This is a genomic window from Kitasatospora sp. NPDC051853, from assembly GCF_044452665.1.
Taxonomy (GTDB): Bacteria; Actinomycetota; Actinomycetes; order Streptomycetales; family Streptomycetaceae; genus Kitasatospora.
In genome coordinates this window covers 112,739-169,134 of the sequence record NZ_JBITBY010000001.1, presented here as the reverse complement: position 1 = coordinate 169,134, position 56,396 = coordinate 112,739, and the positions used below count along the sequence as shown (strand labels likewise).

Annotated in this window: 53 protein-coding genes and 3 pseudogenes (1 of these 56 cut by a window edge); 13 read left to right on the top strand and 43 right to left on the bottom strand. The window is 71.2% G+C overall.

The annotated features are described in order from the left end of the window. Positions 1-606: pseudogene (locus ACIA8O_RS00835) on the bottom strand (NAD(P)-binding domain-containing protein); it reaches 355 nt to the left of the window's first position. Next, positions 603-833 (bottom strand): annotated as a pseudogene (locus tag ACIA8O_RS00830) (aquaporin family protein); the annotation flags it as partial. The pseudogenes ACIA8O_RS00830 and ACIA8O_RS00835, both read right to left, overlap by 4 nt. 133 nt (positions 834-966) lie before the next feature. Here ACIA8O_RS00830 and ACIA8O_RS00825 point away from each other — a divergent pair. Both ACIA8O_RS00825 and ACIA8O_RS00820 read left to right on the top strand, forming a co-directional pair. Continuing rightward, positions 967-2,205: an IS256 family transposase gene (locus ACIA8O_RS00825; RefSeq protein ID WP_396291331.1), complete on the top strand. Its 1,239-nt coding sequence runs from the start codon at positions 967-969 to the stop codon at positions 2,203-2,205. 333 nt (positions 2,206-2,538) lie between these two features. Further along, a complete protein-coding gene (locus ACIA8O_RS00820; protein WP_396291330.1) occupies positions 2,539-4,134 on the top strand; it encodes a P-loop ATPase, Sll1717 family in 1,596 nt (531 codons plus the stop codon). Positions 4,135-4,263: 129 nt separating this feature from the next. On the opposite strand, the gene ACIA8O_RS00815 is transcribed toward ACIA8O_RS00820, so the two are convergent. Genes ACIA8O_RS00815 through mobF form a run of 3 tightly spaced genes read right to left on the bottom strand, consistent with a single transcriptional unit; the run spans position 4,264 to position 10,432 of the window. Next, positions 4,264-4,851, bottom strand: a complete 588-nt coding sequence (locus ACIA8O_RS00815) for a transposase (protein ID WP_396291329.1) — start codon at positions 4,849-4,851, stop codon at positions 4,264-4,266. After that, complete coding sequence (locus ACIA8O_RS00810; RefSeq protein ID WP_396291328.1) at positions 4,851-5,336, bottom strand: winged helix-turn-helix domain-containing protein; 486 nt, start codon at positions 5,334-5,336, stop codon at positions 4,851-4,853. The genes ACIA8O_RS00815 and ACIA8O_RS00810 overlap by 1 nt, the downstream gene beginning before the upstream one ends. A gap of 53 nt (positions 5,337-5,389) precedes the next feature. Continuing rightward, on the bottom strand, positions 5,390-10,432 hold the full coding sequence (mobF, locus tag ACIA8O_RS00805; RefSeq protein ID WP_396291327.1) for a MobF family relaxase: 5,043 nt from the start codon (positions 10,430-10,432) through the stop codon (positions 5,390-5,392). A 315-nt stretch (positions 10,433-10,747) separates the two neighbouring features. On the opposite strand from mobF, the gene ACIA8O_RS00800 reads away from it, so the two are divergent. Continuing rightward, positions 10,748-11,233: a hypothetical protein gene (locus ACIA8O_RS00800; protein ID WP_396291326.1), complete on the top strand. Its 486-nt coding sequence runs from the start codon at positions 10,748-10,750 to the stop codon at positions 11,231-11,233. A gap of 67 nt (positions 11,234-11,300) precedes the next feature. Here ACIA8O_RS00800 and ACIA8O_RS00795 read toward each other — a convergent pair whose 3' ends face one another. The 37 genes from ACIA8O_RS00795 to ACIA8O_RS00615 form a co-directional block, all read right to left on the bottom strand. Next, entirely contained in the window at positions 11,301-12,305 is a 1,005-nt protein-coding gene (locus tag ACIA8O_RS00795; protein WP_396291325.1) for a hypothetical protein, read from the bottom strand. Between the two features lie 191 nt (positions 12,306-12,496). Next, the gene (locus ACIA8O_RS00790; RefSeq protein WP_396291324.1) at positions 12,497-13,705 is read right to left on the bottom strand and encodes a hypothetical protein; all 1,209 of its coding nucleotides are present in this window, start codon (positions 13,703-13,705) and stop codon (positions 12,497-12,499) included. Then, positions 13,693-14,541, bottom strand: coding sequence for a phosphoadenosine phosphosulfate reductase family protein (locus ACIA8O_RS00785; protein WP_396291323.1), 849 nt, complete (start codon positions 14,539-14,541; stop codon positions 13,693-13,695). The genes ACIA8O_RS00790 and ACIA8O_RS00785 overlap by 13 nt, the downstream gene beginning before the upstream one ends. After that, positions 14,504-15,415, bottom strand: a complete 912-nt coding sequence (locus ACIA8O_RS00780; RefSeq protein ID WP_396291322.1) for a DUF2637 domain-containing protein — start codon at positions 15,413-15,415, stop codon at positions 14,504-14,506. Before ACIA8O_RS00780 ends, ACIA8O_RS00785 begins: the two co-directional genes overlap by 38 nt. Before the next feature lie 83 nt (positions 15,416-15,498). Beyond that, entirely contained in the window at positions 15,499-15,981 is a 483-nt protein-coding gene (locus tag ACIA8O_RS00775; protein WP_396291321.1) for a hypothetical protein, read from the bottom strand. A gap of 57 nt (positions 15,982-16,038) precedes the next feature. Beyond that, entirely contained in the window at positions 16,039-16,551 is a 513-nt protein-coding gene (locus ACIA8O_RS00770) for a hypothetical protein (RefSeq protein WP_396291320.1), read from the bottom strand. Positions 16,552-16,824: 273 nt separating this feature from the next. Further along, positions 16,825-17,094, bottom strand: a complete 270-nt coding sequence (locus ACIA8O_RS00765) for a hypothetical protein (protein ID WP_396291319.1) — start codon at positions 17,092-17,094, stop codon at positions 16,825-16,827. A gap of 79 nt (positions 17,095-17,173) precedes the next feature. Continuing rightward, positions 17,174-18,322: a DUF932 domain-containing protein gene (locus ACIA8O_RS00760; protein WP_396291318.1), complete on the bottom strand. Its 1,149-nt coding sequence runs from the start codon at positions 18,320-18,322 to the stop codon at positions 17,174-17,176. A 211-nt stretch (positions 18,323-18,533) separates the two neighbouring features. Beyond that, positions 18,534-18,983, bottom strand: coding sequence for a hypothetical protein (locus ACIA8O_RS00755; RefSeq protein ID WP_396291317.1), 450 nt, complete (start codon positions 18,981-18,983; stop codon positions 18,534-18,536). Positions 18,984-19,467: 484 nt separating this feature from the next. Continuing rightward, complete coding sequence (locus tag ACIA8O_RS00750) at positions 19,468-20,382, bottom strand: hypothetical protein (protein ID WP_396291316.1); 915 nt, start codon at positions 20,380-20,382, stop codon at positions 19,468-19,470. Positions 20,383-20,434: 52 nt separating this feature from the next. Further along, positions 20,435-20,704 (bottom strand): hypothetical protein, encoded by a 270-nt coding sequence (locus ACIA8O_RS00745; protein WP_396291315.1) that lies wholly within the window; start codon positions 20,702-20,704, stop codon positions 20,435-20,437. Between the two features lie 75 nt (positions 20,705-20,779). Further along, positions 20,780-21,457 carry a hypothetical protein gene (locus tag ACIA8O_RS00740; protein ID WP_396291314.1) on the bottom strand — a complete coding sequence of 226 codons (678 nt, stop codon included), beginning with the start codon at positions 21,455-21,457 and terminating at the stop codon, positions 20,780-20,782. A gap of 71 nt (positions 21,458-21,528) precedes the next feature. Further along, positions 21,529-22,020, bottom strand: a complete 492-nt coding sequence (ssb, locus tag ACIA8O_RS00735) for a single-stranded DNA-binding protein (RefSeq protein WP_396291313.1) — start codon at positions 22,018-22,020, stop codon at positions 21,529-21,531. Between the two features lie 12 nt (positions 22,021-22,032). Continuing rightward, a complete protein-coding gene (locus tag ACIA8O_RS00730; RefSeq protein ID WP_396291312.1) occupies positions 22,033-22,314 on the bottom strand; it encodes a hypothetical protein in 282 nt (93 codons plus the stop codon). Between the two features lie 569 nt (positions 22,315-22,883). Next, on the bottom strand, positions 22,884-23,561 hold the full coding sequence (locus tag ACIA8O_RS00725; RefSeq protein ID WP_396291311.1) for a Fic/DOC family protein: 678 nt from the start codon (positions 23,559-23,561) through the stop codon (positions 22,884-22,886). Between the two features lie 2 nt (positions 23,562-23,563). Further along, entirely contained in the window at positions 23,564-23,812 is a 249-nt protein-coding gene (locus tag ACIA8O_RS00720) for a hypothetical protein (protein ID WP_396291310.1), read from the bottom strand. A 171-nt stretch (positions 23,813-23,983) separates the two neighbouring features. After that, complete coding sequence (locus ACIA8O_RS00715; RefSeq protein ID WP_396291309.1) at positions 23,984-24,664, bottom strand: hypothetical protein; 681 nt, start codon at positions 24,662-24,664, stop codon at positions 23,984-23,986. Next, positions 24,661-25,212 (bottom strand): hypothetical protein, encoded by a 552-nt coding sequence (locus ACIA8O_RS00710; protein ID WP_396291308.1) that lies wholly within the window; start codon positions 25,210-25,212, stop codon positions 24,661-24,663. The genes ACIA8O_RS00715 and ACIA8O_RS00710 overlap by 4 nt, the downstream gene beginning before the upstream one ends. A 105-nt stretch (positions 25,213-25,317) precedes the next feature. Then, positions 25,318-27,069: a ParB/RepB/Spo0J family partition protein gene (locus ACIA8O_RS00705; RefSeq protein ID WP_396291307.1), complete on the bottom strand. Its 1,752-nt coding sequence runs from the start codon at positions 27,067-27,069 to the stop codon at positions 25,318-25,320. Between the two features lie 534 nt (positions 27,070-27,603). Further along, entirely contained in the window at positions 27,604-29,565 is a 1,962-nt protein-coding gene (locus tag ACIA8O_RS00700) for an ATP-binding cassette domain-containing protein (protein WP_396291306.1), read from the bottom strand. A gap of 426 nt (positions 29,566-29,991) precedes the next feature. Beyond that, on the bottom strand, positions 29,992-31,005 hold the full coding sequence (locus tag ACIA8O_RS00695) for a phosphotransferase enzyme family protein (RefSeq protein WP_396291305.1): 1,014 nt from the start codon (positions 31,003-31,005) through the stop codon (positions 29,992-29,994). A gap of 175 nt (positions 31,006-31,180) precedes the next feature. Next, positions 31,181-31,654, bottom strand: a complete 474-nt coding sequence (locus tag ACIA8O_RS00690; RefSeq protein ID WP_396291304.1) for a hypothetical protein — start codon at positions 31,652-31,654, stop codon at positions 31,181-31,183. Then, positions 31,647-32,675: a phosphotransferase gene (locus ACIA8O_RS00685; RefSeq protein ID WP_396291303.1), complete on the bottom strand. Its 1,029-nt coding sequence runs from the start codon at positions 32,673-32,675 to the stop codon at positions 31,647-31,649. The genes ACIA8O_RS00690 and ACIA8O_RS00685 overlap by 8 nt, the downstream gene beginning before the upstream one ends. Before the next feature lie 13 nt (positions 32,676-32,688). Next, positions 32,689-32,817 (bottom strand): hypothetical protein, encoded by a 129-nt coding sequence (locus ACIA8O_RS00680; RefSeq protein ID WP_396291302.1) that lies wholly within the window; start codon positions 32,815-32,817, stop codon positions 32,689-32,691. A 42-nt stretch (positions 32,818-32,859) separates the two neighbouring features. Further along, positions 32,860-34,059 carry a methyltransferase domain-containing protein gene (locus ACIA8O_RS00675; RefSeq protein ID WP_396291301.1) on the bottom strand — a complete coding sequence of 400 codons (1,200 nt, stop codon included), beginning with the start codon at positions 34,057-34,059 and terminating at the stop codon, positions 32,860-32,862. Between the two features lie 53 nt (positions 34,060-34,112). Continuing rightward, positions 34,113-36,194 (bottom strand): hypothetical protein, encoded by a 2,082-nt coding sequence (locus ACIA8O_RS00670; protein WP_396291300.1) that lies wholly within the window; start codon positions 36,192-36,194, stop codon positions 34,113-34,115. A gap of 73 nt (positions 36,195-36,267) precedes the next feature. After that, positions 36,268-37,083, bottom strand: coding sequence for a hypothetical protein (locus tag ACIA8O_RS00665; protein ID WP_396291299.1), 816 nt, complete (start codon positions 37,081-37,083; stop codon positions 36,268-36,270). Further along, on the bottom strand, positions 37,080-37,394 hold the full coding sequence (locus ACIA8O_RS00660; RefSeq protein WP_396291298.1) for a hypothetical protein: 315 nt from the start codon (positions 37,392-37,394) through the stop codon (positions 37,080-37,082). The genes ACIA8O_RS00665 and ACIA8O_RS00660 overlap by 4 nt, the downstream gene beginning before the upstream one ends. Before the next feature lie 53 nt (positions 37,395-37,447). Further along, complete coding sequence (locus ACIA8O_RS00655) at positions 37,448-37,933, bottom strand: NUDIX domain-containing protein (protein ID WP_396291297.1); 486 nt, start codon at positions 37,931-37,933, stop codon at positions 37,448-37,450. After that, on the bottom strand, positions 37,930-38,970 hold the full coding sequence (locus ACIA8O_RS00650; protein WP_396291296.1) for a hypothetical protein: 1,041 nt from the start codon (positions 38,968-38,970) through the stop codon (positions 37,930-37,932). Before ACIA8O_RS00650 ends, ACIA8O_RS00655 begins: the two co-directional genes overlap by 4 nt. Then, positions 38,970-39,743 carry an aldo/keto reductase gene (locus ACIA8O_RS00645; RefSeq protein ID WP_396291295.1) on the bottom strand — a complete coding sequence of 258 codons (774 nt, stop codon included), beginning with the start codon at positions 39,741-39,743 and terminating at the stop codon, positions 38,970-38,972. The genes ACIA8O_RS00650 and ACIA8O_RS00645 overlap by 1 nt, the downstream gene beginning before the upstream one ends. Next, a complete protein-coding gene (locus ACIA8O_RS00640; RefSeq protein ID WP_396291294.1) occupies positions 39,740-40,351 on the bottom strand; it encodes a hypothetical protein in 612 nt (203 codons plus the stop codon). The genes ACIA8O_RS00645 and ACIA8O_RS00640 overlap by 4 nt, the downstream gene beginning before the upstream one ends. After that, a complete protein-coding gene (locus tag ACIA8O_RS00635; protein ID WP_396291293.1) occupies positions 40,348-40,959 on the bottom strand; it encodes an exonuclease domain-containing protein in 612 nt (203 codons plus the stop codon). Before ACIA8O_RS00635 ends, ACIA8O_RS00640 begins: the two co-directional genes overlap by 4 nt. A gap of 8 nt (positions 40,960-40,967) precedes the next feature. Continuing rightward, entirely contained in the window at positions 40,968-42,143 is a 1,176-nt protein-coding gene (locus tag ACIA8O_RS00630) for a radical SAM protein (protein WP_396291292.1), read from the bottom strand. Between the two features lie 50 nt (positions 42,144-42,193). Next, positions 42,194-42,742 (bottom strand): nucleoside-diphosphate kinase, encoded by a 549-nt coding sequence (locus tag ACIA8O_RS00625; protein WP_396291291.1) that lies wholly within the window; start codon positions 42,740-42,742, stop codon positions 42,194-42,196. After that, positions 42,739-43,740, bottom strand: a complete 1,002-nt coding sequence (locus ACIA8O_RS00620; RefSeq protein ID WP_396291290.1) for a thymidylate synthase — start codon at positions 43,738-43,740, stop codon at positions 42,739-42,741. The genes ACIA8O_RS00625 and ACIA8O_RS00620 overlap by 4 nt, the downstream gene beginning before the upstream one ends. 77 nt (positions 43,741-43,817) lie before the next feature. Beyond that, positions 43,818-44,414: an ATP-binding protein gene (locus ACIA8O_RS00615; RefSeq protein ID WP_396291289.1), complete on the bottom strand. Its 597-nt coding sequence runs from the start codon at positions 44,412-44,414 to the stop codon at positions 43,818-43,820. Positions 44,415-44,691: 277 nt separating this feature from the next. Between ACIA8O_RS00615 and ACIA8O_RS00610 the strand changes: the two genes are divergently transcribed. From ACIA8O_RS00610 to ACIA8O_RS00575, 8 genes are all read left to right on the top strand, one after another. After that, complete coding sequence (locus ACIA8O_RS00610) at positions 44,692-45,828, top strand: helix-turn-helix domain-containing protein (RefSeq protein ID WP_396291288.1); 1,137 nt, start codon at positions 44,692-44,694, stop codon at positions 45,826-45,828. A 20-nt stretch (positions 45,829-45,848) separates the two neighbouring features. Beyond that, positions 45,849-46,424 (top strand): HD family hydrolase, encoded by a 576-nt coding sequence (locus ACIA8O_RS00605; RefSeq protein ID WP_396291287.1) that lies wholly within the window; start codon positions 45,849-45,851, stop codon positions 46,422-46,424. Positions 46,425-46,438: 14 nt separating this feature from the next. Next, a complete protein-coding gene (locus ACIA8O_RS00600) occupies positions 46,439-47,107 on the top strand; it encodes a YdcF family protein (protein WP_396291286.1) in 669 nt (222 codons plus the stop codon). 510 nt (positions 47,108-47,617) lie between these two features. Further along, positions 47,618-49,150, top strand: a complete 1,533-nt coding sequence (locus tag ACIA8O_RS00595; protein WP_396291285.1) for a vanadium-dependent haloperoxidase — start codon at positions 47,618-47,620, stop codon at positions 49,148-49,150. Between the two features lie 252 nt (positions 49,151-49,402). After that, on the top strand, positions 49,403-49,975 hold the full coding sequence (locus ACIA8O_RS00590; protein ID WP_396291284.1) for a DoxX family protein: 573 nt from the start codon (positions 49,403-49,405) through the stop codon (positions 49,973-49,975). A gap of 117 nt (positions 49,976-50,092) precedes the next feature. Further along, complete coding sequence (locus ACIA8O_RS00585) at positions 50,093-51,628, top strand: vanadium-dependent haloperoxidase (RefSeq protein WP_396291283.1); 1,536 nt, start codon at positions 50,093-50,095, stop codon at positions 51,626-51,628. Positions 51,629-51,824: 196 nt separating this feature from the next. Continuing rightward, positions 51,825-52,565 carry a response regulator transcription factor gene (locus ACIA8O_RS00580; RefSeq protein WP_396291282.1) on the top strand — a complete coding sequence of 247 codons (741 nt, stop codon included), beginning with the start codon at positions 51,825-51,827 and terminating at the stop codon, positions 52,563-52,565. Further along, entirely contained in the window at positions 52,562-53,734 is a 1,173-nt protein-coding gene (locus ACIA8O_RS00575) for a sensor histidine kinase (RefSeq protein ID WP_396291281.1), read from the top strand. Before ACIA8O_RS00580 ends, ACIA8O_RS00575 begins: the two co-directional genes overlap by 4 nt. A 38-nt stretch (positions 53,735-53,772) precedes the next feature. On the opposite strand, the gene ACIA8O_RS00570 is transcribed toward ACIA8O_RS00575, so the two are convergent. Then, the gene (locus ACIA8O_RS00570; RefSeq protein WP_396291280.1) at positions 53,773-55,074 is read right to left on the bottom strand and encodes an ArsB/NhaD family transporter; all 1,302 of its coding nucleotides are present in this window, start codon (positions 55,072-55,074) and stop codon (positions 53,773-53,775) included. A gap of 497 nt (positions 55,075-55,571) precedes the next feature. On the opposite strand from ACIA8O_RS00570, the gene ACIA8O_RS00565 reads away from it, so the two are divergent. Together ACIA8O_RS00565 and ACIA8O_RS00560 are read left to right on the top strand one after the other, a co-directional pair. Continuing rightward, positions 55,572-55,979, top strand: a complete 408-nt coding sequence (locus ACIA8O_RS00565) for an STAS domain-containing protein (RefSeq protein ID WP_396291279.1) — start codon at positions 55,572-55,574, stop codon at positions 55,977-55,979. A gap of 40 nt (positions 55,980-56,019) precedes the next feature. Continuing rightward, a pseudogene (locus ACIA8O_RS00560) lies at positions 56,020-56,343 on the top strand (sensor histidine kinase); the annotation flags it as partial. Between the last annotated feature and the right edge of the window lie 53 nt (positions 56,344-56,396).

The window sequence follows — 56,396 nt, the reverse complement described above, 5'->3', positions numbered from 1 at the left end:
CCTTGGGCGCGGCGGGTGACGGGCGACCCAGCAAACAGTGGCTACGGCGTGGAGGTCGGCGGCGATCTGGGCACCAGAGTTGCCGCCGCCGACCACCACGACGCGCTGCCGGGCGAAGGTACCGGTGCCGCGGTAGTCGTGGGTGTGGAGCTGACAGCCCGTGAACTCTCCCCGGCCCGGAACGTTGGGGACGAAGGGGCGCCGCCAGCTGCCGGTAGCCATCACCAGGGCTCGGCTGTGCCAGGTGCCGCGGTCCGTCTGGACGGTGAGGTGCCCGGCGGGGCGGTCGACGTGGTGGACGCGGACGGGCCGGTGGACGGGTAGGTCGTACCGCTTCTCGTACTCGGCCAGGTAGGTGACGACGTGAGCGGCGTCCGGGTACTCGGCGCCGGGCTGCTGCGGCATCGGGCGGCCGGGCAGGGAGGAGTACGCGGTCGGGGAGAACAGCCGCAGGCCGTCCCAGTAGTGCTGCCAGGCGCCACCCGGGGCGTCGTTCGCGTCCAGGATCGCGAAGTCGAGCCCGGCGCGCCGCAGGTGGTAGTCGGCCGCCAGTCCGGCCTGGCCCGCGCCGACCACCAGGACCTGAGTGTGCCGGACCTCGCTCACCGCGCGGCGGCCGTTCGGCAGTGGTGGCCGAAGACCAGCGCGACCAGGGTCAACCCAAGGGCTGCTCCAGCGAGTTGGGCGCCCATGAAGCCGGGGACGGAGGCGGGGGCGATGCTGGCGAAAGTGTCGGTGAAGGCGCGGCCGACGGTGAAGGCGGGGTTGGCGAAGGAGGTGGAGGAAGTGAACCAGTAGGCGGCGCCGATGTAAGAGGCGACCCCGACGGTCGCGTCCAGGGAAGTGGTGTACGGGTTCCACCCGTTCCGGGGGTTTCGTCCCAGTAGCGGGTGTCGCCCGAGAACGTGAAACGGCCACCGGTTGATCCTTCGAGATGTCTGACGTCACGAAGAGGAGACCAACACAATGACCGCACCCGACAGTCTGCCCTTCGCCGCGCTCCTGGAGGAGAACCTCGCCTCGGCGAGTCCCGACTTGTTGCGCGCGATGGTGAAGACCTTCGCCGAGGCCATGATGTCCGCCGACGTGGACCGGGCCTGTGGCGGCGAGTACGGCCGGCCGAGCGAAGATCGCATCAACTCCCGCAACGGCTACCGGAGTCGGGACTGGGACACCCGGGTCGGCACGATCGACCTGGCGATCCCCAGGGTCCGCTCCGGCACCTACTTCCCCAGCTGGCTGCTGGAACGCCGGCGCCGGGCCGAACAGGCCCTGATCAGCGTTGTCGCGACCTGCTACCTGCTCGGCGTCTCGACCCGGCGGGTGGAAAAGCTCGCCGAGACGATGGGCGTCACCCAGCTCTCCAAATCCCAAGTCTCGGACATGGCCAAGCACTTGGACGACCGGATGGCCGAGTTCCGGGGCCGCCCGCTCGACCAGGGCCCCTACACCTTCGTCTGGGTCGACGCCCTCACCCAGAAGGTCCGCGAGGGCGGCCGCGTCGTCAACGTCCACTGCCTGGTCGCGGTCGGCGTCAACAACGAGGGCCAGCGCGAGGTGCTGGGCCTGGACGTCGCCACCAGTGAGGACGGCGCCGGCTGGCTCGCCTTCCTCAGATCCCTGGTCGCCCGCGGCCTGGGCGGCGTCAAGCTCGTCGTGAGCGATGCCCACGCCGGCCTGGTCGACGCGATCGGCGCGTCCCTGCCCGGCGCGTCCTGGCAGAGGTATCGAACGCACTACGCCCGCAACCTGCTGTCGCAGGTCCCGAAGTCCGCCCAGCCCTGGGTCGCCACGCTCCTGCGGACCGTGTTCGAACAGCCCGACGCGAAGGCCGTGCGCCAGCAGATGGCCACGGTCATCGCCACCCTGGACGAGCGATTCCCCAAAGCCGCGGAGCACTTGGAGCGCGCCCGCGAGGACCTGCTCGCCTTCGCCGCCTTCCCCCGGACGGTCTGGAAGTCGATCTGGTCAAACAACCCGCAGGAGCGGCTGAACAAGGAGATCCGGCGCCGTACCGACGTCGTCGGGATCTTCCCCGACCGGTCCTCCATCATCCGGCTGATCGGCGCGGTGCTGGCCGAGCAGAGCGACGAGTGGGCCGAACAGCGCCGCTACACCGGCTCCGAGATCCTGGGCCGCTGCCGCCTCCACCCGATCGAGGGAGAAGTCCCCGACGAGACCATCCCAACCGCCTTGACCGCCTAGCCTGAAACTGGATCACCGAGTGGCCGTCAGTACACCACTCCAGCGGACGTGACCGCCAAGCACCGGGCGGCGGTGGTCGGGAGGAAGTTGGGGAGGCCCTCGGCGAGTGCCCGTCGAAGGTCGAGTTGGAGTAGGCGAAGCACCTAGCCGTCCCAACCGACACTGATGCCGACGAGTAAACGGTCCGCCCCCAGCACAGGCTTACCGGCGAGGCCGAGAAGATCCACGTCGACTCCGACACCCGGTCCCTCGTGGTAGTTGGCCGCGCACCGGCAGCAGGGCTGTGGCGCAGTACGACAGCTAGGCGACGGTAGGTAAAGCCCGCGGAACGCAATGGAGTTGGACACAGAACGCGCCGAGCAGCTGCCTGCAGAGCTGACCCCAGATCGCTACGATGCTGGAGGGTTGAGAGCCAGCCGAGGGGAGATCGCTATCAAGGCGACAGTGTTGAAGGACTTGGACTTCGGTGCGCGAGTCGCGGAGGATGAGGCCACGGCCTTGGCTTCGTACTTCGTGGAGACCGAGCAGTGGAACCAGGTCTGGAACGACGACGTCGACATCGTCTACGGCGCCAAGGGGGCCGGAAAGAGCGCGATCTACGCGACGCTCGTCGCCCGGGAGCCGCAGCTCCTGGACCGCGACATCATCATCAGCCCGGCTGAGAACCCGCAGGGGTCTCCGGCGTTCTCCTCCCTTCCCAGGGACGAGAAGATCAGCGAGGACCAGTTCACCTTCCTGTGGAAGCTATACCTCCTCTCGGTGATCGTGGACAAGCTTCAGGACCAGGGAATCAACAACTCCGATGTCCGCGAGTTGGTCAAGACGCTCTCCGACGAAGGCGTCCTGCCCGGCCGGAGGGTGTCCCTCAAGAAGAAGTTGGCCAACGTCTGGGCCTACATCCGCAGGGACATCGGCGAGATCGAGCCGAACCTCGACGGCTTGGGCGGCGTGGTCTCGGGCGGCCTTCGTATCCAGTTCCGCGAGCCCACCCCCGGACAGCGATCCGCAGGTGCCGTAGCCGTGGACGACCTGCTGGAGAAGGCCGACAATGCACTCCGACGGGCCGACCTGAGCCTGTGGCTGCTGATCGACCGCTTGGACGTCGCCTTCGCCGGAGACCCAGACCTTGAACAGAGCGCGCTGCGCGCCCTGTTCAAGGTCTACCTCGACATGGGCAGCATCGACCGAATCAGGCTGAAGATCTTCCTGCGTTCCGACATCTGGAAGGCGATCACCGAGAAGGGCTTCCGGGAAGCCAGCCACATCACACGCGAGCTGACGCTCCAGTGGGACTACGACTCGCTGCTCCAGCTCACCACGCAGCGCCTCATCCGCAGTCCGAAGCTGCGTGCGTTCTACAACGTGCCCAATGTGACAGTGCTGCCGACTGACGACCAGCACGACCTCTTCCTGCGCGTCTGCCCGCCCCAAGTGGAGAACGGGCCCAACAAGCCGATGACCTTCGCCTGGTGCCTCTCCCGAACCTCCGACGCGAGCAAGCAGACCGCCCCCCGCGAGTTGATCCACCTCCTCTCCGAGACCCGTCTCGTCCAGCTGCGCCGACAGGAACTCGGGCAGAACGCCCCGGCCGGCAGCCAGCTCTTCGACGGGATCTCGTTCAAGGAAGCGCTCCCGGCTGTGTCGGAGGTGCGGCTGACGAAGACCATCTATGCCGAGCATCCTGACCTGAGGGAGTACATCAAGGCGTTGGAGGGACACAAGACCCACCACAACGCGCAGAGTCTCGCCAGCATCTGGGAGATCCCGGAGGAACAGGCGAAGACCATCGCTACGCAACTGATCGAGATCGGGTTCTTCGAGAAGAAGCCCCCGCAGGAGTTCTGGGTACCGTTCCTCTACCGACCGGCACTGGGCCTCGTGCAGGGTCGCGCCGACGGTGTCGGAGTTGACGCTGGTTCAGAGGAGTAGCGGGCTCCCACTCGCCACTTCGCGCTGCTCGACTGTCCCACCGAGAAGGGTGGGGTGTCCGGCCTTTGTCTACGAGGCCGGACACCCCACCCTTCTTGGTTACTCAGGTTGAACTCGCGATGTCGGTGGTCAGGGTGGGGCAAGGGTAAGCCCGGTCCCGGTCAGGCAGCCGTCGATGAGGTGCGGGCGGTACTGGATCTTCCGTAACCCTCGTCTGACCGTCCGCACCAGGTGCTCCGGGTCGGCGAAAGCGACGTTGGCCAGGAACCCCCGCCGCAGCAGCGACCAGATCCCCTCCACCGGGTTGAGGTCAGGGGCGTACGCGGGCAGTTGGTAGACGGTCAGCCAGTCCTGGGCGGCGATGAACTCCTTCATGCCGGCGGCCAGGTGCGTGTTCAGGTTGTCCCAGATCAGGACGATCGGGCCGTCGAGTTGGTGGTGCGCGGCGACGATCAGGTCGCGGTAGTCGGTCCAGGCGAAGCTCTTGCGGCCTTTGGCCCTGCCCTGACTGTCGTCCGGCCTGGGCCGATAGATCAGCCGGGATCGTTCACCGGGCTTGTAGCAGGTCAGGGCGGCGATCGAGACCCGCCGGCGGGAGCGGCCACGCACCCGGACGACAGGGGTGCGGCCGCGGCGCCCCCAGGTTCGGGCGCGCGCCGGCGTCATCGACACCCCGGCCTCGTCCTCGAACACCAGCCAGGCCCCGATCGTCGCCACTAGGCTTTTACCTGCGGCCACACCTGCTTCTTCCACACCTCGACCGCGCCCTCATCGCGCTCGATCGCCCGACGGAGCGGCTGCTGGCACGACCAGCCGTTGCGCCGCAACAGCTTCCAGACACCCTGGACCGTGTACGAGACATGGAACCGCCGGCCGATCACCGTCTTGATCCGCGCCAGCGTCCACCGCTGGTCCTCCCAGCCGTGCACCAACGGCCCCTTCTCTAATTCCCGCTCCAGCTGGGCGAACTGCCGCTCGCCCAGCCTCGGCGGAGACTGAGGCCCCTTCGACTCCAGCGCCGCCGAGCCACCTTCCCGCCAGGCCCGGCGCCACCGCTCGACCGATCGCACCGTGATCCTCAAGTCGCGAGCGATCATTTGGTTGCCGTCACCACGCTCGAACCGCTCGGCGGCATCAAGCCGCACCCGCTCCCGGCGCTGCTGTTCCTGGGCAGTGAACCCGCCCCCCTGCGCATATCGCACGACGAGGGCATACCCCCGGATCGGCACCTCTCAGCACCTACGACAAGGCAAGTTCAAGCTGAGTAACGGAGACGTGGGCCCTGCTGATCTGGGCGGGGCTGCTGCGGAGGTTGCTGGACTGTCGGCCGCTGGTTCACTGGACCTTGGTCTCGCCGCACGGGCACTGGGGTCCATTGCTGCCCCTGGTCGATCCGTTGGGTCGGCGTGGTCCGGGCGACGCGGGTGGGCTGTCCGCCGCGTTGCTGAAGTTGGTCGCGGTGGGCCTGGCGCTCGGCCTGGCGACCGGCTCGGCGGCGTTCGGCGAGGGTCGGTTGGCGGCGCTCCTCCGTGTGCGGCTGGTCGGACTGGACCGCCTCGGCCGTGAGCTGGCGCCGTTCGGCGAGCACTGTACTGACGTGTTCGGCGACGTGCTGTTGGGCCAGCGCGGCGTCGTCCAGGCGCGGGCGGCCAGCAAGCCAGGTGGCACCGGTCCGGGTGGCGACGGTGCGCAGGATTTCGGCCTGGTCGGTTTCGGGCAGGGTGCGGTAGACGTCGGCGGCGAGTCGGTGGAGGGCCTGCTGGTCGCTGTCCGTGGGGACCATCGCCGAGGTGCTCGGGGAGGTGGCGATGCGCCGGGCAGCGATGGCGGCTTCGGCAGCCTGCCAGTAGACGTAGTGGCCGGTACGGCCTTCCTCGATGTACGGGCCGGCGGGCTGGGCGGCAGTGTCGTCGGTGACCTTGAACTGGTCACGGTAGGCGGCGACGACGGCAAGCTGCTTCTGCCACTGGGCGCGCAGGGTGGGGTCGGTCGGGGCTTCGCCGAGGGTGCGGCTCCACTCCGGGCGGTGCTCCGCGGTGCGGTCTGCGAGCGCCGAGAGGCGGCTGGCGATCAGCGTGGTGCTCTCGGTGAGGTACTCGTGGTGGCGCGGGTTGGCGGCGGTGGAGGTGGGGACGGCGCTGATCCAGGCCGGGAGGTCGGAGCGGCCGGAGGCGGCGCGGGTGCGGGCGAGGGCCTGCTGCTGGGCCTGCTGGAGGAGTTCGGGCAAAGCGGTGCGGCCGGTCACGTCAGAGAGGGTGGTCTCCGCGGTGGTGCCGGTGTTCTCGATGGCCTTGAGAGTCCAGGCGAGGGTGCGCCAAAGCTCCGCTTCGGCACGGTCGTTCTGCTGGGCAGTGGTGGCCGGGGCTTCGGTGGCGAGGTGGCGGCCGATGCGCCAGGCGAGGACCTGGCTGAGGCTGTCGGCGCCGGTTAGCGGGCGGCTCTCGGCGACCTGGCGCAGCAGGGTGGCGGGTTCGTGGCCGGCGGTCTCGGCGCGGCGCAGGGCGGCGGTGAGGGCGGGCCAGGTGTTCTCGTTGCGAGCGCGGGTGGCGTGCTCGTTGCCGAGGACATCAGCGGCGAGGGCCTGGTGGCGGAGGGCTTCGGGGGCCTGCTGGTGGTGTTCGGGGGTGCCGTCGGTGGCCAGGGTGGTGCGGGCGGCGCGGGTCAGGGCGGTGACCGGGTCGCTCGCGCCGGTGGTCTGGGTGGCGGCGGTGGTGACCAGGGTGGTGGTGTCGCGGCCGGTGCGCTCGGCGGCGGCCAGGGCGCCGGCGAGGTGGGGCCACTGCGGGTGGGCGGTGACGCGGTCGGTGGTGGTGTTGAGCGTGGTGGCGGCGGTGGTGGCGTAGCGGTTGAGGGTGTCGGCGGAGACGTGCGGGTGCGCGTCGGGGGCCTGGGCGGCGGCGGGCGCGATGCGCAGGGCGGCCGGTTCGGCGGTCGCGGTCTCGGGGTCGAGGCGGTGGGCGGGCAGGCCGGTGAGCTGCGCGACCAGGGTGGCGTAGCGGGTGGTGTCGGCGGTGGAGGGGGCGTTGAGGTGGGCGGGGGCAGGGCGGTCCTCGGTGATGGTGTTCAGGCGCCAGGCGAGGGCCTGGGCCGGGGAGTCGGCTGTGGTCAGATCGCCGCGCCAGGTGGCGGCGGCGAGCAGTCGCTCGGGCTGCCAACCGGCGGCTTCGGCGGTGCGCAGGGCACGGGTGACGGCGGTCATGGCGTCGTCGGTGGTGATCTGCTCGGCGAGGGCGGGGCCGAACAGGCGGTGGATCAGCTGGTGGTAGTAGGGGGTGGTCAGGGTCTCGGTGGCGTGCTGGTGGCGGGGCACCAGGGTGGCCAGGGAGACGGATTCTTCCTGGGCGCCTCGGATGGTCTCGGTGGCGGAGAGCTGGGCGCCTTCGCGGCTCAGGACGCGCTCCAGCACCTCGCGGGCGGCGAAGGAGTTGGGGTCGTTCTTGGGCTGGTCGAGCTGCTCGTCGGTGTCGAACGGGAGGAGGTCGTGGGTGGCGGTGTAGAGGGTGGTGGTGTGGCGGGCGCGGCTGAGCTGGACGTACAGCTCCTCGCGGGTGGTGTCGTCGGTGACCAGCGGGTGGGCGGTGTCGACGGTGCCGCCCTGGGAGCGGGTGATGGTGGAGGCGTAGAGCAGCTGGACGTTGGCGGCGACGTACTCGGCGGGCAGGGTGAGAGGTCCGCGGTGCTCCAGGTGGCGGACCTTGAGGGAGCCGTCCTGGTGGCGCTTGAGGACCTCCCAAGCGTCGCCGTTCTTGACGAAGTCCGTGCCCCGGTTGGTGGTGATCTTGCGGTTGTTCTCGCGGGTGACGATCCAGTCGCCCTTGCCCGCGCGGTTGCCGTCGCGCAGCAGGACGCCGTCAGCCTCGACCTGGCCCGCGGCCACGCGGTCCTCGCGGGCGCGGGCGGACAGGGCGGTGACGTCGGTTCCGGTGCGGGCGCTGATCAGCGTGGTGCGGCCGGCGAGCATGTCGGCCTTCCAGCCGTCGTAGGCGGCCTCCACCATGGCGGTGCGCGAGCCGCTGACCACCCGCTGGTTGGCGAAGTAGAAGTCCAGCCCTGCGCTGTCGCCGGTGCGGATCTTGAGGGTGGCGGCCGCCTCGTCCTTGTTGTTGAACCGGTGGAGCGTGGTGAGCTCGACGGCGTCGGCTTCGGCGGCGATTAGCCGCAGCGCGCCGCCCGCTTCGACGCTGCCGAGCTGGCGGTAGTCGCCAAGCAGGCGGACGGTCGCGCCGTGCTCGGCGGCGATGCGGGTGAGGCGGTCCAGGTTGAGCGTGCCGGCCATCCCGGCCTCGTCCACCAGGACCACGTCGCCCGGGTTCAGGACGAAGCCGGCCCGGCTCGACGGAACGTTCTGGCCGCTGCTTAGCTGGGCGGCGTAGGTGCCGCCAGTGTGCTCCCAGAGAAACTTGTGGAGGTTCTCGGCGGGCTGCTTGAGGTCGCGGGCGAGGACGGCGGCGGAGGCTGCGGAGGTGGCGAGCGGGACGATCCGCTGGCCGGCTTGGTTGGCGACGTGGACGTACGCCTGCATCGCGGTGGTCTTGCCGGAGCCAGCCGGGCCGAGGCCGAGGGAGACCAGCCGGGTGTCGGTGGCGAACGCGGTGACGAGGGCGCGCTGGCCCTCATCGAGTGCACGGTTGCGGGCCTCGAAGCCGTCGATCGCGGCGCCGACGAAGGCCGCGCTGAGGCCCTCGTTGACGGGGGTGAGGGCGGCGTCGACCAGGCGGCGCTCGGCGTCCAGGATGGCGGTGCTGGTGTAGCGGGTGGAGGCGTGCTGGACGAACACGGAGTCTCCGTTGGCCCGGCGCAGCTCCTTCGGTTCGTTGAGCAGCACCGGGGTGTCGATACGGACGCTGTGCGCCGGGGAGACGGCCTCAGTGACGATCGCCTCGACCAGCTGCCGGTGCTCGGTGGTGCCGGTGGTGGGGTGCTCGGAGCGGGCCAGGCGCTCGGCGTGGGCGCGCAGGTTCCACACCGTCCACACCGCGCGCTCCTCGCCGACGGCGGTGATCACGGCTGCGGCCAGGGTGGGGATCTCGACTGGCTTAGGCTCCTCCTGCTGAGCGGCAGCAGGGGTGCTTTCGGGCGCGGGGACGGCCGCCATCACGCGCTGGACGATGCCCTGGCCGTGGGCGGTGGTGACGGTGTGGGTCCAGTCGGCGCGCATCTCCTCCAGGGAGCGGGCGGCCTTCTTGCCCTCGCGGGTGTCGAGGTTGGCCTGGCGGGCGAGCTGGTGGGTCATGCCGCGGGACGGGTCGTGTCCGTGCTCGCGCCGGTACTCCCGCAGGAGCTGCTCGTAGCGGGCTTCGATCTCGGTCCGGCGGGAGGAGAAGTGGGTGATCGCCTCGACGGGAACGCCGACGATCTCGCGCACCGGCTGGCGCTTGGTGGCGGAGTCCTCGCGGGCCTCGAACTGCACGCCGAGCCGGGCGGTCAGCTCGGTCTCGAACCGCGAGTTGTAGAACTCGGAGGTGGCCACGGTCATCGCCAGCAGGCCGCGGGCGTCCAGCGAACGCCACTTCCCGTCGATGCCCACGATCTTGTTCGCGACGACGACATGGGTGTGGAGGTTGGGGTCGCCGGCCCGGGAGTCGTAGTGGTCGAACGCGACGGCGACCAGGCCCTTGGTGTCGATCTGGGCCTGGCCGGTGCTGCCGGTGCGGGTGTGCGCAGCATTCTCCTCCAGCAGCTCCAGCGCGGCATCGCGGGCGGCGTCGTGGGCCGCGCGGACGGCGGCGCGGACCTCCGGGCGCTCGTCCAGCGCCCACAGCACCGCAGCGGACTTCACCGGGGCGAAGACCAGGTCGAACCCGGCGATGGCGGCCCGCTGACGGCGTGACTCCTCGTGCTGGACCTTCTTGATCTCGGCGCTGGTGGGGGTGCGCCGGGTCTCCTTCTCGATGACGGCCAGGCGCCGCTCGACGCGCTCGGCGAACGGGTCCAGCGGCTCGTACTCGGGGTACTTGCGGCCGAGGGTGGCGGCCTTGATCGCGGCGGCCTGGACGGCCTTGAGCTGGTCGTCGTCCATGTCGGCGCGCACGTTGGCGGCCAGGTGCTCGGCGATGATCCGCTCCGCGTCCGGGTGCTGCCCGAGACCGAACAGGTGCTTCATCTGCTGCTCGGTGACGGTGGTCCCGTCGAGTCCGAGCAGGGGCGCGCCGCGGCCGAGCCAGACGCCCGCCGGGTTGCCCTTCTGGGTGTAGTACTCCTCGGCGGACTGACCACGCTGACGCTGTACGTCGCCGCCCGCGACCTGGCGCGTCAGGTAGGTGTAGCCGTTGCCGGCACTCAGCTTGTGGATGGTCATCAACGCGACCACCCCCAGCTTTCCGAAACCCGGATGAGGGTGGGCGTGGCAGCTATTCGAGCCGCCGTTCCACCTGCCTCATCAAATGCCATGGGAGCACTTTAGCCCCGCGCAGCGGACCATGCTCAGAATATCTGCAAGAGGTGTCTGGATGGCTTGGTAATGCTGACAGATGGGCAGCTCATGGCGCTTGCAGTGCCGATCCCGTGACGTGCATCTCGGTTTCCCTATCGCCCTTTCTCGATATTTATCGACGTTTATTGAGAGGGATTCAAAGGGGCTTGCAGCCTCGGTTTTTTTGGCTATGTTCGATGCATGAGTGGACGAATTTCGGCGTCGCGAGCCAGTGCGGCTCGGGCGGCGCAGCAGGCGAAGGCAGCACGGGACGCAGAGCGTCTCCGGCGCGAGCGGCAGGTGGAGTCGGCACTGACTGACTTCTACGAGCAGACGGGGAGGGCGGAGCAGTTGCGGGCGGCCGCGAGCGCCCGAGCGGCGAAGGTCCTGGCGGACGCGGAGGCGGCGGCGCAGGAGCCGGAACGGCTCGCGAAGCTGGCCGTTGTGACGCTCCAGGATCTGGGTGAGCCGCGCGATCAGATCGCGGAGCTGACGGGGTTGTCGCTGGTGGAGGTCCGGACGGTCCTGGCGGAGGCTGCCGGTGGTGGGAAGCCGCGCAGGGACGGGCGCGGTGCCGAGACTACGGCGGTGGCGGAAGCCGGTCCGGTCGCCGCCGTGGCCGGCTCCGACCGTGTCGGGTCTGGTGAGTCCGATGGCACGGGAATCGCCGGGGCCACGCAGCGGTAGGAGTGGGACGGCGACGGCGCTGCCGACCGTGGCTGGTCGGCAGCGCCGTCGTGGTGTTCAGCGGCTGCTACTCGGCGGCCGGCGGGTTCCAGAAGGTGTCGAAGTCCTTCGGGTCGTAGCGCTTGCCGTCCTCGGTGTCGGCCGGGTGCGGTACGGGCTGGCCGGCTTCTTGGGCGCGGGCGATGCGCTTGCTGATCGCGCTGATGCTGACGCCGTAGTGCTTGGCCAGCTCGGTGGCGGAGCGGGGAGGCCCGGCGAGCCAGGCACGGTGCTCCACACTGCCCTGCTCGTCGTAGCCGAACTCGCGCAGCACGGCGCGCTGCTCGGCGCTCGGCTTGCCCTTGGCAGGCAGGTAGCCGAGCTCGACCAAGACGGCGGTCGGCTCGGCACCGAGCGGGCCCGACTGCGGGAGGTAGCCGAGCTGCCAGAGCAGCGGCAGGAGGGTGGCCGCGGGCCACACCCGGAGGCGGCCGACCTTGCCGGAGCTGAGCTCGGCGATCTCGGGCCTGCGCACCAGGGTCTTCACCGCCTCCTTCCCCTTGCCGGTCAGGCGCTCGATCATGGCTGTGGTGAGCACGTCGAGCACGGGCGGCGCGGCCGGCGGCGCAGCGGGGGCGGGCGGCTGGGTGGCCCCGCGGGGGCCGGTACGGCCAGCCCGTCGGCCGAGCCACGCCTTGACCTCTCCCCAGTTGTAGGTGCCGAGGGTGTCGGCCGCAGGGAACGGGTCACTGCTGGTCCGGTAGGTGGAGGGCAGTCGGCTGACGGTCTCGCGCTTGTTGCCGGTCCGGTTCGCGATCTCGGTGAGGGTGACCCGGTCGCTGTCCTGCCCCGGCAGCTCCTGCGGGTTGACGCGCGCGGCCTGGTGGTCGCGCATCCACCCGGCGACGGCTTCGCGCGGATACCGCTGCTCGCGGTGGTCACCAGACTCGTCGGGAGCGGGCCAGCCCGGCTCCTTGGTGAGGCGGCGGACGGTGGACTCGGACAGCCCGGTCGCGGAGCTGATGTCAGCGACGCTGAGGGTGTCGGCGGTGGCGGCGTCCAGCCGTTCGGCGAGCGTCGGGGCGGGGGCCATCGGCAGGTCTCCTTGGGGTGGTTGTTCAAAGGGGAGAACCCTCCCCGGCTCGACATGCACTAATCTACCGGCGCGAGGTAGCGGTCTCTCGGGATCGGTCTTCGTGGGAGGGGGCCAGCGGCTTGCCCAAGCCGGCCCATCGAGGTCGGTACGGCTCCGGCCGTGCTGCTGGCCCCCGTCTTCTTCTCCGCTCACGCCGCGAGCGCGACCGGAGGCGTGAGGTCGGCCCGGTGGTGCAGTCGTTCCCACCACGCCCCGAACGCCGGTCGTTCCTTGTCCTCGACCCCGGCGGGTGCGAGGGCGAGCGTCATCTCGATCGCGGGGTATCCGCTGGTTCGGGAGATGACGTCGGCCCGCGTGATCCCGTATCGGTCGGTGACGGCCCCGCCCACGCTGAGGGCCGCCAGCGCGGCGACGGCGTCGGCCCGGCTCCCGGTGAACCTCGTACGTACGCTGCGCCAGGCGGCGCCCTTGGCAGCGGGGTCCTCACGGCGAGGGTGGATGATCCGCCGGACCTCGTAGACGCTCCAGCGCTGCCGCCGGAGGTGCTCCTCGAACTCGGCGAGGACGTCGACCAATCCGTGGCTACGGACGAGGTCGTGGGCGGCGACGGTGCCGTAGAGCTTCGAGCGCGGGTTGAGGGCGAGGGCGGTGTACTCCAGCGCGAGGGCCTGAGCTCCGACGGCCGGCTCCGCGCGCCAGCGCTCGACCAGCTCGGCCCGCCCGCGCCGACCCGCGGAGAAGGGGCAGTAGCCGCACGCGGACCGCGACCACGGCTCGCCGAAGCGGTCGAGCAGGTACTGCTCGCACCGGTGGCGGTCCCAGCCCCAGTCGTTGATCAGCGGGTACTCGGGGATGCGACCGAGCGCGGTGAAGGTCTCGTCCCGCGCGGCCCGGCGGAGCTCCTCGCTGGCGAAGCCGAGGACGTGCCGGAAGGGTCGGCCCCCGAACTCGTCGCCCAGCCACCCGTCGAGCACGTCTCCCTTCGAGTGCAAGCTGCACAGCCTGCGTTTGGCCGCGATCTGGGGGACGGTACCGCTGGCGCGGAGTTCGTCGGACAGCCGCCAGGGTCCCCGGGTGATCAGTCGGCGTGGGGTACGGGAGTCGTCCAGCACGGTGTAGCCGCCGCGCTGGCTGGTCCGGCTGAGCTGGACGAAGCGCGTGCCGGTGTCGCGCAGCAGCGGCAGCAGGTGTTCCTCGGTGAGGCGCCGGGTGATGTCCGGCTCGTCGCCCGTCATCGCGGTCAGTACGGTCAGCCGGTCGAGCGGGAAGGTGCGGGTGTCGGGCTCGGTGAGCCATCGGACGGCGATGGCGGTGCTGTCCACTCCCATGCCGAAGCTGAGGACGACTGGGAGGCCGGCTCCGGTCGGTGCGGGGTCGGTGCGGATCATGCCGCGCACGCGCCCGTACGGTGCGGGAGCGTACGGGGTGCGGCTCCGTACGGGCGCAGGGCCCGTACGGGGGCGGGGTCCTCGCGTTCGGCGGCTTCGATGATCTGGGCCATCGACAGGTCGCGGCGGAAGGGGACGCCGATCTCGTCTTCGACCAGGGCGTAGTCGAGTGCGGTGTCGGGGGCCATCCGTGCGGCGGTGATGAGGGCGTTGCGTCCGGCGAACGGGCACAGGCGGCAGCTCAGGCGGTCGAGCCGCTGGTAGGCGGGGTGGGGCGGGATGCCGCTGGCCCGTACGGTCTTCCACACGGCGTCGGTGCTGAGGTCGTGGATGGGCAGCCAGGTGGTGACCTGGCGTCGGCTGGAGCTGGCGGCGCGGTCCGGAGCGACGGCGGAGCGGCGGGCTCGAACGGTGCTCTCGGCGGCGCGCAGGCCGAGGGCGGTGACGATGCGGGCGGGCCGGCCGGTGATGCCAAGGCGGCTGGTCAGCTCGGTGTAGTACTTCCGGGCCACGTCGCGTTTGAGGTAACTGCGGCAGAAGGGGGTGCTGAGGCCGGGCCAGCGGCCCCGTGCGCGGACCAGGTCGAGCAGGCCGCCGCTGGCGCGGCGGCGGATCTCGAAGGGCAGTCCGTAGGTGGCGGCTTGCTCGGCGGCGAGGGCGGGGACGCCGTCCCACTCGGCGTCGCCGAGGTCGAGGTGGAGCACTGTGGTGCGTTCCAGCATCCGGTCGGTGGCGGTGGTGGCCCATAGGTGGAGCATCGCGGCGCTGTCCTTGCCAGCACTGTTGTTTAGCACGTAGGCGTCGGCGTCATGCAGCTGCGGCGGTATGTGGAGGGTGGTGCTCATGGGCGGGTTCCTCGTACGGGTTGGGTGCGGGTCGGGAGGCGGGGGTGAGGGGCCGGTCGTCGGCGTCGCGGGGCGTACGGAACGGGCTGAGGGTCGGCGGCTCTGCCGTACGGCCGGGCTGCTCTTCGGCGGGCTCGGGTTCCGTACGGCGGTGGAGCGTGCGGGCTTCGCCCACGCGCTTCTCGCACCATGACCGGCTGTAGCCGGTGCTGGTGGTGAGCTGGTCGTAGTCCGGGCGCCAGTCGGGGTCGGCGCGCATCGCGGCGAGCAGTTCGCTGATGACGCGCAGTCTGGTCGGCCGCTTCGTCGGCGGCCGGGTGGCCGGCCGCTCGTCGGGGCGGTCGGTCTCGGCGTCGTCGGCCGGTTCGACTGGGGCTTCGGCCTGGTCCTGGTCGTCCGGGAGGTCCGGGGCGAGGTGGGGTGGTGGGTCGTCGGCGGCCTGGTGCTCGTCGGTGTCGGGTTGGGCGGGCCGGGGCGGTGCCGGGGTGGTTGGGCGAGCGGAGGGGCGGGACTCGATGATCCCGGCGGCGGCGAGGAACGCCAGGCTCGGCCAGGCGGCCATCACGTATCCCCAGGGTGTGGACTGTGCGACGGCCAGGTTCGCGGCCAGGCTCATTGCGACGCCGAGGACCAGGACGCCGCGGGGCCAGCGGGCCGGTTGCCTGTGTCGGTTCCGGCGGCGGATCTCGGAGACGGAGCCGAGGGCCATCAGTTCGACGGACACGGCGATGGCGTAGGCGACCCATCCGGTCTGGCCGGCCGCGGTGGCGGTCTGGACGACGTGGGTGAAGGACACGGCGAACGCGCAGATGCCGAGGATGCCGACGGTGATGTCCGCGGTGAGCGCGTCCCTGTCGGGTCGGGTCGGGGTCACGATCTTCTCTCGGTTTCGTGGGCGGGTGCGGCCCGGTTGCCCTCCGGGCCGCACCCGTTCGTGGGTCGGGGTGGATCGAGACGTCAGTGCGCGGTGCTCAGGTGCTGGCGGCGTGCGTCGTCCACGTAGCCCTTGCCGGAGGACTTGACCGACCACTCGCCGCAGGTGCACGCGGCTTTGGAGTAGGCGCGGCCGGTGCAGCCCGGGGTCAGGGGCTTGCCGCTGGTGGTGTGCCTGTGCTCGGGCGGGCAGGCGGTGCCGTCGGCGTGGTGGTCGGTGCGGGGCGCGCGGGGCCGCGCAGCCGAGGTGGTGTCGTTCGGTCGGTGGGCCCGGGGCGGGGCCGGGTGGCCGCTGTTGCTGGTTCGGGCGAGGGATTCCTGCTGGGCATCCCACTCCGCTTCGGTGAGGGCGTCGCCGACGCAGAGCGGCTCGGTGTGGTCGTACCAGGTCTTCCGGTCGCCCTCGACGATGCGTTCGGCCTCGGTCTCGGCTGCGTCGGCGGTGGGTGCGAGGACCGGCACCAGGTGCACGGTGATGACGTCGATGGGGACGATGTACTTGGGCATGCTGATGTCTCCTGAGGTGATCGGGGAGTGGCCGGAGGCGCGGTGCACCGGTGCGGTTCAGGCCGCGGGGCCGGCCAGGTGCTCCCAGTGGTGTCCGTTCCAGAACTGGGTCGTGGCACCGGGGGTGAGCGGCAGGCCGAGGGCTTCGCGGACGTGGTGGCGGTCGTCTGCGGTGGCGGGTATCGGGATGGTCCCGCTGATGGTGATGGTGCGGTCCGGGGCGACCTCGCGGAGCAGGGTTCGGCCTTGGAGTGCCTGGGCGCGGAGCGAGCGGCCGACGTTGAACTCCTCGATCAGCAGGTCCAGTAGCAGGGAGAGGCTGACGGGTCGGCTGTCCAGTCGGCAGGCGGCGGCGAACCGGGCGAGGTCGGTCACGTCGAAGTTGCCGTGGGGGACGAACTCCGTGGCGTCGCCGTCGCCGTAGTTCTGGGCGGTGCCGATCTTGCGGGCTCCGTGGCTGACGGTGGCCAGGAAGGGAGTCGCCCGGAGGAGGACCAGTTCCTGGCAGCTGGTGATCTCGTAGGTGGGCTGGTCGGGGGTCTGGAGCCCGGTGTGGGGCAGGGTGGGCACGTGGTTCCTCTTGGTGGTGCTTGTTGGGTGAAGGTGGGCAGCAGGGGGCGCCGCGCGGGGTTGGGCCGGGGTGCGGGGTCGATCCCCGCAGCCCGGCGCTCCCGGCCGGGGCCGCCCGGTTGCGGGCGGCATGGGCCGGCGGGCGGTGCGGCGGGCTGGTGCTGCGGCGGGTCGGCTGCGGGAGGGGTTGGGCCGGGGTGCGGGGTCGATCCCCGCAGCCCGGCGCTCCCGGCCGGGGCCGCCCAGCTTCGCGCTGGGCGGCCGTTGCTCCGGTCAGCCGGGCTGGTCGGCCTCGGCGGTCTCCGTCAGCTCGCGGACAAGGGCGTCGATGGCGGCGGTCGTCTTGCGGAGCTGGGTGAAGGCTGCGGCGTCGCGGTCCTCGCGGAGCCTGTAGTAGTCCTCCTCGTCGTCGGGTGCGACGGGGAAGTCCTTGCGGTCGGCGTTGTAGGACGGCAGTCGCGCGCGGAAGTCGGCTTCCCAGTCCTCTTCCCAGGTGATGACCTCGGCTACGAGGGTGCGCAGTCGTTCGACGGTGGTGTTCACGGTGTTCCTCCGGCTGGCGCTGGGCTGGTGGCGGTCTGTGCCGGGCCGCCCGGCCCCGGTGGGCCGGGCGGCGGGGCGGTCACAGGGAGGCGGCCAGCTCCATGGCGCGGATGCCGAGCGCTTCGAACTCGTGGGCCTCGTCGGCGTCGACCAGGGTCTGGGCGACGGAGGTGACGGCGTGCATCACGCCACCGGCGGAAAGGTCCCCGCCCTGGATGAAGTGGGCGAAGATGTCGGCCCGGCGCTCCTCCGTGAACTTCAGCCGCTGGGCGACGGTGGTGATCGTGGCCTCCGGGCTCTTCACCCGGGTCGCGGCCGTCTCCTGGATGGAACGCAGCTGCTGGACGACATAGGCGCGGTCAAGGAAGGTCGAAACGGCGTCGGCGGTCTGGGAGGTGACCAGATCGAGCGTGCGGGCCTGGGTGGTGTTGCTCCACCGGATCACCCCGTCCTGCTGCTTGCCGCCGACGTGCACGGACCGCATGACGTCCTTGGTGATGGTCATGCCGTTGTCGCAGACCTGGACGACCAGCCGGGGCACGATGGTGAACGCCCCGCACCCGGTCTCGGAGTTGGAGATCTCGAATCCGGCGAAGACGGTGGGGTTGTCCGCGCCGCGTGCGCCGCTGAACGGGCTCCGGTAGTCCCGCAGCAGCTCGGGGGCGTAGGCACTGACCTGCGGAGCGGTGATCTTGACGTACATCCGCCGGTCCGTCAGGTCGCACTTGTCCAACCGGACCTCGACCCCGGCGTCCCGCACACCCTGGAGCGCGGCGGTCAGGATGTCCAGGTTCTCGATGATCCGATAGCTGGGGCTCAGGAAGGCGCGGGCAGTGCCGGTGTCCTCGCCCTCGGTGGGGCTGAGGGTGCGGACCATGAACGACTTGTCGGCGCGGCTCTGGTGGCTGAGCCACCCGTTGACGTTGGCATCCCACAGGTGGGGGGCCTCGATCCGGGTCTTCCGCAGGTAACCGACCGGAATGCCGAGCTTCTCGGCAACGCCGGACTCGCACACGTCGGTGAGGCGGAACTCAGCAGCCTTGCGGCTGACTCCGTCCGGGGTGAGCTCGTGGTCCGCGCCCTCGATGACCAGTCGGCCACCTTCGGCGTGGATGTTCTGCACGGGGGCGATGACGTCGGTCTTGCGCGGGTGCTGATCGCGGAGAATGTCCACGATCTCGTGGAGGTTCGCGTTGCGGGTGGAGGTCCTGGCCAGAGTGATGGTCATGTGAGAGCCCTTCGCGCGGGATGGTCGTACGTGGGTGTTGGCCGGGGTTGCCCTCCCCGTCCAACAAGAACAATATTACCTCGTTAAGGGTTTTCGGTCAACCCTATTGCCGCGAGCGTTCCGCTGCGGCGTCTTCGCCCGGCATCGCACAGGAGGGCGGAACGATGTGGGGTTTGGCTCGGCCCGGCTACGCCGGGCCGAGCGGCGCGCCTCAGCGGAGCCCGGCAGCCCAGAGCTGGCCCGCGAAACCACGGGCGACGTCGGCGAGGTCGTCACGGTCACGCGTCCACGTCGGCATCTGGCCGTTGCGGACCTGGGCGCCAGGGTCCGCCCACATCGCGCCACAGAACAGGGCATACTCCTCGCCCGGGGCGGGGATGCGCAGCTCCCACGTGCCGAGTTCCTCGCATACGACCTGGACGGCGTAGGTGCGGGCCCCGTGGACGATCACGACGGTGCGCGGGGCGCGGGGGATGCCGAGTTCGGTGAGTCGGTGGTCGAGATCGACGGCGACGGCGAGGCGCTCGGCGTAGGGGAGGTCGGCGATGGCGTCGGGGGTGAGCCAGCACCAGGCGCAGCCCGGCCCGCTGCTGTGGCCGCACTCGGCCCGCTTGGTCGCGTTGATCTCTTCGAGGCGGACGCGGTCGAGAGTGATCGTCATGTGATGACGCCTTTCGGTCGGTCGATCGTGGGTGCTGGTCGGGGTTGCCCTCCCCTTCCAACAGGATCAATATTACCTCACTAGGGGTTTCTGGTCAAGCTTGAAGGCGTGGATCCGCACGCCGGTCAGCCGACTGACGGACCGTCAGATCAACGGGCGCACCTCCCCCGTCCCCCCGATAGCTGCCTGGGGTCCGGGGCAAAGAGGCCGCCCGGGTCAAGGGCCGGCCGCAGGTCGGCGGCGCAGCCGCGCGAAGCGCCCTCGAGGCGGGCGGCCGGCCCCGGATACTGGGCCGCGGAGGGGGGCCGGGGGAACCGCGCAGCGGGGCGCCCGGCAAAAAGGACGCAGCGCCGAAGGCGCTTCCGCTTCCACCGCCGAAGGCGGCCGGCGGCGACAGCCGCCCAACAACACCACCGCGCCAACGGCGCGACCGACAACGGCACCAGCCCCCGGCGGGCGCTGGGGGCTGGTGGGAGAGCTTGGATCAGCTGGGTGCTTCTTCTCGCTCTTGACTGGGGGCGGCGGGCGCGAGTGCCGGGTGGGTGGCGGCGATGCGCCGGAGGCGGCTGCGGGCGTCGGCGCGGGCGGCGGGGCTCGGCGACTCCAGGCTGGCCTCGGTGAGGTAGTGGGCGAAGCTGGCGAGCGCGGCGGGGGTTGGCAGGATGATCCGGCGCGGTTGGAAGACTGCCGCCGGGTCGCCGAGTCGGCGCGCTGCGGTCCACGCGCGGTAGACGTCGCGGTCGGCGGGGGTGAGCGGCTGGTGGCCGGAGAGGCGGGCCCCGATCCAGTCAGCCAGGAAGCCTCCGACCTCCACCACGGTGGCGGTCGGGTCGGCTCCGGGGGTGCGGAGGCGGGTCCAGCGGTTGATCCGGGTTTCGAGCGCGGCCAGCTGATCGACGGCCGGGCGAAGGTCGTTGGCCTCGCGGGTGGCGCGGGTCAGCTGCTGGTCGGCGGCGGCGCGGAGGTAGCGGGCCTGCTGGGTGAACCGCTGGGGGTCCATTCGGTACTCGTTGATGATCTTCTCTCCGACCTCCTTGGTGCGGGCGCGGGCGCTTTCGGTCGCCAACTCGTAGGTATTGCGGTGGAGTTGCCCCCATGGGTCGCGGTCGACGGGTGCGCCGGTCGGGGGGATGGTGATGCCGTCGTAGATCCACGTGTTGTAGACGGCGAGTCGGTCGGTGTAGCCGCTGGGGTTCTCATCCGGGTTGTAGCGGCCGGAGGTGAACCGGAGTCGGGTGTAGGCGTCGGGGTCGCCGTTCTCTCCGGGTGCGGCTTCGGGATGGAGGGTGATGGTGCCGGTGACGTGGGGCGCGCGGACGGTGTAGTAGGTGAGGCCGGTCTCTGCGTGTTCGACCTCGTAGCGCAGCAGCAGGCGGGCAGCGGTGTGGGTGGTGATCAAGAGGTCTCCGGGTGGGCGGCCGGGCCGTGGTGGCCCGGCCGGCCTGGGTCGGTCAGCTTCGGGGCGTGGTGCTGGGCAGGATGGGCGGCATGCCGTGCTGTTCGGCGGCCTGGTTGATGGCCTTGGGCAGGCGGAGGACCACGACCGATTGGAGCCACAGCAGTCCGCCGAGGACGGCGAGCAGCGGGTAGGTGATGAGGAATTGGTCACGGAGGGTGCAGACGACGGTGGCGGTGATGACGGCCAGGACGGCGGCGAACGTGCCGCGTTGGATGGTGTTGATGGTGCTGGTCAGCTCGCTCGGGGGTGGTGTGGTGGGCATGGTCGGGCCTTTCGTCGGCGGTTTGCGGCAGGTGGAAGCGGGAGGGCCGGGCCCGTAGTGGCAGGGCGGGGTGCCTCACCCTCCCGTGGGGACGGTGCCGAAGTAGAAGGTGGGGAGGATGGTCAGCAACGGCATGGGGCTGTCGGGGTGGACGTCCTCGGGCTTGTAGTCGTCGCACGGCATGGCCGCGCTGATGAGGAGGCAGTCCTGGCCGACGTAGTCGCGTCCGATCCACCGGGAGGCGTAGACGGTCTGGGGTAGCCACGAATGCTCGGCGCTTCGCCGGATCGGGGCCAGCATGACCTCCGTCAGGTCCTCGGCCGTGGGCGGTAGGGCGTCCGGCTCGCGCCAGCGCCAGACCGGTGGTTCGTCGCCTGCCGCCTTTGAGTGGATCGGGTTGTTCCGCATGGCCCAGCGCACGAACGGCAGGGTGGGAGCGTGGCTGTACCTGCTCGGGCTCCGTCCATGGGAGAAGTAGCGTTCGTAACGCGGGACCCTGGCCGCGCCCTGGTAGCGCCAGACCAACCGGAACTCGCCGCGCCCGCGCGCGGTGTCGGCAGATGTCGTCACCACCCATCCGTCACCGGTGTTGGTCTCGTCGGCCGGGGACCACTCGGCCATGGCGGTCCAGCCGTGTTGGCGGGCGTAGGCGACGACGGCGGCCACGGTGGCCGGTGGCTTCGCGGGAACCGTGCGGGCTGGTACGGCGGGGGTGCCGCTGGCGGGCTCTGCGTCGGGAGTGGTGGTGCTCAAGCTGTCCTCTCGTGGACGGGGTCGCGCGGGCCGGGCGGCCGGGCGGAGAGGTCCGCCCGGCCGTGGCGCGATCAGCTGGCGATGGCCGCTGTCGGCCAGGAGCCGACGGCGGGCGGGGTGGCCGGGGCGGGCGGCCACGTCGCGTCGAACGCGCCCGGCGCTGCCTGGCTGGGGGCCGGTCCCTGTTGGGTGGGGCGGCTTCCGGCCTTGGTGACCTCGACCGTGGCGAAGCGCATGGCTGCGCCGACCTCGTCGATCTGGAGTTCGGTGTAGAACTGGCGGGGGCCGTCGGCCGGCTGGTGCGTGCGCTGCTTGAGGACGCCGGTGACGACGACGCGCGCCCCCTTGGTCAAGGACGCCGCGATGTTCTCGGCGTACTGCCGCCAAGCTACGCACGGCATCGAGAGGGAGTCGCCATCCCGGTAGGCGCGGGTGGTGCTGTCCCAGACCCGCTCGTTGGCGATGACGGTGAGGGTGACTCGTGCGGCCCCGCCGTCGGTGTACTTGAGCGTCGGGTTGTCCGCGAGGTTTCCGACGATGGTGATCTTGGTTTCGCCTGCCATGCTCTACTCCTCCTAGCGTTCGATGCGGGCACCGCCACGCGGGCCCAGGGTGATCCGGAGGTCCGGACCGTTACCGAACGGCACTCCCACGCTGGCCATCTCTTCCGCATCGGCGAGCATGTGCTCGTCGGTGATCGCGCAGAGGTCGGCGAACGACTGCTCGGTACAGCCGCCGTGGGGGTCGCGGGCCCGGGTTCGCAGCCGATCCGCCGCCTGGCGGATCGACGTGACGGCCTCGGGTCGACCGGTGCCGGAGAACGGGGTGGTGAAGTACGCGATGTAGCGCGGGTTCATGTCCGCCTCCGGTGTGCCGTGGTCTCTGTCCGTTGGTCGGGGGTGCCATCCCCTCCCAACAAGGACAATATTACCTCGCTGAGGGTTTCTGGTCAAGCTTGAAGGCGTGGATCCGCACGCCGGTCAGCCGACTGACGGACCGTCAGATCAACGGGCGCACCTCCCCCGTCCCCCCGATAGCTGCCTGGGGTCCGGGGCAAAGAGGCCGCCCGGGTCAAGGGCCGGCCGCAGGTCGGCGGCGCAGCCGCGCGAAGCGCCCTCGAGGCGGGCGGCCGGCCCCGGATACTGGGCCGCGGAGGGGGGCCGGGGGAACCGCGCAGCGGGGCGCCCGGCAAAAAGGACGCAGCGCCGAAGGCGCTTCCGCTTCCACCGCCGAAGGCGGCCGGCGGCGACAGCCGCCCAACAACACCACCGCGCCAACGGCGCGACCACTCCCCCGCCGCCCCGGCGGCGAGTGCTCTACGCTGAAGGTTCTGCACGCTCCCCCGTTGCGGGGTGCTGTGGTCTCTGGCCGGTGGACCGTGCCAACTCGCTTGCGAGGGTGTCCACCGGCCTTCCGCGTTCTGCGGTCAGGGGCGGATGGTCGGCTGATTGGGCGTCTGGATCGGCGGGGGCTGGATCAACTGCGCCGGGCTCGTGGTCCTGGTGGTCGGCGTGGGCCTGGTCGACGGCCGCTCGACGGAGAGGTCTGCGAGCATCGCGCGCAGGGGGCCGGTGTTGCCGTTGAACGAGGCGATGGACGCGAGCTCGTTGCGGCTGGGGTCGAGGCTGGTCCAGTCGACCGGGTGTCCGGCGTCGGCGGCGAGCTGGCCGAGGAAGGCTCGTTGTGCCCGGCCATTGCCCTCGCGGAACGGGTGAAGGGCGTTGACGTCGCCGTAGAGGTCGGCCAGGCCGGTCAGGAAGCTGTCGCGGTCGAGTCCGCGGAGGTGGTTCTGACGGCGGGCGAGTCGGCCGAACGTGTCATCGGCGAAGTTCGGGATCATCCGGACGAGGCAGAACTGGGTTTTCCCCTTGGCGATCTCGATGCTGCGCACTTCTCCCGCCCACGGGTAGACGCTGCCGAAGATCTCGCGGTGGAACGCCTGGAGGTGGGCAAGGTCGTAGCGGCCGGGGATGGGCTTCTCGGCGATGCGGGTGAGGCGGGCGGCGGTGATGTCGGCTTCGGCTGCGGCGAGGGCCTCGGGCGTGGTGATGCCGAGCCGGTTACGCAGGACGCCGCTGGCCGGGTCGGCGTAGGGGTCGGCCATCGTCAGGGTGCTGGCTGCTCGGCGCCCGGCTCGCGGTAGCGGGCCTCGGCGCGCTCCACCAACTCGTCGGCGGTGATCCGACCGGCCGCGTACTCCTCCGTGTCGGTGAGGAACTCCGGACTCGGCGTGAGACCCTCGGCCCGTACCGAGCCGGTGGCGGAGGAGACCGCCCGGCGGCGGCTCTCCGGGGTGGCGGGGTGGTGCATCGGCTGCTCCTCGTGGTCGCGCCGGGTGGGCGCGGGTTGTCTCATCAGCGTACGTGTCTGCGGCCCTGGGGCAGGGTGGTGCTCGGGGGGCTGTCGCGGCAGGCGGCCGGCCCCGGTCGGCGGGGCGGTCGCGGGGGAGGGGGCTCGATGCCCCCCTCCCCCGCGGTGCCGGCCGCCCGGTGGCCCGACCCCTGTCTCGGAGTCGGGCCACCGGGTTCAGGCGGCGAGCTGCTGGCGCTGCACCAGCCACTCGGGCAACGGCTCAGCGCTGCCCGTCCTGTTGGCGGCTTGCTCGATCACAGCGGCCTGCACTGCCGCCCGGGTCTTCTCCCGTGTGATTCTCTCCTGGAGCTTGGCCGCTTCCTCCTCCAGCTCGCTGATGGCCCTCTGGTGGTGGCGGTGCCGGGCGGGGGCGTGCCGTTCCTCGTGAGCGCGGCGCAGCTTGGCCGCCCACGGGCGGGACAGCATGTGCCGGGTGATCGTGTGGACGATGGCGGCGGTCCTGCGCTGGGTGCCCTCCGGCGCGCTGGGGCAGTGCGTTCCCCCGTTGTCGCGCCGGACCACCAGCCACCGGTGACTGGTGGGCTTCATCTCCTCGGGGTGGAAGACTGCCCGCTCGGCGAGTCGGACACCGTAGACGGTCGGCGCGTCCGGGTAGGTGATGGTGAACGGGTTTCGGTCGGGCTTGCCGTAAGTGATCTGGATCGCGTTCCCGAGGCAGCAGCGCGTGTAGTAGTGGCCGGACTCCCACCCCACGGTGATGGTGCCGCCCAGCTCCGCGATGCGGTACAGGGCGGCTCCGATCTCCCAGTCCAGCGTGATCGTCGCGTGCATCCGGTAGCCGGTCTCGGTGACGAGGGTGACGTACTGCGGGCCCGTCGGCCGGTTGCTGCTCATGCCGCCACCGGGATGAACGCCGGGGCCTCGGTGTCCTCGAAACGCGGCAGCGCTCCAACCGCCAGTTCCTCGACGCTCGGCAGGTTGCTCCAGCGGCGCGCGGCGTGCCGGTAGGCGGTGGTCCAGAGGTTGAGCTGGCTGGTGAACGCCGCCATGTCGGTGACCACCGTCAGCAGGCCGCCGACGCTGATCCGCAGTTGTGGGGTGCGGGTCGGGCTGAGCTTCGCGGGAAGGCTCTCCACGACGGCCGGGGGCACGGGCCGGTCGAGTCGAAGGTGTCCGGACACCTGGCCGTCGGGCACCGGGACGGCACCGGACTTCGTCCCGGCGAACAACTGGGTGGCCCGGTCGGCGGCGCTGGCCCACCCCTTGTACGTCTCGTACGCGGGCTGCGGGTGGGCCACGCGGACACGGACGGACGGCATGGTCAGCAGGACGGTGTGAGCGATCAGCACGGCGTGCGCTTCGTGGTGCCCGGCGAGGTGGACGGCGAGATCGGTTCGGACGGTGAGCGGTCGGTGGTCTGTGGGGGCGAGGTGCAGATGCATGAAAGCCTCCGGCAGGGCAGTGATGTGGTCGGCAGCGCCGGGGGTGTCCGGTGCCATCGGACACCCCCGGCGGTTGTTCAGGCGGGGAGTCCCCTCCCCTTGGGCTTAGGCTGCAATCGGCTCGTTGATCTCCGGGTAGAGCGCTTCCCAGTCCTTCTCCGAGTCGTCCGCAGCGGTGCCCGCGACAGCCGACAGGTGTCGGCTCAGCTCGTCGCTCTCCTCGACGGCGGTCAACTCCGACCCGCCCGTCTCCTCCTCGACCTCGTCCTCGTCCTCGTCCTCGACTGCACCCTTGTCCTCGACGGCGGCCAGCTCCCGCTCTTCCACCTCCTCGTCCTCCGTGTCGTCCTGGTCCTCGTCGTCCTGCTCCTCATCGGTGTCAGCCTGCCGGGCGGCATCCTCCGCCGCCTTCGCTGCGGCTCGCGCCTCGGCTTCGGCGAGCTTCAACCGGAACTCAGCCACCAACTCGACCTCGGGATCGGTCAGTTCGTAGCCGTAGGCAGTGAGGAAGTCGAACCACTCCAGCGCAGCCCACTTGTCGCCATAGCCGAAGATGGCCTGCTGGACGGCTCGCTCTGCTCGAACCGCAACGGCAGCCAGGAGCACCAGCGGCAGCCGCGCCTCAGCCATCCGACGGGTGAACCGGTCGAACCGGTCGGTCCGGTCGTCGTCGCCCGGTGCGTTGAGGTACACCAGCACCTCCGGGCTGGTCTCGTCCGTCCCCAGCGTGTAGAGCAGCCGCAGAACCTTCTTGGTCATCCCCTTGGGCACCTTCTTCGAGCGACAGAGCTCCTGGACGAACTCCGTCCGCACCTCCCGCGAGATGGCCAGCGCCTCCCGCCGATCGCGGTCGGCCTGCTCGGCTGCTGCCTTGGCGGCCGACTCCTCGGCGCCGAGGAAGCGGTAGGAGCCGGAGACGTGGTGCCCGTACTCGTGAGGGTTCCGGCAAAGGAACGTGGCCTTAAGGTCCCCGGCCTGGTGCTCATTGAAGTACGCCGCATGCCCAGGGCAAGCCGCGTGGGTCTCGGGCGTCAGGACCACACCGTCAGCATCGGCAAGGCGCTCGACGGCGACCTCACGCGATGCCCCCCAACCGAACCCCTGGGGTTCGCCGACCATCCGGACACCGGCTGCCGTGAGCGCCTGCGTGGTCTCCGCCCGCAGTGCGGCCCGCTGCGCTTTCCGACGCTCGTCCTTGATGGCCCAGTTCAGGCCCTGTCCGTTCTCGATCTTGGCGAGGAGTCGCTTGTACGCCTTCGGGTCATGCTCGAACTCGGCCAGCTGCGCCGCGTCCTCCAAGGTGAGCTTGCCCGTGTCGGCGGCTGCGCGGGCCGCCTTCGGCATCCCGGCCAGCGCGATCGAAGCGCGAACCCTCTTCGGGTCTTGGGCCACCTGGGCAGCGATCTGTTCGGTACTGAGGCCGAGTTCGATGGACAACTGCGCATAGGCGTCGCCGATCTCACTTTCCGTCATATCCTCGCGGTGCATGTTCTCGATCAGCTGCGCGATGATGCGCGCCTCTTCGGCAGTGAGGTCGTTGCGAACGATAACGTCGACGAGTCGACCGGCCTTGATCGAGCCCTTTGCTCGTCGGTTGCCGAGGATGATCGCGAACCCATTTTCGTGAGGGGTCGCAATGATCGGCTGGTAGAGGCCGTGCTCCGCAATCGAAGCAACGAACTCGTCATCCAGCTCCGCCTTTCGGACGTTGCGGGTGAACGTCAGCTCCGCCGGGTCGACGTCTTCGAGGAAGACCTTCACCGAAGCCTCAGCCGGGTCGGCGGGCTCGCCGGACCGCTCGGCGTCGAGGGCAGCGGCCAGATCAGCCAGCTCGGGCGAGACCGTCTCATCGTTCATCGGCCCAACGGGGGCAAGCGCGGTAGTCACAAATCCTCCAACAGGTGCATGGTCTCTGTCTGTTGGTCGGGGGTGCCATCCCCTCCCAACAAGGACAATATTACCTCACTAAGGGTTTCTGGTCAAGCTTGAAGGCGTGGATCCGCACGCCGGTCAGCCGACTGACGGACCGTCAGATCAACGGGCGCACCTCCCCCGTCCCCCCGATAGCTGCCTGGGGTCCGGGGCAAAGAGGCCGCCCGGGTCAAGGGCCGGCCGCAGGTCGGCGGCGCAGCCGCGCGAAGCGCCCTTGAGGCGGGCGGCCGGCCCCGGATACTGGGCCGCGGAGGGGGGCCGGGGGAACCGCGCAGCGGGGCGCCCGGACCACAAGAACAGCCGCGCCGAAGGCGCGACCGAATTGCCCTAGCCCGGCAGTCATCTACGGGAAGCGACCTGGGGCCTGACTGAACGGTGGGCCGCACCCGCTACGGAGTCGAAGCTTCCTGGAGCGACCCCGTTCCGGGGCGGGCACCGGTCGGTGCCCGCCCCAACCCATCACGAGGACTCGGTTCCCGGGCGCTGAGCGGGGACGGTTCGGTCCTGTTGAAGGTCGAGGAGTTCGCGGAAGAGACCGCCCGGCTGGTCGGCGAGCTGGTCCCAGGTGCCGGTCTGCACGATCAGGCCCTGGTCCATGACGATGATCCGATCGGCGAGCTTGGCGTTGCCGAGGTTGTGGGTTACCAGCAGGGTGATCCGCCCCTGTGCAAGGTCGCGCAGGGCGTGGAGGATCTTGTGCTCGGCGCGGGGGTCGAGGTCGGAGGTCGGCTCGTCGAGGATCAGCAGGCCGGGGCGGCGGCGGGTGCGGAAGAACGCGCGGGCGACGGCGGCGCGCTGCCAGCCGCCGCCGGACAGCTCGGCGCCGCCCTGCCAGCCTTGCGCGAGGAGGGTTCGCCAGCCGGAGCGGAGCCGGTGGACGGCCTCGTCGAAGCCGGTCAGCGCGGCCGCGTCCCGAACGTCCTGGTCGGGGTTGCCGTCGTGGTGGCCGAGGTGGACGTTCTCGGCGGCCTGGAGGGGCCAGCGGGCGAACTCCTGCGGGACGCGGGCCACCAGGCCCCACATCGCGTCGACGTCGAGGTCCTGGATCGGTACGCCGTCCCAGGTGATCGTGCCGCCGCCGGACTGCGGCAGGTTGAGGCCGGACAGGAGCTTGAGCAGGGTGGACTTCCCGGAACCGTTCTGGCCGAGCACCGCGACGACCTCGCCTTGACGGAGGGTCAGGTCGATGCCGCGTAGTGCCGGGTCCTGCTGCTCGCCGGGGTAGGCGTAGGTGAGGGCGGTGACCTCGATGAGCTTGGGTGCTTCGGGCTTGACGGTGCCGCGGTTGATGCGGTGGCCTCCGGCCTCGTCGAGGAAGGAGAAGTAGTCGTCGAGGTAGAGGCCCATGCGGTAGAGGCGGGCGCCGTTGCCGACCATGCCCTGGACGCCGCCCGCCGCGGTGCGAAGGGCGAAGGTGGCCGCGCCGGCGGCGGCGAGTCCGATGCGCCCGGTGGAGACCAGGTAGAGCAGGGCTCCCCACATCAGAGCGGCTCCGGCTCCAGTCGCGAGGGCGGCGATCAAGGAGACGCGGGCGGCGGCGGCTCCGGCCTTGTCGGTGACGGCGACGATCCGCGCTTCCGCAGCCCGGTACTTAGCCATCATGAAGGCAAGGATCTGGTCGGAACGGACCTGGTCGGCGCGCTGCTTGTCGATCATGTTCCAGCGGTAGATCCGCAGGGCCGCCCGCTCGTCGTTGGTGGTGATGGTGGCGAGATAGTGGATGCGGGCGGAGCGGACCGCGGCGAGCCCGGCGGGGATCGAGCCGAGCACCAGGAACGGCAGCAGTGCCGGGTGGAGAGTGGCCAGGACCCCCGCGGCAGCGATGAGGGAGACGGTGGAGGCGATGACGTCCTGCGCGGAGGTCAGCAGGTCGGGGGTGGTCGCCGCGCCCCGGTCGGCGGACTCCCACCGTTCGTTGTATGCGGGTTCGTCGTAGGCCGCGAGTTCGGCTGAGCAGCCCGCTTCGATCAGCGCGAGGTCTGCGTCCCGGTTGACCCGGGGCCCCACCCGGCCGGCGAGCGTCATCACGGCGATCCCGAGCGCAGCGCGCAGCCCCGCGGAACCGGTCAGGACCGCCAACGACGCTGCGGCGGCGGCGAGGTGGCCGGTGACCGGGCCGGGGCGTAGCAGGGCATCAAGGGTGCCGGTGGTGGCGTAGAGGGCGAGCGCGCCGAAGATCCCGGAGGCGGCTTGGGCGAGGAGCAGCAGCAGGGTGGAGCGGGGGTCGGCGTTCCAGGCGAGGGCGAGGGCGCGGCGGATGAGCTGCGGGAGTCGGCGGACCATGGAGCGGGTGGAGATGGAGGAGGCGGCGTTGCGGCGGTTGTCGCCGGGGAAGTTGTACCGGAGTTGCTCGTCGTGCTCGGCGGCGTCGGCGTCCGGGTCGGCGACGGGCGGTTGGGGGCTTGGGCTGGTCTTGGTCACGTTGCTCCCTGGTTCGGCGGCTGGGCGGCAGGTGCGTTCGAGCAGGCTGGGTCGCCGGGGCGGCGGGTCACGGCGGGGCGCGGGCCGTCCGGTGGCGGGCGTGCTCGGGTAGCAGCGGTGCCGGGTGGCAGGCTGCGATGTACGCGGGTTGCTGACTGGGGACCCGATCCTGGCAGGGCGGTTTCGGCGTGTCCGGCGTGTCCGAGACGGGCTCACCCGATCCGGGTAAATCCGTGTCCGTGTCGGCGAGTTGGTGGATGTCGATCAAGCACCTCCCACGGTGCTGGCCTGACTGCTCCCTGGCTGGACTGCTCCTTCCTTCCGAACCGTGCGATGCCCGGAGAAGGCCGGGACCGGCTGGCTCTCCCTCTCCCGTGTGCATGTTGGCTGCTCCGTGCTGGCACTCCGGCCGGCCCAGAGCTGGTGTCAGGTGGGGCTGAGTTCGGCTGGCCTGGTGTAGGCGATGCAGGTGCTCCAGGCCCAGGGGTACCGGGGGTGGCCGGCTTCCTGGGCGCGGGTGCAGGCGATCCGGTGTGCGGCTTCGTCGGCCCAGCCGGGTGCGCGGGTGGCGGCTTCCAGGGCGATGGTGATGCCGATGACCGCACGCAGCGGGGCGAGGACCTGCCGGTAGAGGGTGCCGCCGTGGACGGCGGTGACGTCGAGACCGTAGGTGGTGGAGAACTGGTCGTAGTGGCGCGGGTTGCCGCCGAACGCGTCGCGGGACCAGGCGAGGAAGGCGAGGTCGGCCAGGGCGGGGCCGGTGCCGGCGTACTCCCAGTCGATCAACACGGCACCGTTGCCGGTGCTGATGGTGTTCTGGGCGGCGAGGTCTCCGTGAAGGACGACCGGCTCGCCAGGCCAACGGGTTGCATCGAACCGGTCCCCGAGGGTGCGGACGTAGCCGGTCAGCCAGGCGTGCTCTTCGGGGGCGAGGAGGTTGTCAGGCAGCTGCTCGATGCGGGCCAGCACGTTGGCGGCGGGGTCGAGGCGGGGCAGGTTCAGGTGGCCGGGGAGGGGCAGGGCGTGTAACTGCGCGAGTGCGCGGCCGAGGGCCTGCGGGCTGGCGGGGCCGCCGGGACCGAGGTCGTAGGTGAAGGTGACTAGGTGGTGGCCCGCGAGGATGGGCCAGCGGGTGCCGGCCGGGCGGGCGGTGCCGACCCCGTTGTCGGTCAGCCAGTTGGCGGTGGCGACCTGCCGGGTGAGGGTGAGGCGGTCGGTCTTGGCATTGTGGACCTTGGCGACGACCGGGCTGCCGGGGGTCGCGTGCGGCAGGCGGAGCACCCAGTGCTGGTTGTGGTGGAGCAGGGTGGCGCCGTCGGTGTTGTAGCCCTGCGAGGCGCTGGCGCTCTCCAACGCCTCGCGCACCGCGGTCGGTATCCCCGCCGTCGCGGTGGCCTCGGCGGTTCGCGTCGCGGGCGCGGTGGGTAGGTGGGCGGCCATCATGCCGCCCGGTCGGTGTCGGCGCTGGTTGCGCTGGGGCGGGGCTTGGTGGTGGGCGGGGTGGGGTCGGGCGGGCAGCTCATGATCGTCATCGTCTTTCGGTTGGGTGTGTCGGGGATGGCCCGGGAGGAGGTTGGCCGTCCGGCGGGGTCGGTGGGAGGTGCGCCGGCGGGGCTCACGCTCGGGGCGCGGCCCAGGGCTCCCACAGGTGCCGGTCCTCGGCGGTGGTGGCGGTGCCGTCCGGGAACTCGTGGACTCCCTCGGCGGGGAGGAAGGCGGCGAGGGCATCCCCCAGGTCCCAGGCCAGCAGGGCCGGTTGGGCGCCTGGGGCGTGGGTCAGTGCGTCGAAGACTCGTCGGGCGACTTCGGCGAGGCGGTCGTAGTCCTTGTTCGGCTGCCAGAACTCGACCATGGCGGGGTAGCCGTCGAAGACGGCGTGCTCCTCCGGCGGTGGGCCGGGCGGATTGCTGAAGATGTTCGGCTCGACCGCGCAGAAGGTGCCCGCCGGTCCCTCGACCAGTTCCACCGGTACGCGGTCGGCGCGGACGTACGCCTCGCGGACCTGCCCGCCGGCCAGGCGGACGATGTCGGCCGCGATGTCTCGGAAGGGACGGCCGTCGGCCAGGAAGATCTGCGCGACCTCACCCACGGCCGACCACCAACTCCTGGTCGACGGCGGCCCTCGGACTGTCGGGGAGCGTGGTGAGCCGGGGGCTGGCCTGCCAGCCCCACGGGTAGGTGAACTCGGGGCTGCCCTGACCGACCAAGCAGGCCAGGCGCTCCAGGTACTCGGGGAGCCACCACCGGTCCCGGGTGACGTGCTCGGCGGCGGTGATGACGCCTTCGGCCGCTGCTCGTGCGGCCAGGGTCTCGTAGGTGCGGCCGGTGTCGTCCTTGGTGACGTCGTGGCCGTACTCGGCGTGGAACCGCTCGTACTCCCGCGGGTCGCTGCCGAAGGCGTCGCGGCGAAACGCCTCGGCCGCGAGGTCGAGGGCAGGAGGGCCGACTGCGGCGGCGTGCCAGTTGATCAGGTGCGGGATGCCGTCGCGGCCGACGACCGTGTTCGACGGGTCGAGGTCACCGTGGACGACACGGCGGCGGGTGAGCGGCTCCGAGTGCCGCCAGAGGCGTTCGACCTGCTGAAGGTGAATCCACAGCTGGCGGAAGGCCGAGTCGGTCACCATAGAGGGGCGAACGGCTTCGAGTCGGCGCAGCAGCCGGGCGGTGGGAGCAACGTCGGGCAGGCCCAGGGTGGTGGGGGCGGGTAGGGCGTGCAGGAGGGCGAGGAGTGCGGCGCGCTCCTCGGGGTCGGTGTGGCGGCCGGGCCCGATGTCGTGGGTGAAGGTGACCAGCGTGCCGTGCACGGAGGTCGGACGGCCGATCGGGCGGGCGGTCGGTACGTGGTTGTCTGCGGCCCAGGTGGCGATCCTGGTCTGCCTCAGGAGGGCTTCGCGGGCCGTTCCGGGTGGATGGATCTTGGCGATCACACCGGAGGGCCCGTTGGCGGCCGGGAGGCGGAACACGGTAGGGGTGATCGCGGTTGCGCCGGCCGTGTTGAACCGGCTGCGCTCGGCGGCGACTTCGAGGACGTGTAGGACGGTGGGGTCGAGGTCGCCGATCGGGCCGACAGCGGCTGATCGGGGAGTGGCGGGCAGGGGCTTGGCGGTCAACTAGTGCTCCCAGTCAGCTGGTTGTGGCGGTGGGTTCCGGCTGGCCGGGCTGGTGGAGGATGACGGTGGCGGTGGCGGTGAGCGGCGAGGTGTTGCCGCAGCGCGTCGCGGCGGCCATGGTGATCCGGGCGGTTTCGATCATGATGCTCCTCGTCGGTGTCGGGATGGTCTGCGGGGGCGACGGTCAGCGGGTCAGCTGGAGGCGGGCCCCGGGTAGATCGGCCAGGGGGGTGCCGGGACTCATCCGGCCAGGGCTGGTGCCGGCCGGGTAGGCGTGGAACACGGGGCGGTGGTGGGGGCGGGCGGCCCAGGCTCCGGCCCAGGTGAGCAGGTCGGGGGCCAGGCCCTCACCTCCTCCGTACGCGGCCGTGCCCAACTGCCAGCGCGGCCCGGCGGTGCTGGCTGGCCCGGGGGCGGGCCGGTAGACCACGACGGCCAGACGGCCGCTGTCCACCAGGGCCGGGCTGCCGGTGCCCGCCGGGCCGGGCCCCGGGCCGGTGACGCGGCCGATCGCGGCCCCGTCGCGGGCGAGGGTGAGTGCCAGGTCGTCCAGGCACCGTACGGCCGGGATCGTCACCCGCGACCAGCGCACCGGCCCCGGGTCGGCGGCGGCGGCCAGCGCCACCGGCGCCATCTCGGACTGCTGGTGGCCGAGGTGGAGGGTGCAGCCCCCTCCGAGCGGGACCATGTGGTCCACTCCCCCACCGGGCTGGTCCGGCCAGCGCAGCGCGGGCACCTCGGACGAGATCCAGTCCTCGCCCACCAACCGGTCGCCCTCGTGGACGAAGGCGATGATGCGGCAGTGGCCGTGAACGCGCAGCGGCACGACGAGCCGACCGCCGGGCCGCAGCCACCGCCACCACCACGCCGGAATGCCAGCCAGGCTGCCGGTCGCCACGATCCGGTCGAACTCGCCGTCCCGGAAGGGGTGTTCGCTGGTGGCGTCGCCCATCACGAGGTGGGTGCGGTGGTAGCCGGTGGCCACCAGCGCCAGCTGGGTCCGCCGGGCGAGGTCGGGATCGGTTTCCAGGGCAACGACCTGTCCTCGGGGGCCGACGAGCTGCTCGGTCATCGCGGCTGTGATCCCGGGGGCGGCGCCGACGAGCAGTACCCGCTGGCCGAGTCCGATCTGCGCGAGCTCCAGCAGCTGTGCCTGCACGGCGGGTTCTGTGGTGGAGCACACCACCTTGCCCTCGTCGGCCTTCACGACGATCGGCCGTTGCCCGTAGGCGTCTTGGACGCTGCGGCCGGGAACGAGCAGGTGCCGCGGGGTGGCTTCGAGCACGGCGCGGGTGCGGACGCCGACCCCCACCATGGCGGCGACCTGGTGAGCCATCTCGCGGCGGCGCTCCTCGACCGGCTCGCCGAGCATCGTCGTACGCATAGAACTCCTTTTTCCTGAAGCGGCGTTGATGCTCGCGGTGCTGATGGCGGCCGTCACGGGCGGGTGGCGAGTGCGGCGTCGATGCTGGCGACGTCGTCGGCGTGGGTGCCGCCGTACAGCAACCGGGCACGGCGGAGCGCGGCGGTCGCCTCCTCGCCGCGGCCGAGGGCGTCGAGGGCGGCGGCCGACCAGAAGGTGGTCCGGGCCAGCCAGACGCGCGCGCCGAGGAGTTCGAAGTCGGCGGCGGCTCGCTCGTAGGCGGCCAGCGCGTCGCCGGCCAGCCCAAGCTGGAGGAGGACTCGGCCGAGGTAGGCGAGGGCTCGGGCGGCGTCGAGGGTGTCCCCGATGTCCGCCAGCAGGCGGTGGGCGGCCGTCAGGTGGATGCGGGCGGCCTCCCGGTTGCCGAGGTCGAGCTGACAGGCCCCGATCATGAGCCGGGTCAGGGCGATCCCCCGGACGTAGCGGTCCTGCTCGCGCAGGGACAGCGCCTCGAACAGGTGGGGAAGCGCCTCGGCCGGATGTCCGGCGGCGTGGAGCGTGGCCCCGATCTCGTGGGTGTACTGGCCCTGGCCACGCAGGTCGCGGTCCTGGCGGGCGAGGGCGAGGGCCTGCTCGGCCTCGCGGAGGGCTTCGTCGTAGCGGTGGACGTCGCGCAGTGCGCCGGCGCGGGTGCTGTGGATCTCGCGGATGGCGAGGGGGCTGCCGGTGGCTTTGACGGCGGGCAGTGCCAGGTCGAGCGCCCAGAGGCGGAGTTCCTGGTCTCGCTGGCGGTGCCAGAGCGGCCAGAGGGCGTGGGTGATCTGCCAGGTGAGGGCGGGCCAGCGCCCGGCGCAGGCCGCCAGTACCGGCCGGACGAGGGGGGTCTGTGCGGACAGCCACTCCCAGGCCGGTTCGGCGTCGGCGAAGGCGAGGGTGATCGGTGCTTCTCCCGGTGGGGCGCTCTCGCGTTCCAGGACGCGGTGGGTGGGGGTGAGGACGCGTTCGGCGGCGGTGAGCGCGGCGAGCCACCACACCACCGCGCGCCGGACCCGGTCGAGCAGGACGTCGGTGTCCTGGCCGGCGAGAACGGTGCCCTCGCCGGAGCCGACCAGCGTGAATCGGTCGGTGGGCGTGCGGGTGAGGAGGAAGCGGTCCGCTAGGGCGTTCATCCGGTCGGTGGCGTCGTCGGGGGTGATGGAGAGCGCGGCGGCGAGCAGGTGGGGCTCGATCTCGGGGAACGGCAGCGCGGCGGCGGTCCTCAGTGCGGCGGCGAGGTCGTTGGGCAGTTCGCGGGCTGCCGCGGCGAGGGTGGTGGCCATGATGCTGGGCTCCGGTTCGGTGGGGCTGCTGCGGCGGGTGCGCCGGTTGGCGAGCGGGATGAGCAGGGCGGCGGGCGGAAGGTGGGGGTCCAGGGCGAGGCGGGCGCCGAGCAGGCCGATCGGTGCGGGGAGGTGGTGGCAGGCGGCGACCAGGCGGTTGGCGTCCTGGCCTTCCAGGCGGCGGGGGTTGGCGCGGTGTCTCAGCAGTGCGCGGGCGTCGGCGGGTTGCAGTCCGGCGAGGCCGTGGTGGCGGGCTCCGTCGGCGGCCAGGTCGGGCAGCGGGGCCAGGCTGGTGACCACGACCGGCCCGGCCGCCGGCATCAGCACCCCGAGCGGGGTGGCGTCGGCGTGGTCGAGCAGTACGGCGGGCGGCGGTTCGGTGGCGGTGACGGTCCGCCACCAGGCTGCCGCCTCTGCCCGGTTCGCCCAGGGACCGGGGTGGCCGAGGGCGCGCAGCCACCCGGCCAGGACGAGGAGCAGGTGGTCCGGGCCGTCGGTCGCTCCGGCCTGGCGCAGGTCGGCGTAGAGCTGGGGGCCGCCGTGGCCGGTCAGGGCCTCGGCCGCGAGCCTGGACTTCCCGGACCCCGGCGGCCCGTAAACCACCACGACCGGGTTGCCCGCGTCGAAGTGCGCCGCCAGCCGCGCGAGGTCGCCGCCCCTGCCGATGAACGGCTCTGGCCTGCGAGGCAGTTGGCGCGGAACGGGTAGGGGCGGCCTGCCGGGGCTGTGGTGGATGGTGACCGCGCCGATCCGGGCGGCCTGGACGGCCGTGCCGAAGGTCCCGCCGTTGATGCGGTTGTCGGCGGAGGGCTGGTCGGGGTGCTGCGCTGATGGCATGGGCTGGTGTGGCCACTTCTCGCAGGAGTTGAGCGGGCAACGAGTCGTTGACAAACGGGAGTTGGCGTTGCGGTCAGGGCAGGACGCCCCGGCGGTGCGCTCGCCGTCTGCTCCGGAGCCTGGCCAGGCTGGTTCGCACGGGGGTGCCGAGGTGGTCGGCCAGCCGCCGCTGGGGTCGTCGCCGGTGCCGGCCACGGGGCGCGCTCTGCGGCGGCCGTTCGGTGCTGCCCGGTCTGTTCTCGCACTCGGGCGCGGGCGCCAGGGCGGGGCGGCTCGCCGTCCCGGGGAGGCCGACCGGTTGTCGCCTGCTGCTGGCCGTCCCGCCGTCGAGCGCGTACAGGTGCCCCCAGACGAGGTTGTCCAGGTAGGTGATGCAGCGGGCGCAGGCGTACATGGTGACGGTGGAGGAGGAGGTGGAGGTCGAGCCAATCGGCAGGACCAGCAGGCCCGACCGGTCGCAGTAGAGCCAGCAGAACCCCTCCACCCACAGGTTCCCGTCGTCCGGAACCGGCGGTTGCGGGCGCTCGCCCCGGCCGCTGGAGAGGGCTGCCCGGAGCGGGAGGGTGACGTCGACCAGCGGCCGGGCTGGAGCGCCCACGACGGCGGGGAGCAGCCGGGGTGCCCCTGGGGCGCCGAGGGCGATCAGGTCGGCCAGGGCGGTGAGGCGGCCGATGCACTCCTCGCAGGCCCGCATCGGGGCGATGGCCTGGTGGATGGCCACCGGTCCGAGCCATCGCACCGGTAAGTCCTCCCGGGCGCAGGCCAGCCAGCACTTCCCCGCCGCCCACAGCGACCGCTCCCCCGTGTCTGCGGGGGCGGGGTTGCTGACGTACGCGGCGATGCCGGGGATGATCCGACGGTCCAGGGTGCTCTCTACGAGCTGGGTCACGACGGCCGACCTCCGCCTGCGGTCGTCGCGCCGCGGGCGTGGCTGGCTCCGTTGAACCACGCGGCCAGTCCGGCACCGTCGGCCCGGGTGCGGCCCACGGCGCTGGGCGGGAACAGCGGGCCGGTCGGTGCCGACGTGCCGACGGGTGGGCGGCGGCGGCGCAGCGGGAGCCGGGGTGCGGGCTGGTTGAGCGCGGTGAGCGGGACCACCCGGTAGGACTGGCTCGCCGCCGGGGCGTAGGCGGCCGGGTCGCACGGGGGTGCGGGGCGGCCGGCTATGAGCGGGCTGAGGACGAGCTGCGGGCGGGGCATGCTGATGAAGTCCGTTCGTTTCGTGGGAAGTTCGCAGGGCGGACGACTCGCCGCTACAGCTGGTGGCCGTCTTCGAGGTAGGCGGTGGCCCCGGTGCGGGCGGCCTCGACGCAGGCGAGCAGGTGCGCGGCGTTGGCGGACTCCATGAGGCCGGCACGCTGCGCGGCGTCCTCGGGTTCGTACGTGGCCCAGCCGTGCAACTCGCCTGCGGGGATGGCGATTCGGTCCCAGTCGTCGGGGTGGATTGCGCCGGTGAAGGTGAACATGGTGCACGGGTACGCGCCGGGGATGCGGGCGGCGGCGGGGAACAGCGGCTTGGCGCCGGTGAGGTAGTGGACGGCCAGCAGGCGGCCGACCGTGACCGGGACTCCCAGCTCCTCGCGGCCCTCGCGCTCGGCGCACGCCTTCGGGGACTCGGTCTCCGCCTTGCCGCCGGGCAGCAGCCAGGTGCCGGATCGGGCGTGGTGGACGAGCAGGACCCGCCCGTCGGGGGCCGTCACGAGGACGGACCCCGAGGAGGCCGAAAGGACGCGCGTCATGGCGCACCGCTTTGCGGCCCGCGCGCGATGGCGGCCAGCGCGGCGCGGACGACGGCGAGTTGGCGGGAGGCTCGGAAGGGTGCGAGCCGCTCCAGGCACCCGGCCAGCAGTTCCGCGCGGCGGCCGAGGGAGGCCGTGTCCAGGAGAGCGATGCTCTGGTCGGCGGCGTGGCCGTCGCGGACCACCAGCTCGAGCGGGAGGAAGTCGGTGATGCCGAGGATGTCGGCGGGGCCGAGCGGCAGGCAGCCGGCGAGGACGGCTTCGGGGAGGCGCTGGGAGATAGCGCCGGTGGCCGCGTAGCGGGGCGGGGCGAGCAGCAGGGTGGTGACGGAGCGGGTGTGGAGGCGCTGGGAGGCGGCGAAGCCCTGGCGGCCGGCGAAGTGGACGTGGGGCCAGCGGGCGGTGTCGGTCCACTTGCCGATGACCTGGTGGGGGTGGCGGCGGGCGGGCGGGGCGAAGTAGCGGTCGAAGTGGTCATCGCGGCCGTACTGGTTGCCGACGTAGCACAGCGACCAGAGCCGGGAGCCGGTCACCAACTTCTCGGGGTCGGCGCGGTCGAGAAGGCCGTCGGCGACCGGGGTGCGCATCGTGAACGCCCCCCGTGCGGGCACGGTGGCGGGGTCGAGGACGCGCACCGCGGGGTGGGCGCGGAGCGGGTCGTCGTCGGCGAGGGTCTTGTCGAGGTCCCAGATCAGGGTGGGCACGCCCAGGCGCAGGGTGTAGTGGTCGATGAGCTGCTGTTGGCGGTGGAGGTCGCAGGTGTGGCCGTCGGTGCCGCAGGGGGTGTCGTTGCGGCCGGGCAGGGGCCAGCGCCACTCGATGAACAGGGCGTCGAGGTCGGGCAGTTGGCTGTCCCAGGTGTAGGGGCCGGGGACGTCGTGGCCGGCTTCGAGCAGGTCGCGGTTGGACTGGAGGAGGGTAAGGGTGTGGTCGGCGGCGAGGGTGGTGAGCATGGTGGTCCGCCAGGACCGGCCGCCGTCGGGGGTGTCGGTGACGCCGTCGCCGAGGAAGCCCCAGTGGCTGTAGCCGAGGCGCATCAGGTCTCCTCGGTGACGGCTGCGATCAGCTGGTCCAGGTGGTCGGGGTTGCTGGTGCCGGGGATCGGGGCGACGTGCGGGCCAAGGCCCAGGAGGTGGCGCAGGGCCTTGGCGGCGTTGTCGGGGCCGGTGTGCTGTCCGGCGTTCAGCGGCCGGTACGGCACGTAGGGGATGCCGAGCTTCGCGCAGTGCTCCACGGCGGGGTCGTGGGGCTCGTCCAGGTTGAGGACGTTCTGCACGGCGGCGATCGGGGCGATGGCGAGGGCCTGGTCGATCTGCTCGGTGGTGACCTTGGAGAGGCCGATGCCGCGGATCTTGCCCTCGACTTGGAGTTCGACCATGACGCCGACCTGATCGGCCAACGGCACGGCCGGGTCGATGCGGTGGAGGTAGCACAGGCCGAGGCGGTCGGTGGCGAGGCGGCGCAGGGAGGCTTCGACGGCGGCGCGCAGGTAGTCGGGGTGGCCGAGCGGCTTCCAGACGTTGGGGGCGGGGCGGATCATGCCGACCTTGGTGGCCACGAGGACGTCGTCGGTGTAGGGGTGGAGGGCCCAGCGGATCAGGTCTTCGACGGTGTGGGGGCCGTAGGCGTCGGCGGTGTCGATGTGGCTGATGCCGGAGGTGACGGCGCGTCGGATCAGGCGGACGGCGGCGGCCGTGTCGTCGGGGTTGCCCCAGGTGCCGGGGCCGGTGAGGCGCATCGTGCCAAGTCCCAGGCGGGAGACGGTGACTCCGGCGATGTTCAGTGCGCCGCCGGGCGGGTCGGTGATCACTTGGCGGCCTCCAGGGTGGAGGTGATGGTGGCGACGGCGGAGGCGACGACGAGGTCGGCGGAGTCGGACGGGGCGGGCAGCAGCCGGTCCTTCACCTCGCCGTCGGCGACCAGGTGGTGCAGGTGCTCGTCGACCGCGGCGCGGAAGGTCTGGTCGAGGTAGGCGGGGTCCTTGCGGGGGTGCTCGCCGAGCGGCAGGGCCGGGTCGAGGACGGTGGCGATCAGCAGGGTGTGGTGGCGGGTGTGGATGTCGGCGAGCAGGCCGAGGACCTCCAGCTCCGAGCCGTCGGTCAGCTCGCCGCGCAGGTCGCGGGCGGCCAGCAGGTAGGCGAGGGCGTCGTGCGGGGTTCGGTCCATCAGGACCACGTCCGCCCCGGTGCCGGCGGCCAGCGCGTCGGCCGCACCGGCGGCCATGATCCACTCGGTGGAGGCCACGGTGTGGTTGAGCATCTTCGGGAAACCCAGGTCGGCGGCGCGGCGGGCGAGGCCGGAGGTGCAGGTCACGGTGTAGCCGAGCCCGCGCAGCTCCATCTCGATGCGGCGGGCGATGGTGGTCTTGCCGGTGTGGTGGGTTCCGGCAAGACCGACCGTCACGGACGGGGTGGTCACCATAGGGTCTGCTCCTCATGGTCGGGATCGGGCGCGGACGGGGCGCCGGGCATGTTCGGGGGTACCGCCGCCGCGCGCAGTTGGTCGAAGGTCAGGTGCTGGGCGAGGGCGAGCAGCAGCAGGGCGGTGGCGTGCGCGTCGAAGGCGGCGCGGTGGCGCTGGCCGGGCACGGCGGACAGGTCGATCCGCAGGTGCGGGATGATCTTGTCGAGGCCGTGCCCGGGCGCGTCGGGTGCGAGGTGTCGGGCCAGGCGCAGGGTGTCGAGGACTCCGGCGGGCTGCCAGGTCGGCAGGTGGCGGGTCAGGACGGTGTACTCGGTGGAGGCGTGGTGGGCGACGATCCACGCCCCGTTGAGATCGGCCAGCACCTGGTCCGCGATCACCGGCCAGGCCGGGGCGGCGGCCACGTCCTGGTCGGTGAGGCCGTGGACGCCGGTGGCGAAGCGGGTGATCGGCTGCGGCGGGCGGATCAGGGTGCTGCGGGCCTGCTCGGGCCGGACCTGGCCGCCGTCGACGGGCACGACGGCCAGCTCGACCAGGTCCGGCGGCTGCTGGCCGTTGCCTTCGACGTCGACGACGAGCAGGCGGGGCCAGGTGCTGGTGTTCACGGTCTCTCCTAGGCGGGCGGGGCGGGCCAGCCGATGTCGGCTCGCCCGTGCCGGCGCGGGTGGTGCGGCTTGTTCCGGTCGTGGACCTGGTAGCCGTGGCCGTGCTGCAGGAAGTACCGCGGCGGCTCGTCCAGGCCCTCCACGATGATGGCCCGCTCGGTGACCTCCACCTCGCCCACCGCGCCGAGTGCCCGGGCGGCGCTCTCCACGACGGCCAACTCGGGTTTCTTCCACGCCTGGTGGCAGAGGTTGAGCTGCGCGACGGGGCAGATGTCGCACAGCTCACGGATGCCGTAGTGGCCGTTGTAGTCGGCCTCGCCGTGGGCGTAGGCGACCGCGCAGGACGTCTTGCGGAACAGCGGCCCGAACGGGGCGTCGGGGCTGCCGTCGCGGTGGAACGCCTGGAGGATCCGCTGCTCGGACTCCTCCGGCATGATCTTGCGCCGGGCGGTGCCCTTGTAGGGCTCGGGGAGGCCGTGGACCTTGTAGTACTCGGCGATCTGGTCGCGGAAGAACAGGCCGGTGAAGACGGTGGCGTGCGCGAACTGCGAGAGCTCCAGGGCGCGTTGGATGTGCTCGTCGCTGTCGTTGAGGCCGGGGACGATCGGGCGCCAGTACAGGATGGTGCGGTAGTTCTCGGCGTTGGCGAACAGGGTCTTGAGGCTGGCCGCCGCGATGGCGGAGTCCACGGGCTCGATGCCGGGGTGGTCGATCCCGGAGTGGGTGACCAGGATGGTCAGCTTGATGTTCTGGAAGGAGTTGAGGACGGCGCAGTCCTCCTCGGTGACCCGCCAGCGGGTGATCACCAGGACGTGGTTGCGCAGGCCCATCTCGTCCAGGAGCCGCAGCACGGTGAAGGTGTGGGGCTTGACGACGGGCAGCATCGGGTCGGTGGCGCGGTTGAAGATCTGGATCGGGGTGACGTGCGGCCGGAAGTAGTGGTGGCCGGTGAGGAGTTCGACGGCCTTCTCGTCGCTCATCAGGGCCCGGGGAGTCTTGAGCTCGAAGTTGTCGAACATGTGCCGCACGCAGTAGCCGCAGTCGAGCGGGCAGCCGATGACGTGGTTCAGCGACAGGCCGGACTTGCGGTACTCGATCGGGTCGGCCAGCTCCGGCTTGAGCCCTTCGATCTGCGTGGGCGTGAGCAGCGGGAGCGGCCGGCGGACACGGGCGGGGGCGGTCATGGTGGTGCCTCCTGGCGGAAGTTGATGCGGGAAGGCGGTACAGAAAACGGTCAGGTGCGGGACGGCGCGGAGGTGAGCAGGTCGCGGCGGTTCGCGCCGAACCAGGTGCCGAAGTCCCGGGCGACGGCGGCCGTGTCGTCGCTGGTGTGGATCAGGTTCTCCACCAGCCGCCCGGCGTCGCGGGCGTCGGTGAGGCTGTCGGTGCCGAAGTCGCCCCGGATCGTGCCGGGCCCGGCCTGGTCAGGGTCGAAGTGCCCGAGCAGGCCGCGAAGCCGCGCCGGGGTGCCGGCGGCGCCGCGCACCAGCGCGACGACGACGGTGCGGCCGACGTAGGTCTGCTCCAGGCAGTGCGGGATGCTCAGCGGCAGCCACCAGTCGGCGTCGACCAGCATGTCCCAGTAGTGGACGTGGATCTGCCACGGCGCGACGCTCACCCGCCTGGAGAAGACCACCTCGACGTCGCCGCGCTCGGCCAGGGCGGCGAGGACGATGTCGGCCAGGTCCCGCCGCACGCAGTCGGGCTTGAGCAGCACCACGCTGTAGCGGTCCCAGTCGACGCCGTCGACCACCGCGCCGGCCGCGGCGGGGCGGGCGGTCACCCGGTCACCTCCGCGGGCATCCGCCTCGGCCAGCGGCGGGCGGCCTGCCAGCGGTGGGCGGGGGTGAGGGTGGCCAGCAGCTCGGCGTCCACCGGGTCGGCCGCGCAGTGGACCAGCTGCCGCTGCACCTCGAACAGGCGGACGGTCTCCTGCCAGTACGGCGGCAGGTCCAGGGCGGCGATGTCCTTCGCGGTGTACTGCATCTGGTTGGTGCGCAACACCTGCTCGTGCACCAGGAGTTGCCGGATGGTCCCCCAGTCGGAGTCCGCCGGCATGGAGGTGGGGGTGAAGCGCGGCGGCAGGCCGACGCTGTGTGTGGCCTCGGTGAGCGCGTCGGTCAGCCGAGGGAGTTCGGCGACGGCGAGGTGCATCGAGCCGACGTGGTGGGTGTAGGTGCCCAGCTCCAGCCCGAGCAGGCGCGCGGTGAACTCCTGGATGAAGGTGAAGGAGAACACGTCGGCGATCAGGCCGCGGTTGGCGTCGTTCGCCCGCATGTAGGCCACCATGTGCAACTTGCCCTCACGGGCGAGGAGTTGCAGGCCGACCAGGCACGGGACGTCCGGGCTGGCCGGGTCGTCGAGGGCGCCCGGCCAGAACACCGGGAGGAACGCGCGCTTGGAGTCGGCCTCGGAGCGCAGCAGCGCGAGGGCCTGGTCGAAGGGCCCGTTGAACAGCCGCTTGCCGTACGCGGAGCCGTCGATGGTGGCACCGTCGGCGGAGTCGAGGCGGCGGCGGGGGGCGTAGTAGCCGATCATGTCGAGGTCGTTGCGGCCGCCGAGGTACCACAGCGCCTCGGCGTGGTGGTAGATCGGGTTCACCGGCCGGGACTCCAGGAACAGGGTGCGGGCCCGAGGATCGGTGATCGTGAAGCTCAGCCCCAGGGCCTCCTGGCTGTGGTTGCCCCTGGGCCTGTTGGTGAACTGCGGCGTTGTGACCAGGTGTTCGAGGGCCTGGCCGTAGGCGCGCTGGAAGCTGGGGAGCACGGGCGCGGCGAGCATGGGTGTACCTCCTTCGGTGGGCGGGCGTGCTGAAGGGGGCTCCGGCGGCTGTGCCGGGGCCTTGGTCTGACGGGGGTTCAGGCGGCGGTATCGGTACCGGCGACGGCGCGGGGGCGGGCCCGGAGGCTGCCGACCCGGATCTTCGGCCGGGAGGATCGGGCGGCCGACGCGGCCCCCAGCACGGCGATCTGGAGCCCGATGTCCTGCGGTTGCTCCGGCTGCTCTTCCGCGCTGGTCGCGGTGGCCTGGCCGTTGAGCGACTCGATCACCAGCTCGCACCAGACCTGCTGCCCCGCCCGGTCAGGTGCCGGGCCCCAGCCGAAGTCCGCCGCGTAGGCGCGGATCAGTGCCAGACCTCGTCCGCTCACCGCGTCGAGCCCGCTGATCCGCTCGGTCGGCAGGCCCCGGCCGGGGTCAAACGCGGCCAGTTGCAGCCTGCCGGACTCACGGTCCACAGCCACCGAGACGGTCAGCTCGGCGGACTCGCTGCCTGCCTCCCCCCGGAAACCGTGGATGATGGCGTTGGCGACCAGCTCCGTCAGGCAGACCTTGGCGGCGAAGATCTCATCGTCCGTCAGCTCTACCTGGAGGGGGACGAGTACGGCGGGAAGCTCCTTGCGGAGCTGGCCGACAGAGTCGAGCTTGGCGGGTGCTCTGAACGTGATGGCGGGCATGGCGAATCCTCCGGCCGTGCAGAAAGGTGCGGCTTGGGGTGAACCCGATGGCGCCAGCCCACTGCCGACTTCACCCCTTTCACCGGCAACCCGGTGCACTGTCCGATTCGAGAGCAAGGCCAGAGCGAAGAGACGGTCGTCGTGCAGGCAGCGCATGTCGAACGCAAACGTGATCACTGTGCGTCCCACCTCGGAAACGCTACGCTTCGCACGGGATCAAAAGGACTGGCCCCGAGTACGAGTAACTTGACGGCGCTCGTGCAGCGTTGGGAGCGAAGTGGCACCTCAGAACGGAGACCGCACCCTCGAAAGGCTGACTGGCGGCAGCCCACGCGCCGGCCAGGGGTTCGGCACGGTCTCCGGCCACCTCTTCAAGGAGATCAGGGAGCGAACGGGAACCTCCCAGGACCGCTTCTCGCAGGCCCTCGGCATCGACAAGAGCACCCTCCAGGGATGGGAATCAGGGCGCCGGTCGCTGAACGCTGTGCGGGCCGGGTCGCTGCGCACCCTCAAGCGGAACCTGCTCCGACTCGGCGGAGATCCGACGCTCCTTCTGCTTCTCGACCAGGCGCTCGACGCCGACAGCATCATCAACTTCGTGGTTGACGACCCGGCAATCGAGAAGGCCGCCGACCACCCGCTGGCCAGCTGGGTGCTCACGCGCGACACCACCCACATGCTGGCGTGGGCCCTGACTGGGATCGCACCGGCTTCTCTGCCACCCGCCGACAAGCCAGCACGCCGCGGGCCGACGCCAGCCTCGCCGCACCTGCCCGCAGAGGTGCGGACGGCGTTCTTCGGCCAGATGCGTCGCGCCGCTGAGCTCGCCAAGGGTTCCGGCGACGATGGTGCGCTGCTACGCCGCCAAGCCCTCTACCTGTGCTCCTACGACACGTCGACCGACACGGCCTCGTGGCTCGCCGAGATACGCCGCCGGCCCGCGCAGGCTACGCCCAAGGGTTGGTCGCCGGACTGGGCTGACGATCGCTCAGTTGCGACGTCCCTGACACGTCACGGCGACCAGGACGCGCTTGCCGCCTTCATGGCCAACGGCCTGGGTGACGAGATCGGTGAGGCCGCCAACTTGAACTACTGGGCGTACTGGCTGGGAATCGACGCGCTGCCCAAGGCAGATGATCAGTTCATGGTTGCCGCACCGGCTCAGTCGTGGGACGCTCTTGCCCTCTTGAGGGGGCTCGCTGATCGGCTGAAGCCCGGCATCGCCGCGATCGACCTGAACATCCACTCCGTCTGGGCGCTGCTGGCGCTCCGCAAGGGCCTTCTGGCAGCCGCGCCTGACCTCGGACGAACCCTCCAGGCGCGCGTCGTGGCGCTGCTCGATGCCGACGGAATCTCGACGCAGGCGCGCGAGGAACTCATCTCCCTGCACTACGGTCTGAAACTGACCACCTGAACTCACAAAGGACGAGCACATTGGACGACCAGCAGCACTCCGAAGGCACCATGAGCTATCTGTTCGAGGCCGGAGCGTTGAAGCGCGGCAAGCGGAGCGGCTGGTGGATCGCTGGTGTGAAGGATCCCGAGACGATCGCCGAGCACAGCTGGCGAACGGCCGTCATCGGTGCCGTGCTGGCGATGATGGAGGGTGCCGACCCCGCCCGGGTGGCGCTCCTGTGCACGTTCCACGACACGCAGGAGACGCGAATCGGCGACATCCCGTGGGTGGGCCGCCGGTACATCACGACGGCCTCCAACGAGGAAGTGACGGCGGATCAGGTCGCCGATGCCCACCCGGCGGTGGCCGAGGGCATCAAGAGCATCGTCCACGACTACGAGAACGGCGAGTCGCTGGAGGTACAGGTCGCCCACGACGCGGACAAGCTGGAGTGCATGATCCAGGGGTTGGAGTACCTGCAGCAGGGCTACCCTCGGGCTCAGGAGTGGGTCGACAGCACGAGGGCGAAGCTCAAGCTGGCTTCCTCGATCAAGCTGGCCGACGCGGCGCAGACCATGTCGCTGGCCGAGTGGCAGCGGACTTTCCTCCGGTAGCTCCGGGCGCACACGTGACGGGAACTGAGGAGCGCCGGATTGATGGCCGGCAACGGGCGGACGCCGCACTGGTCTGGGCGTATCACCACATGGGCCACGAGCTCCGGCCGTGCGACGTGGCGATCGGGCTCGGTTCGCACGACCTCGGAGTGCCGGCATACGCGGCCGAGTTGTTCAGCCGGGGGCTGTTCAACACTGTCGTGTTCAGCGGCGGCCCCAACACGACAGCCCCTGGCCGGTTTCCCGAGGGCGAGGCGGTGCGCTTCGCTGAGGACGCGGTGGCGCTCGGTGTTCCGGAGAGCGCGGTGCTCCGTGAGCCGCGGGCTCGCAACACCGGCCAGAACATCGCCTTCTCGCGGGAGGTCTTGAAGCAGGCCGGGGTGAAGATGCGCTCGGTGATGCTGATCTCCATGCCCTACATGGAGCGGCGGGCGTACGCGACATGCCGCCAAGTGTGGCCGGAGGTCCAGGTCGTGTGCGCCTCAGCACCGTTGTCGATGGAGGACTACGCGAGGACGGTCGGCGGGGAACAGCACGTGATCGACCACATGATGGGCGACCTTCAGCGGGTCATGGAGTACCCGGCGCGTGGGTTCGCCGTGGAACAGGTCATCCCTGCGGACGTGCTCAGTGCGTATCAGCGGCTTCGCGCTGACGGCTTCACCAGTCGCATGCTCGGTTGAGCCGGGTCAGGCGGCGGACCCTGTCGACTACGGGTCCGCCGCCGCTCCGGCGGTGGTGAGTGCAGTGCAGCAACCGGCTGACCGAGGTCATGGGGTTCGGCGGCGTCGACCAGGCTTCTTCGGCACTGGAAGGCGGTGCCTCTCGTCACGCTGTCACCCTCGGTCTTGTTAAGGCCTCGCTGCGCGGTCGGGCAGGCTTCCAGCGCCGTCTCCGCGCGCCCCCATCGACAGATCAGCGGTCCGGCTGGCGTACAAGGGGCCCCGGAATCGCTCCGGCCGACCGACGTAGGCCGACGGTGAAGGCTCTTGGTGGGATTGGCCGTTGTGGGCTGATCACCGTTGCGTGGCATGCCCCGCCCGGAACCAAAAACGGGCAGACCGGTTTGTTGTGATGGAGTGCTGGGCGCTTGGTAGAGCCGATGTGAAGCCGTGCGCAAGCATGGCGGGCGCCGTGAGGCCACGGGGGCCACGGCGCACCTCAGCTCGTCATCCGAGAGGACGAACCAGCTCATGAGACCCACCTTCAGCACCACGTTGCGTCGCGCCACCGTGGCCGGCTTGGCCGCGGTGATGTCCGTTTCTACTCTGGCCGGTGTGGCTGGCGCGGAGACAGACGCCTCGAACCAGGCCGACTTCGCGTTCTTCGAGACGTGGGCCGAGTACGAGGACGCGGGCAACAGCCTGGTGCTGGCCTGGAACGAGCAGACGGTGAAGGCCACCATCGCGCAGGTCGACCTGAACGGCGCCACGGGGATCCAGCCGCCGGTGTCCGCGCGCTACCACGCGATCGTCTCCACCTGTGTCTACGACGCCTGGGCCGCCTACGACTCCAAGGCGATCGGCACCCGCCTGGGCGGCCAGCTGCGCCAGGCGTGGTGGAAGCGGACCTACGCCAACCGCAAGGCGGCCGTCGCCTACGCCGCGCACCGGGCGCTGAAGGACCTCTTCCCGCAGCAGAGCGCCACCTTCGACGCGTTGCTGCAGTCGCAGGGCTACGACCCGGCCAACACCGAGGTGAACACCACCACCGCGGCCGGCATCGCGCACACAGCGTGCGACGCGGTGCTGAACTTCCGTCACAACGACGGCGCCAACCAGCTCGGCACCCCGGCGTACTCGGACCCGGGCACCACCGGCTACACCCCGGCCAACCCGCCGCAGGACATCAACGGCTTCAGCAAGGCCGCCGTCGTCAAGCCAGATGCCTGGGTTCCGCAGATCGTGGGCGGCGTCACCCAGAAGTTCGTCGCGGTCCAGTTCGCCACCGCCAAGCCCTACGCCCTCACCGCCCCGGGGCAGTTCCGCCCGGTGGCCCCGCCAGCCTACGGCACCGCGCAGGCCAACGCCGCGGTCGAGGAGCTGCGCCAGATCAGCGCCAACCTCACCGACACCCAGAAGGCGATAGCCGAGTTCTGGATCGAGCCCAAGGAGGGCCCGACCGGCCACCAGAACCGCCAGGCCCAGTGGGTGGCCCGCCGCGACCACAACATCCTGAGCAAGGATGTGAAGATGTTCTTCGGCCTCAATCTGGCGATGGGCGACGGCGGCATCGCGGTGCGCGACGCGAAGAAGTACTACGACTACGCCCGCCCGATCAGCATGATGCGCTACGCCTACGACGGCCAGCAGATCCAGTCCTTCGGCGGCCCGGGCCTGGGCACCGTCACCATGGACGGCAAGAACTGGAAGTCCTACATCCCCACCCCGGCCTTCCCCGCCTACATCTCCGGCCACTCCACCTGGGGCGCGGCCTGGGGCGAGTACATGAAGCTGTTCACCGGCAGCGACACCTACGGCGAGTCCGCCGTCGTCAAGGCCGGCACCCTCAAGTACGACACCAACGCCCCGGCCACCGACATCACCCTGACCTGGCCGACCTTCAGCGCCGCTGCCGCCCAGGACGGCATGTCCCGCCTGTACGGTGGCGTGCACTGGCGCTTCGACATGGAGCAGGGCGCGGTGCTCGGCCGCAACCTGGCCAACAACGCCTACACGGTGGCCAACAAGTACTTCAACGGCATCACCCCGAACGTCGCCCAGTGAACACGGGGCTGACGAGTAGCACTTCCTGACGGACCCTCGGGCGGACGGCCACCACTGGCCGTCCGCCCGAGGCCGTCCGCCCGCCGGCCGGCCATCGCCGACGCCGAGCGCCCCCATCGGCAGATGGGCAGTTCACCCGACGGTGCGCGCCCCTAACGTTCAGGAACACCTTCGAAAGGCCCAACTTGCCTTTCGTTCAGCACTGTTGACGGGAGGCCCATGGTGTGGAGCTGCCCGGGAAACGAGGGGAACATGGCGACTTCCAGCAGACCGCTTACGGACCTGGAGCCGGTACTGCGGCGGACCGCTTCGACGCCGGGCACGGTGGAGGGGCGGCTCGCGTTCCTGCTGCGCGCGAGCGCGGCGCTGCTCTTCCTGTGGTTCGGGGTCCTGAAGTTCGTGCCGGGGCTGAGCCCGGCCGAGTCGCTGGCGTCCCGCACGACCGAGGTGCTCACCTTCGGGCTGGTGCGCGGCCACCTGGCGTGCGTCCTGGTCGCCGCCCTGGAGGTGGCCATCGCGGTGCTGCTGCTGAGCGGGCGGCTGCCGCAGCTGACCGGGTTGGTCTTCCTCGGCCACATGGCCGGGACCGCGATGCCGCTGGTGCTGTTCCCCGCCGAGACGTGGGCCGCCCCGATGGTGGGCACCTTGGAGGGCCAGTACATCCTCAAGAACGTGGTCCTCATCGCCACCGTTGTGAGCGGGCTGGTGCTGACGATCCGTGACCGGGCGCAGACGACGACTGCGCAGGCGCCGGCGGTGCAGTCCGAGAAGGTGAAGGAGGCAGCCCTGGTGAACGCCAAGAACCGGCCGGGCGGTTTGATTTGACGGAGTCTCGGGTGATGGGTGGAGCCGGTGGGAGCGGCGGGACCAGCATGTCACCCGCCGTGAGGCCGACGGGGGCCACGGTACGAGCCATCAGCTCTCCCGAGAGGACAGCCACCCATGGGATCCGCCATCAGCGCGACCGCCCGCCGCGCGGCCGTGGCCACGGTCGCCGCCGTTCTGCTGGGCTCCACCCTGGCCACCGGCGCTTCCGCCGAGGTCACCGACTCCGACACCATGGTCCAGTTCGCCGCCGAGCAGCTCGCGGCGGAGAACGTGGACGCGGGCAACAGCCTGCTGCTGGCCTGGAACGAGAAGACCGTGGAGGCGACCATCGCCCAGGTGGACCTCAACGGCGCCGCTGGTATAGCCCCGCCGGTGGCCGCGCGCTACCACGCGATCGTCAACACCTGTGTGTGGGACGCCTACGCCGCCTACGACCGGCGCGGCATCGGGACCCGCCTGGGCAGCCAGCTGCGCCGGCCGTGGTGGCAGCAGACCTACGTCAACCGCAAGGCCGCCGTCGCCTACGCCGCCCACCGCGCGCTGAAGGACCTCTTCCCGCAGCAGACCGCGTCCTTCGACGCGCTGCTGCAGGCCCAGGGCTACGACCCGGCCAACAACTCGCTGGACGTCTCCACCGCGGCCGGCGTCGCGCACACCGCGTGCGACGCGGTGCTGAACTTCCGTCACAACGACGGCGCCAACCAGCTCGGCACCCCGCCCTACTCGGACCCGGGCACCACCGGCTACACCCCGGTCAACCCGCCGCAGGACATCAACAACTTCACCAAGTCCACGATCGTCAAGCCCGACGCCTGGGCTCCGCAGATCGTGAACGGCGCCACCCAGACCTTCATCGGCGTGCAGTTCGCCTCCGCGAAGCCGTACGCGATGACCACGCCCGGCCAGTTCCGCCCCGTCGCCCCGCCGGCCTACGGCTCCGCACAGGCCAACGCTGCGGTGCAGGAGCTGCAGCAGATCAGCGCGAACCTCACCGACACGCAGAAGTCGATCGCCGAGTTCTGGATCGAGGCCAAGGAGGGCCCGACCGGCCACCAGAACCGCCAGGCCCAGTGGGTGTCCCGCCGCGACCACAACACCCTGACCAAGGACGTCAAGATGTTCTTCGGTCTCAACCTGGCGATGGGTGACGGCGGCATCGCGATCCGCGAGTCGAAGAAGTACTGGGACTACGCCCGCCCGATCAGCATGATGCGCTACGCCTACGACGGCCAGCAGATCCAGGCGTTCGGCGGCCCGGGCCTGGGCACGGTGACCATGGACGGCAAGAACTGGAAGTCCTACATCCCCACCCCGGCCTTCCCGGCCTACATCTCCGGCCACTCCACCTGGGGTGCGGCGTGGGGCGAGTACATGAAGCTGTTCACCGGCAGCGACACCTACGGCCAGTCCGCGGTGGTCAAGGCCGGCAGCCTCAAGTACGACACCAACGCCCCGGCCACCGACGTCACCCTGACCTGGAACACCTTCAGCGAGGCGTCCGCCCAGGACGGCATGTCGCGCCTGTACGGCGGCGTGCACTGGCGCTTCGACATGGAGAAGGGCGCCGAGCTGGGCAAGAACCTGGCCAACAACGCCTACAGCGTCGCCAACAAGTACTTCGCGGGCATAACCCCCGTCGTCGCCCAGTGAGACGGTGGTGACCAACGCCGCTGACGGCGGCACCATCTGATGGCCCTTCGGGCGGCCAGCCCTCTGGGCTGACCGCCCGAAGCCGTCGAACGGCCGCACTCCGGCCACGAACGTGCCGCACGCGGCCCGCAGCCCGCCGCCAGCAGCCCGCACCTGCTGGGCACCCAGTCCACGCGTTCACGGGGAGGAAGATCCGTTGAGTACTGCAACGCCCGTGCCGCCGGGGCAGGAGCGGCGCGTTCTGGTCGTCGAGGACGACCCGACCGTCGCCGAAGTCGTCACCGGCTACCTCGACCGGGCCGGCTACCGCACCGTACACGCCGCCGACGGCCCCGCCGCACTCGACCTCGCCCGCCGGGTCGGCCCGCACCTGGTGGTGCTCGACCTGATGCTCCCGGGCCTGGACGGCCTGGAGGTGTGCCGACGGCTACGCGCCCAGGACGGCCCGCCGGTGCCGGTGGTGATGCTCACCGCCCGCGGCGACGAAGCCGACCGCATCCTCGGCCTGGAGACCGGCGCCGACGACTACGTCACCAAGCCGTTCAGCCCCCGCGAACTGGTCCTGCGCGTCACCTCGGTCCTGCGCCGCGCCGAAGCGGCACCGCAGCCCGTGACCCCGACACTGCTGCGCGCCGGTGCCCTGAGCGTCGACCCCACCGCCCGGCGGGCCGAGCGCGCGGGCAGGGAGCTCTCGTTGACGGTGCGCGAGTTCGACCTGCTGCTGTTCTTCCTGCGCCACCCCGGCCAGGTGTTCTCCCGCGAGGAGCTGCTGCGGCAGGTATGGGGCTGGGAGTTCGGCGACACCTCCACCGTCACCGTGCACGTGCGCCGCCTGCGGGAGAAGGTCGAGGACGACCCCGCCGTCCCGAGACTCATCTCCACGGTGTGGAGCGCCGGTTACCGCTTCGACCAGGCCCACGAGGAGGCCACGTCGTGATCGACATGCTCATCATCATCGCGCTCGCCGCAGCCGGAGCCCTGCTCGCCGGACTGCTCGGCCTCCCGGCGGTCAAAGCACTGCGACGGCGCTCGGTGGCCGCCTCCCTGTTCGCGGTCTCCGCGCTGTCCGTGCTCGCCATGGCCGCCGGCACCGTCGCGGTCGCGGTGGAGATGTTCATCTCCGTCCACGACTTCCACGTCGTGCTGATCGTCGCCGGAGTCTCCGGCGCCATCACCCTGATCGCCGCGCTGCTGTTCGGCCGCCGGATCGCCGCCGGTGCCCGTGAGCTCGCGGACGCCGCACGAACCGTCGCCGACGAGACCGGCTTCACCGCCCCGCCCGACCCGCCGACCGCCGAACTCGCCGCCCTGGCCGCCGCACTGGAGGACACCTCCGCGCGGCTGGCCGCCTCGCGGGAGCGCGAACGCGCGCTGGACGCCTCCCGCCGGGAGCTGATCGCCTGGATCTCCCACGACCTGCGCACCCCGCTCGCCGGGCTGCGGGCGATGGCCGAGGCCCTGGAGGACGGCGTCGCCCCGGACCCGGCCGGCTACCACACCCGGATGCGCCGCCAGGTGGAGCGGCTGTCGGGGATGGTCGACGACCTCTTCGAGCTCTCCCGCATCCAGACCGGCTCCCTGGAGCTCGCCCTCTCCCGGGTGTCGGTCTACGACCTGGTGGACGACGCCCTGGCCACCGCCCGCCCGCTCGCCCACGAGCGCGGGGTGCGCCTGGTGGACGACGGCATCGCCCGCGTCCCCGTCCACGCCGACACCCAGGGCATCACCCGCGTGCTGGGCAACCTGCTGGTCAACGCCGTGCGATCCACCCCCGCCGACGGCACGGTGGTGGTGAGTGCCCGTCAGGAGGCGGACCGGGTGGTGCTCGCCGTCGCGGACACCTGCGGCGGCATCCCGGACGGCGATCTGGCCCGGGTCTTCGACACCGGATGGCGCGGCACCCAGGCCCGCCCCGCACCCTCCGGCAACGCCGCCGCGCAGCGACGGCAGCAGGGCGACAGCGGCGCGGGCCTCGGACTGGCGATCGTGCGCGGCATCGTCGAGGCCCACGGCGGCCGCGCCTCAGTCCGCAACGAGGGAGCGGGCTGCCGCTTCGAGATCACCCTCCCCGCCGCCGACGCCGAACTCGCCCTCCTCGCCGGGTGAGGGACAGTGGCGCTCTGGGGCGGCACGTTCGGTTCGGCTCATGCGGCGAGGGCGAAGTAGCGCAGCCAGAGATAGAGGGCGGAGATGGCGATGGTGACGATGGTGACGGGGATGCCGTAGCGGGTGAAGGTCCAGAAGCTGATGGGCTGTTTGTTGCGTTCGGCGATGCCGAGGACGACGACGTTGGCGGAGGCGCCGATGGCGGTGGCGTTGCCGCCCAGGTCCGCGCCCAGGGCCAGCGCCCACCACAGGATCTGGCTGTGGGGCTGGCCGACGGTGTGGGCGAGGTCGGCAGTGATGGGGGCCATGGTGGCGACGTAGGGGATGTTGTCGACGATCGCCGAGAGGACGGCGGAGGCGCCGAGCAGGAGCATGACGGAGCCGAGCGCGTTGCCGCCGGTGGCATCGGCCAGGGCCTGGGAGACGGTGGCGATGACGCCGGTCTCGATGAGGGCGCCGACCATGATGAACAGGCCGCCGAAGAAGGCCAGGGTCGGCCACTCCACCTCGGCGAGGACGTCCTTCACTTCGGCTCTGGAGACGGCCACCAGCAGGCCGGCGCCGAGCAGCGCGACCACCGAGGGGGCGTAGTGCAGCACCGGGTGCAGGACGAAGGCGGCGATCACCAGGCCGAGCACCACGAGGCCCTGAGCCAGGAGCTTCGGGTCGGTGATGGCCTCGCGCTCGTCCAGGGCCATCACCGCGGACGCGCGCTCCTCGTCGTGGACGAAAGAGCCGCGGAACATGATCCGGCACATCCCCACCAGGACGGCGGTGAGCACGATCGCGAGCGGAGCGAGGTGGACGAGGAAGTCGTTGAACGTCAGGTCGGCTCGGCTGGCGATGATGATGTTGGGCGGGTCGCCGACCAGGGTGGCGATGCCGCCGATGTTGGAGGCGAGCACCTCGGCGATCAAAAACGGCGCGGCCTTGAGGTTCAGGCGCTCGCACACCAGCAGGGTGACGGGTGCGACCAGCAGCACGGTGGTGACGTTGTCCAACAGCGCCGAGGCGACTGCGGTGATGACCACCAGCATCACCATCACCCGGAACGGCTTGGCCCTGGCCCGTTTGACCGACCAGATCGCCAGGTACTCGAACAGGCCGGTGCGGCGCAGCACGCCGACGATCATCATCATGCCCATGAGCAGGAAGATGACGTTCCAGTCGATGCCGGAGTGGGTGGAGAAGAAGGCGGCCTCGTCGTCGGTGGCGCCGATGGCGAGCATCAGGGCGGCTCCGCCGAGGGCGGCGGCGACGCGGTGGACCCATTCGGTGATGATCAGGACGTAGGCGCCGGCGAAGACGGCGAGTGCGGCCCATGCCTGCCAGTTGCTCACGAGAGGCCCCCAGGGTCGGCTGTGGAGCAAGAGGGCTGTCCCCTTGCTCGCCGACCAGGCTTCCCGGCACACCGCAAGCGACTTTATCCGACTCTTACGCCTTTCTGACAGTCCCTTAACAGGTCCGGACAGGGACCATGCCCGCCCGGCCTGCCGCCCGGGCCATCGACCGGGCGCTACGCTCGCCGCCAGGTGAGCCGGGAAGACTGGTCGGCGCGATGACCTTGCGCGCCTCCAGGAAGAAGACCGCTGTGCAACAAGAGCACCGGCCCGTGAACCCCCGCCCCACCACCCCGGTGACCGCCTCGCGGAGTGCCCTGTCACCTCCGGGCATCGTGCTCGCCGCAGGTGGCACATCCGCAATGTGGCACACCCGCCCCTCACGGGCCTTCGGCCAGGGGTTCCTGCTCCTGTACGGCTGCGTCATGATCGGCGTTGCCTCTGGTATCCCGCGCGGAGGTGTGTCCCGCACTGGGACGGCGGACTCCGGCGCTGGCGTGGTCCTGACCGCGGCCGCTCTCCTGCTGCCCGCCGTCTTCGCCCTGCGGCACCCGGGACAGGGCTGGCTGCGCCGTGCCGCAGCCGGGATCCGCCGCTCTCTCGCGTCGGCCCGGCGCCCGCCCACCCCGGTTACGACGATCCGGCTGCGCGGCGAGATCGACTCCCGCACCGCCGAGCGCACCGCCAGCCTTCTTGCGGCCGCGCTTGCCGCCGGCCCAGGTGGACTGTGCGTCGACATGACCCAGGTCACCCGCCTGACCCACAGCGGCGCGGCGGCCTTCGTCGAAGCCGCCGCCAACGCCCGCACCACCGGCACCCTGATCACCGTCACCGGCGCGAGCCCGGAGGTTCGCCGGGTCCTGCGCGGCGCCGGCCTGGACCGGCTGCTGCAGTACCGCCCCTGAAGCCGGGCAGCCAAGGCGCGCGGGGCAGCTGTACCGTCCCGTCCAGGTCAGCTTCCTACCTCAGGAGGAGGGCCGCGTGGTGCTCACGGTCGCGGACACCTGCGGCGGCATCCCGGACGGCGATCTGGCCCGGGTCTTCGACACCGGATGGCGCGGCACCCGGGCCCGCCCCGCGCCCTCCGGCAACGCCGCTGGGCAAAGGCGCCAGCAGGGGGACAGCGGAGCGGGGCTGGGACTGGCGATCGTGCGCGGCATCGTCGAGGCCCACGGCGGCCGCGCCTCGGTCCGCAACGAGGGAGCGGGCTACCGCTTCGAGATCACCCTCCCCGCCGCCGACGCGGAGCTCACCCTCCTGACGGGGTGACACCGGTGGCCCTCACCGCCGGGTCTAGGGTGGCCGCCAGGAGTTCCGGCGCA

Excerpts from the sequence above, each read along its gene's own strand:
- ACIA8O_RS00590 (WP_396291284.1), top strand. The coding sequence starts at position 49,403 with ATGGCGACTTCCAGCAGACCGCTTACGGACCTGGAGCCGGTACTGCGG.
- ACIA8O_RS00585 (WP_396291283.1), top strand. The coding sequence starts at position 50,093 with ATGGGATCCGCCATCAGCGCGACCGCCCGCCGCGCGGCCGTGGCCACG.
- ACIA8O_RS00655 (WP_396291297.1), bottom strand. The coding sequence starts at position 37,933 with ATGACGCGCGTCCTTTCGGCCTCCTCGGGGTCCGTCCTCGTGACGGCC.
- ACIA8O_RS00680 (WP_396291302.1), bottom strand. The coding sequence starts at position 32,817 with ATGATCGAAACCGCCCGGATCACCATGGCCGCCGCGACGCGCTGCGGC.
- ACIA8O_RS00720 (WP_396291310.1), bottom strand. The coding sequence starts at position 23,812 with ATGAGACAACCCGCGCCCACCCGGCGCGACCACGAGGAGCAGCCGATG.
- ACIA8O_RS00630 (WP_396291292.1), bottom strand. The coding sequence starts at position 42,143 with ATGACCGCCCCCGCCCGTGTCCGCCGGCCGCTCCCGCTGCTCACGCCC.
- ACIA8O_RS00825 (WP_396291331.1), top strand. The coding sequence starts at position 967 with ATGACCGCACCCGACAGTCTGCCCTTCGCCGCGCTCCTGGAGGAGAAC.
- ACIA8O_RS00660 (WP_396291298.1), bottom strand. The coding sequence starts at position 37,394 with ATGCCCCGCCCGCAGCTCGTCCTCAGCCCGCTCATAGCCGGCCGCCCC.
- ACIA8O_RS00705 (WP_396291307.1), bottom strand. The coding sequence starts at position 27,069 with ATGAACGATGAGACGGTCTCGCCCGAGCTGGCTGATCTGGCCGCTGCC.
- ACIA8O_RS00785 (WP_396291323.1), bottom strand. The coding sequence starts at position 14,541 with ATGAGCACCACCCTCCACATACCGCCGCAGCTGCATGACGCCGACGCC.
- ACIA8O_RS00675 (WP_396291301.1), bottom strand. The coding sequence starts at position 34,059 with ATGCGTACGACGATGCTCGGCGAGCCGGTCGAGGAGCGCCGCCGCGAG.
- ACIA8O_RS00710 (WP_396291308.1), bottom strand. The coding sequence starts at position 25,212 with ATGCATCTGCACCTCGCCCCCACAGACCACCGACCGCTCACCGTCCGA.
- ACIA8O_RS00695 (WP_396291305.1), bottom strand. The coding sequence starts at position 31,005 with ATGGCCGCCCACCTACCCACCGCGCCCGCGACGCGAACCGCCGAGGCC.
- ACIA8O_RS00755 (WP_396291317.1), bottom strand. The coding sequence starts at position 18,983 with ATGACGATCACTCTCGACCGCGTCCGCCTCGAAGAGATCAACGCGACC.
- ACIA8O_RS00820 (WP_396291330.1), top strand. The coding sequence starts at position 2,539 with ATGGAGTTGGACACAGAACGCGCCGAGCAGCTGCCTGCAGAGCTGACC.
- ACIA8O_RS00725 (WP_396291311.1), bottom strand. The coding sequence starts at position 23,561 with ATGGCCGACCCCTACGCCGACCCGGCCAGCGGCGTCCTGCGTAACCGG.
- ACIA8O_RS00800 (WP_396291326.1), top strand. The coding sequence starts at position 10,748 with ATGAGTGGACGAATTTCGGCGTCGCGAGCCAGTGCGGCTCGGGCGGCG.
- ACIA8O_RS00745 (WP_396291315.1), bottom strand. The coding sequence starts at position 20,704 with ATGCCCACCACACCACCCCCGAGCGAGCTGACCAGCACCATCAACACC.
- ssb (WP_396291313.1), bottom strand. The coding sequence starts at position 22,020 with ATGGCAGGCGAAACCAAGATCACCATCGTCGGAAACCTCGCGGACAAC.
- ACIA8O_RS00730 (WP_396291312.1), bottom strand. The coding sequence starts at position 22,314 with ATGAACCCGCGCTACATCGCGTACTTCACCACCCCGTTCTCCGGCACC.
- mobF (WP_396291327.1), bottom strand. The coding sequence starts at position 10,432 with ATGACCATCCACAAGCTGAGTGCCGGCAACGGCTACACCTACCTGACG.
- ACIA8O_RS00715 (WP_396291309.1), bottom strand. The coding sequence starts at position 24,664 with ATGAGCAGCAACCGGCCGACGGGCCCGCAGTACGTCACCCTCGTCACC.
- ACIA8O_RS00670 (WP_396291300.1), bottom strand. The coding sequence starts at position 36,194 with ATGCCATCAGCGCAGCACCCCGACCAGCCCTCCGCCGACAACCGCATC.
- ACIA8O_RS00760 (WP_396291318.1), bottom strand. The coding sequence starts at position 18,322 with ATGACCATCACTCTGGCCAGGACCTCCACCCGCAACGCGAACCTCCAC.
- ACIA8O_RS00620 (WP_396291290.1), bottom strand. The coding sequence starts at position 43,740 with ATGCTCGCCGCGCCCGTGCTCCCCAGCTTCCAGCGCGCCTACGGCCAG.
- ACIA8O_RS00650 (WP_396291296.1), bottom strand. The coding sequence starts at position 38,970 with ATGCGCCTCGGCTACAGCCACTGGGGCTTCCTCGGCGACGGCGTCACC.
- ACIA8O_RS00615 (WP_396291289.1), bottom strand. The coding sequence starts at position 44,414 with ATGCCCGCCATCACGTTCAGAGCACCCGCCAAGCTCGACTCTGTCGGC.
- ACIA8O_RS00595 (WP_396291285.1), top strand. The coding sequence starts at position 47,618 with ATGAGACCCACCTTCAGCACCACGTTGCGTCGCGCCACCGTGGCCGGC.
- ACIA8O_RS00795 (WP_396291325.1), bottom strand. The coding sequence starts at position 12,305 with ATGGCCCCCGCCCCGACGCTCGCCGAACGGCTGGACGCCGCCACCGCC.
- ACIA8O_RS00775 (WP_396291321.1), bottom strand. The coding sequence starts at position 15,981 with ATGCCCAAGTACATCGTCCCCATCGACGTCATCACCGTGCACCTGGTG.